This is a genomic window from Pseudomonas sp. FG98, from assembly GCF_057808595.1.
In genome coordinates this window covers 1-44,457 of record NZ_JBMDIJ010000053.1, presented here as the reverse complement: position 1 = coordinate 44,457, position 44,457 = coordinate 1, and the positions used below count along the sequence as shown (strand labels likewise).

Below are 44,457 nucleotides of genomic sequence, written 5' to 3'. Positions count from 1 at the left end.
AACAAATGTGGGAGCTGGCTTGCCAGCGATGCGCCGCGCGGGCGGCGCTCGATCTGGAGGGCGCTGGAAAAACACCGGCATGCGCTTCGCGATGCGCCGCGCGGGCGGCGCTCGATCTTGAGGGCGCCAGAAAAACACCGACATGCACCTCGCGATGCACCGCGATCCATCCCCAACAAGCTTCCCCGACCAACACCCCCATTCCTTTCTAAATATTTCCCTTCCAGTTCGTCCTTGTTGATACGACCAAACCACGGTCACGCCGATCAGCAAGGACCCACTGCATGAATGCCGAACAAGCCCGGACACTCGCCCGCCGTTTCGTCGAGTTGCCAGCCGCGAAGCGCAGCCTGTTCCTGGACGCGCTGCGTCGCGAACAGGTGGACTTCGCCCAGTTTCCGATCCCCTCCTGCGAAGGTGTCGCCGGGCGTGACGGCTTGTCCCATGCCCAGCAGCGCCTTTGGTTCCTTTGGCAGCTCGATCCCGAGGCCGCAGGTTTCAACCTGCCGATTTCCCTGTGCCTGTACGGCTCGCTGGATATCCCGGCGCTGGAGCGCGCGTTCAGCCTGTTGATCGAGCGCCATGAAAGCCTGCGCACCACCTTCTTCCAGGACGAAGACCACGCCGGCCAGCGCGTGGCGCCAGCGCAGCCGCTGACCATCGAGGTCCATGAGGTCGCCGATATGGCCGCGGCCCAGGTGCGGATGACCCACGAGGCCGCGCGGCCATTCGATCTGCAGCAGGGCCCGCTGCTGCGCGTGCAGTTGCTGCGCCTGGGCGCCGAGTCGCACATCCTGCTGCTGACCCTGCACCACATCATCACCGATGGCTGGTCCATGGGCGTGCTGCTGGACGAGTGCCTGGGCTATTACGACAGCCTGGCCCAGGGCCGGACACCCGCCATCGCGCCCTTGCCGGTGCAGTACCGCGATTACGCGCTGTGGCAGCGCGCCTGGCTGGAGGCGGGCGAGGAGGCCCGGCAACTGACCTACTGGCGCGAGCACCTGGGCGATGAACACCCGGTGCTGGCGTTGCCGGCCGATCGTCCCCATCCTCCGCTGCCCAGCCAGAAAGGCCGACACCTGGACATCGCCCTCGACCCGGCACTGCTGAACGGCCTGCAGGCCTTGGCCCAGCGCCAGGGCGTGACCTTGTTCGTGGTCCTGCTGGCGTCGTTCAAGGTGCTGTTGCATCGCTGCAGCGGCCAGACCGATATCCGTGTCGGTGGTCTGATTGCCAACCGTACCCGCAGTGAAACCGAAGGGCTGATCGGCTTCTTCGTCAACACCCAGGTGCTGCGCAGCCAGGTGCGTGGCGACAGCAGTTTCAGCGAACTGCTGCAACAGGTCCGCCAGGCCGCCCTGGGCGCCCAGGCCCATCAGGACCTGCCGTTCGAGGCCCTGGCCGACGGCCTGCAGGTGGCCCGCGGGCAGGACCGCAATCCGCTGTTCCAGGCGATGTACAACCACCGGCCGCAAGTGGCCGAGGTCGGCGCCCGGCAACTGGCTTGCGGGCTGCGGGTGGAAAGCCCGGATGCCGGACAACTGGCCGCCGACGAGCGCGACCAGGCCCTCGCCTGCGACCTGATGCTGGAAACCAGCGGCGAGGGCGAGCAACTCCAGGCCTCCTTCACCTACGCCACCGATCTGTTCGAGCGAGCCACCGTCGAGCGCCTCGCCGGGTACTGGCGCAACCTGCTGCAAGCCGTATGCGCCGACGCCGAAGCGCGGATCGGCGAGCTGCCGCTGCTGGGCGAGGAGGAGCGTCGCTTTGTCAGCGAGGGCTGCAACCAGACCGCTCGCGAGTACCCGCTGGAACGCAGCTATGTGGCGCAGTTCGAAGAGCGGGTGGCAGCACATCCTGAGCGGACCGCCGTCAGCTATCTCGATCAGCAGCAGAGCTACGCAGCGCTCAACGCCGCCGCCAACCGCCTGGGCCATGCCCTGATCGAGGCCGGTGCCGGCTTCGACCAGCCGATCGCCTTGCTCGCCGAACGTGGCCCGGACCTGCTGGGCATGATCATCGGCAGCTTCAAGGCTGGCGCTGGCTACCTGCCGCTGGACCCGGCGCTGCCGAACCAGCGCCTTGCTGGCGTGATCGGCCAGAGCCGTGCGCCAGTGCTGGTGTGCAGCGCTGATTGCGAAGCGCAGGCTCGCGAACTGATCGCCGACAACGCTGGCGTCCAGTTGCTGGTCTGGGAACAGGTCCAGCAAAACGATGCGATCACCAACCCGGGCCGCTACAGCGCGCCGGACAACCTCGCCTACGTGATCTTCACCTCCGGCTCCACCGGCCTGCCGAAAGGCGTGATGGTCGAACAGCGCGGCATGCTCAACAACCAGCTGAGCAAGGTGCCGTATCTGGATCTGAGCGAGAAAGACGTGATCGCCCAGACCGCCTCGCAAAGCTTCGACATTTCTGTCTGGCAGTTCCTCGCCGCACCGCTGTTCGGCGCCCGTGTGGACATCGTGCCGAACGATATCGCCCGCGACCCGCAGGCACTGCTGGCTCACGTTCAGCAGCAGGGCATCAGCGTGCTGGAAAGCGTACCGTCGCTGATCCAGGGCCTGCTCGCCGAAGAGCGCGTGAGCCTCGACGGCCTGCGCTGGATGCTGCCGACCGGCGAAGCCATGCCGCCTGAGCTGGCCCGTCAGTGGCTGCTGCGTTATCCACAGATCGGCCTGGTCAACGCCTATGGCCCGGCCGAATGCTCGGACGACGTGGCTTTCTTCCGCGTCGACCTGGCGGCCACCGAAAGCACCTACCTGCCGATCGGCACGCCGACCGACAACAACCTGATCTACCTGCTGGACGACGCGCTTGAACTGGTGCCGCTGGGCGCCGTGGGCGAGCTGTGCGTCGCCGGTACCGGCGTTGGCCGTGGCTACGTCGGCGATACCCGCCGCAGCGTGCCGGTGTTTGTCCCCAACCCGTTCGGCGCGCCGGGCGAGCGCCTGTACCGCACCGGCGACCTGGCCCGCCGCCGCGCCGATGGCGTGCTGGAGTACGTCGGCCGTGCCGACCACCAGGTGAAGATCCGCGGTTACCGCATCGAGCTGGGCGAGATCGAAACCCGCCTGCTGGAACACCCGGCGATCCGCGAAACCGTGGTCCTCGATATCGACGGTCCACAGGGCAAGCAACTGGCGGCCTACGTGGTCACCCGCAGCGAGCTCGATGTCGACGCGCTCAAGCTCGCCCTCAAGGCCCAACTGCCGGACTACATGGTCCCGACCTTCTTCATCGCCCTCGACGCCATGCCCCTGACGCCCAACGGCAAGCTCGACCGCAAGGCCCTGCCGCAGCCGGACGCCAGCCAGGCGCAGGCGCGCTATGTAGCGCCGGTCACCGATATCGAGCAGCAACTGGCCGCCATCTGGGCCGAGGTGCTGAAGATCGAGCGGGTCGGCCTCAACGACAGCTTCTTCGAGCTGGGCGGGCATTCCCTGCTGGCGGCGCAGATGGTCGCGCGGATCAACAAGCACCTCGGTGTCAGCCTGCCGCTGCGCACCCTGTTCGAACAGCCGCTGCTGAGCCAGCTGGCCGCTGCCGTGGCGGCGTTGAACACCACGACGAGCGACGACGACTGGGACGATATGGACCAGTTCATGGATTCTCTGGAGGAAACCGAAGCATGAGCGGGACCACAACTGCACGTATTGCCAAACGCTTTGTCGGTCTGTCGCTCGATCAGCGCCGTCAGTTCCTCGCCAAGCTGCGCGCGGACGGCAAGGATTTCAGCCTGCTGCCCATCGTCGAGAGCCGCCACGACGTCGAACTGATCCCGCTGTCCTACGCCCAGCAGCGCCTGCTGTTCCTCTGGCAGCTCGACCCGACCAGCGATGCCTACAAGATGAGCACCGCCCTGCGTCTGACTGGACAACTGGACGAGCAGGCCCTGCAACGCGCCTTCGACCACCTGCTGCAACGCCATGAAGTGCTGCGCACGGTGTTCAACACCGAGGGCGAGCAGCCGCGCCAGGTGATCCTGCCGGCGCTGTCCCTCGACCTGCAGCGCGCCGAGCCGGGCAGCGATGCCGAGCTGGCGCGCCAGGCCGGCGAGTTCATCGCCCGGCCGTTCGACCTGCTCAAGGGCCCGCTGCTGCGCGCCTGCCTGCTGCGCGTGAGTGAAGACGAGCAGGTGCTGGTGGTGTGCATGCACCATATCGTTTCCGATGGCTGGTCCATGGAAGTGATGGTCAAGGAGTTCGCCCAGAGCTATCAGGCCTACGTGCAAGGCGGCGAGCCGCAGTTGCCGGCGCTGACCCTGCAATACGCCGATTACGCCATCTGGCAGCGCCAGTGGCTGGAAGCCGGGGAGGGCGAGCGCCAGCTGGATTACTGGCGTCGTCAGTTGGGCGACGAGCAGCCGCTGCTGGAAGCCGCCCAGGATTTCCCCCGTCCGCCGGCGCAGAGCTTCCGTGGCGCCCACCTCAAGTTCGATTTCGGCGCCGCGCGCTCGCAGCGCCTCAACGCCTTCGCCCGCAGCCAGGGCATGAGCCTGTTCATGCTGGTGCTGGCCGGCTTCTCGCTGTTCCTCTCGCGCCAGTCCGGGCAGCGCGATATCCGTATCGGCGTGCCCAATGCCAACCGTGGTCGCAGCGAGACCGAAGGGCTGATCGGCTTCTTCATCAACACCCAGGTGCTGCGTTGCCAACTGGACGAACGCCTGAGCTACCTCGACCTGCTGGCGCAGATCCGCGAGACCTCGTTCGACGCCCAGGCCCACCAGGACGTGCCCTTCGAGCAACTGGTGGACCAGCTGGCGCCGGAGCGCAACCTCGGCCACAACCCGCTGTTCCAGGCCAAGTTCAACCAGAACGTGGTGCTCAAGCAGGAACTGTCGCTGAAGCTGCCGGGGCTGGAGGTCAGCGAATACCCGATGCAGCGCGAGGGCGCGCACTTCGACCTGGCCCTGGACATTACCGATGACGGCCAACTGATCCACGGCGATATCGCCTACGCCAGCGACCTGTACCAGCGCGCCACGGTCGAGGCCTTCATTCCGCAACTGCTGGCGCTGTTCGACGCCGTGCTGGATGCGCCGCAAGCGCCGCTCTACCGCCTGGGCGCACAGGTGCAGGCCGAGGCCGCCGAGGCACTGCCGGCCGCGCCTTCGGTGCTGAGCCAGTGGCAGGCCAATGTCGACCGCCAGCCCGGGACCATCGCCGCCCGCTGCCTGACCGAAAGCCTGACCTGGCGCGAGCTGGATGAAGCATCCAGCCGTCTCGCCCACCACCTGCTGCAACAGGGCATCGCCCAGTGCCAGCCGGTGGCGGTGCTGATGGAGCGCTCGCTGCCCTGGCTGACCGCCTTGCTGGCGATCTTCAAGGCTGGTGCGGTGTATATGCCGCTGGACGTCAAGGCGCCTGCCGAGCGCCTGCAAGGGATGCTGGAGCGCGCCGGGGCCAAGGTCGTGCTGCGCAGCGAAGCTGCCCCGCGTCTCGACGTGGCGCTGGATATCGTTTGGCAGCCGGCGCTCTGGCAGCAACAGCCGGCCACTGCGCCAGCCGTTACCCTGCACGAGCAGTCCCCGGCCTATGTGATCCACACCTCCGGTTCCACCGGCCAGCCCAAGGGCGTGCTGGTCAGCCATGGCGCTCTGGCCAGCTACGTGCGTGGCCTGCTGGAGCGCTTGCAACCGGCCGCCGAGGCGAGCATGGCGCTGGCCTCGACCATCGCCGCCGACCTCGGCCACACCGTGTTGTTCGGCGCCCTGTGCGCCGGCCGTACCCTGCATGTGCTGCCCGAGGCCCTGGGCTTCGACCCGGATGCCTTCGCCGACTATATGGCGACCCATCAGGTCGGCGTGCTGAAGATCGTGCCCGGCCATCTCGCCGCGCTGCTCCAGGCCGCGCGCCCGGCCGACGTGCTGCCGCGCCATCTGCTGATCGTCGGCGGCGAAGCCTGCCCGGCCGGCCTGGTCGAGCGGGTGCGCGAGCTACGTCCGCAGTGCCGCGTGGTCAACCACTATGGCCCGAGCGAAACCACGGTCGGCGTGCTGACCCATGAAGTGGCCGGCGACGTGCCCGCCGTGGTGCCGGTAGGCAAGGCACTGCCGGGGGCCGTGGTGCGGGTGCTGGACGATGTGTTCAACGGCGTCGCCGAGCGTGTGCCCGGCGAGCTGTATATCGGCGGCGACAGCCTGGCCCTGGGCTATCTCGGCCAGCCGGCGCTGACTGCCGAACGCTTCGTGCCGGACCCCCACGGCCCGGCCGGTGCGCGCCTGTACCGCAGCGGCGACCGGGTACGCCGTAACCGCCAGGGCGAGCTGGAATTCATCGGCCGCGCCGACGACCAGGTGAAGATCCGCGGCTACCGCGTCGAGCCGGCGGAAGTCGCCCGGGTCCTGCAAGGCCTGGCCGAAGTACGTCAGGCGGTGGTCCTCGCCGTGCCCCAGGACGACGATGCCAGCCGTCTGCAACTGCTGGCCTGGGTCGTGGCCGAAGGCGTCAGCGCCGAGTCGCTGCGCCAACAGCTTGGACAGTCGTTGCCGGACTACATGGTCCCGGCGCAGATCGTCCTGCTCGAACAACTGCCGCTGACCGCCAACGGTAAGCTGGACAAGCGCGCCCTGCCCAAGCCGGGTGCGGTGCAGCAGCGTTTCGTCGCCCCGCAAGGCGAAATCGAGGAAGCCCTCGCGGCCATCTGGCGCGACGTGCTCAAGCTCGAGCAGGTCGGCAGTACCGACAACTTCTTCGAACTGGGCGGCGACTCGATCCTCAGCCTGCAGATCATTGCCCGGGCCAAGCGCCAGGGGATCAAGCTCAACCCCAAGCAGCTCTTCGAAAAACAGACCATCGGCCAACTGGCCACGGTCGCCAAGCGCATCGAAAAGAAGGCGGCGGCCCCGGTGGTCGAGCAGATCAGCGGCAACCTGCCGCTGCTGCCGATCCAGGCGCGCTTCTTCGAAAGCGATATCCCCGAGCGCCAGCACTGGAACCAGTCGGTGCTGCTCAAGCCAACCCGCACGCTGGACAGCGCCACGCTACAAAAGGCCCTGCACGCCCTGCTGGAGCAACACGACGCCCTGCGCCTGAACTTCGCCCGGCAGTACGCCGGCTGGCAGGCGGTGTTCGCCCCGCTGGACAGTAGCGCGGTGCTGTGGACCCGTGAGCTGGCGCACAGCGACGAGTTGCCGGCCCTGGCCGACGAAGCCCAGCGCAGCCTCGACCTGAAGAGCGGCCCGCTGCTGCGTGCCGTGCTGGTGGACCTGCCCGCCGGCGAACAGCGCCTGCTGCTGGTGATCCATCACCTGGTGGTGGATGGCGTGTCCTGGCGCGTGCTGCTGGAAGACCTGCAACAGGCCCTGGCCGGTGCGGCCCTGCCGGCCAAGACCAGCTCGTACAAGGCCTGGGCGGAAAAACTCCACGCTTATGCCAACAGTCCGGCGCTGGAAGCCGAGCGCAGCTACTGGCAGGGCGTGCTCGACGGGGGTGACAGCGCGCTGCCCCAGGACAACCCACAGGGCAGCCTGCGCATCAGCGATGCGGCCCATGCCGCCTCGACCCTCAACGAAGAACTGACTAGCCAACTGCTCAAGGTCGCCCCGGCGGCCTACCGCACCCAGGTCAACGATCTGTTGCTGACTGCCCTGGCCCAGGTGCTGTGCCAGTGGAGCGGCAAGCCATCGGTGCTGGTGCAACTGGAAGGCCATGGCCGCGAGGACCTGTTCGACGACATCGACCTGAGCCGCACGGTCGGCTGGTTCAGCAGCCTGTTCCCGGTGCGCCTGACCCCGGCCGCCGATGCCGCCGCGTCGATCTGCACGATCAAGGAACAACTGCGCGGCGTGCCGGCCAAGGGCATCGGCTTCGGTGTGCTGCGCTATCTCGGCGACGGCGACTTCGCCCACCAGCTGGCGGCCTTGCCGCAGCCACGGGTGACCTTCAACTACCTGGGCCAGTTCGATGGCAGCTTCGATCAGCAGCAGGGCGCCTTCGCCCTGGCCAGCGAAAGCAGTGGCCAGCCGCTATGCCCGCAGGGCCCGCTGGGCAACTGGCTGAGCGTCAACGGCCAGGTGTTCGACGGCCGCTTGCGCCTCGAATGGGCCTTCAGCCGCGAGATGTTCCGCGTGGAAACCATCGAGGCCCTGGCCCGGGCCTACGAGCAGGCGCTGACGGCGCTGATCGAGCATTGCCAGGCCGGTCATCAGGGCGTGACCCCATCGGACTTCCCGCTGGTCGGGTTGAGCCAGCAGCAGCTCGACCGCTTGCCGGTGGCCGCCGCCAGCATCGAGGACATCTACCCGCTGGCGCCGATGCAGCAGGGCATGCTGTTCCACAGCCTGTACGCCAGGGAAGACGGCAACTACATCAACCAGCTGCGGGTCAGCGTCGAAGGTCTCGACCCGGCGCGCCTGCGCCAGGCCTGGCAGGACCTGCTGGACCAGCATCCGATCCTGCGCAGCGGCTTTGTCAGCGATGCCGACCAGCCGGTGCAGGTGGTGCAGCGTCAGGTCGAACTGCCGTTCGTGGCACTCGATGCCCGCGCGCAGGCCGACCTCGACACCTGGCTCGACGACTGGGCCCGGGGCGAGCGCGACCGGGGCTTCGAACTGGCCCAGGGCCCGTTGCTGCGGGTGGCGCTGATCCGCACCGGCGACAACCGCCATGAACTGATCTACACCAGCCATCACATCCTGATGGACGGCTGGAGCAGCTCGCGCATGCTCGGCGAAGTCCTGCAGCGCTATGCCGGGCAGGCGCCGGCGCGCCTGGGCAGCCAGTACCGCGACTACATCCACTGGCTGCAAGGCCAGGATACCGGCGCCGGCCAGCGCTTCTGGCTGGAGCAACTGGCCGCCTTCGACGAACCGACCCGTCTGGCCCAGGCGCTCAAGGGCGCGGCGGATGGCGAGGGCTATGGCGAATACCTGGAAGACCTGGATAGCGCACTGACCCGTCGGCTCGGCGAGTTCGCCCGCGAGCAGCGGGTGACCCTGAACACCCTGGTCCAGGCTGCCTGGCTGTTGCTGTTGCAACGCTACACCGGGCAGTCCAGCGTGACCTTCGGTGCCACCGTGGCTGGCCGTCCGGCCGAGCTGGCGGGGATCGAGGAGCAGCTCGGGCTGTTCATCAACACCCTGCCGGTGGTCGCCAGCCCGCGTTCCGAGCAGAGCGTGGCGAGCTTCGTGCAGCAGGTGCAGGCGCAGAACATCGCCTTGCGCGAGTTCGAGCACACGCCGTTGTACGAAGTGCAGCGCTGGGCCGGCTGGGCCGGCGAGGCGCTGTTCGACTCGATCCTGGTGTTCGAGAACTACCCGGTGTCCGAGGCGCTGCAACAGGCGGCGCCGCAAGGCCTGGTGTTCGGCGATGTGCGCACCCAGGAGCAGACCCACTACCCGCTGACCCTGGTGGTGAACACCGGGGAGCGCCTGTCGCTGCGCATCAGCCACGACCGCAGCGCCTTTGGCGCGCAGGCGGTCGGGCAACTGGCGGCGCACTTCAAGCAGTTGCTGGCGGCGTTGATCGTCGATCCGGCGCAGGCGCTGGGTGAGCTGGCGCTGTCAGCAGCGGCGAGCCAGGAGGTGGCCGTCTACCCGAGTGAGCAGTGCATTCACCAGCGCATCGAAGCCCAGGCCGCGCGGGTGCCCGATGCAGTGGCGGTGAGCTTCGGCGCTGAGCAACTGACTTATGCACAGCTCAACAGCCGCGCCAACCAGGTGGCGCACAAGCTGCGCGAGCTGGGCGTAGGGCCGGATGTACTGGTCGGCCTGTCGGTCGAGCGCAGCCTGGAAATGCTGGTCGGCGTGCTGGGGATTCTCAAGGCTGGCGGTGCCTATGTGCCCCTGGACCCGGATTATCCACAGGACCGTCTCGACTACATGAAGGCGGACAGCGGCATCAAGCTGGTGCTGACCCAGGCTGATCTGCTCGGCTGCTTCGAGGGCTACAGCATTGAGAACCCGGTCAACCTGACGTCGCCGGACAACCTCGCTTATGTGATCTACACCTCCGGCTCCACCGGCAAGCCGAAGGGTGCTTTGCTGCCGCACCACAACGTCCTGCGCCTGTTCGCGGCGACGGAAGAGTGGTTCGGCTTCGACGACAAGGACGTGTGGACCCTGTTCCACTCCTACGCCTTCGACTTCTCGGTGTGGGAGATCTTCGGCGCGCTGATGTACGGCGGCCGTCTGGTAGTGGTGCCGCGTGAAGTGACCCGCTCGCCGGAAGACTTCAACGCGCTGCTGGTGACCGAGAAAGTCACCGTACTGAACCAGACGCCCTCGGCGTTCAAGCAACTGGCCCGGGTCGCGTCCGACGAACTGTCCCTGCGCTATATGGTATTCGGCGGCGAGGCGCTGGACGTTGGCAGCCTGCAACCCTGGTTCGAGCGTTTCGGCGATCAACAGCCACGCCTGATCAACATGTACGGCATCACCGAAACCACGGTGCACGTGACCTACCGTCCGATCACCAGGGCCGACCTGCAACAGGCCGAAGTCAGCCCGATCGGCGAGGCGATCCCGGACCTGTCGATGCAGGTGCTGGACAGCGATTTCAACCCGGTCGCCACCGGCGTCTGTGGCGAGCTGCATGTCGGCCACGCCGGCCTTGCTCGCGGCTATCACAACCGCGCCGCCCTGACTGCCGAACGCTTCGTGCCCAACCCGTTCGCCACCGACGGCAGCCGCCTGTACCGCACCGGCGACCTGGCGCGCTTCCGTGGGGAGGGCGTGATCGAGTACGCCGGGCGCATCGACCATCAGGTGAAGATCCGCGGCTTCCGTATCGAACTGGGCGAGATCGAGGCGCGGCTGCAGGAACACGACGCCGTGCGCGAAGTGATCGTGCTGGCAGTCGACGGCCCGGCAGGCCAGCAACTGGCGGCCTACCTGGTCGCGGCCAACCCGGACCAGAGCGACCTGCGCGACACCCTGAAAACCCACCTCAAAGCCCATCTGCCGGACTACATGGTCCCGGCGCACCTGGTCGTGCTGGACGCCTTCCCGCTGACCGCCAACGGCAAGCTGGACCGCAAGGCCCTGCCGAAACCCGATGCGGCCAACCTGCAATCGGCCTACGTTGCCCCGGTCAGCGAGCTGGAACAGCAACTCGCGGCGATCTGGGCCGATGTCCTGCAAGTGGAAAAGGTCGGCCTGAGCGACAACTTCTTCGAGCTGGGCGGCCACTCCCTGCTGGCCACTCAGGTGGTCTCCCGGGTGCGCCAGCAACTGGGTCTGGAGCTGACCCTGCGCCAGCTGTTCGAGGCCGCCGACCTGGCTGCCTTCGCCGCCGTGGCAGGGCAGGGCGAGGCCAGTCGTGCCCCGGCCTTCAGCCGCGCCGACCGCAGCCAGCCGCTGGAACTGTCCTATGCCCAGCAGCGCCAGTGGTTCCTCTGGCAACTGGAGCCGGACAGCGCCGCCTACAACATTCCGGTGGCCCTGCGCCTGGATGGCGCGCTGGATATCGAGGCGCTGGAGTCGAGCTTCGCCGCGCTGATCGCCCGTCATGAAACCCTGCGCACCACCTTCCGCCAGGATGGCGAGCGCGGCGTGCAGGTGATCCATGGGGCGACGCCGTTCGTCCTGGCGGTGGAGCAACTGGCTGCCGGCGAAAGCCTGGAAGCCTGCATCGCTGCCGAGGTGCGTCGTCCGTTCGATCTGCAACAGGGGCCGCTGCTGCGGGTCAAGCTGCTGCACCTGGGCGAGAACCAGCATGTGCTGGTGCTGACCCAGCACCACAGCGTGTCCGATGGCTGGTCGATGCCGATCATGGTCGACGAACTGGTGCGCCTCTACGAAGGCTTCAGTCAGGGCCGCGAGACCGCCCTCGAAGCCCTGCCGTTCCAGTACGCCGACTACGCTGCGTGGCAGCGCCAGTGGATGGAAGCCGGCGAGCAGGCCCGCCAGCTGGCCTACTGGACCGAGCAACTGGGCGGTGAACAGCCGGTGCTGGAACTGCCTACCGACCGTCCGCGCCCGGCGATCCAGCAACTGGCCGGCGCCCGTCGCGCCATCGCCCTCGACGCGGCGCTGGTGGACAAGCTCAAGGCCGTGGCGCGGGAGCAGGGCGTGACCCTGTTCATGCTCCTGCTGGCCTCGTTCCAGACCCTGTTGCAGCGCCATAGCGGACAAAACGATATCCGTGTCGGTGTGCCGATCGCCAACCGCACCCGGGCCGAGACCGAGAAGCTGATCGGCTTCTTCGTCAACACCCAGGTGCTCAAGGCCGGGTTCACCGCCGACGCCACCTTCAGCGAGCTGTTGCAGCAGGTCAGGCACACCGCCCTGCAAGCCCAGGCCCATCAGGAGCTGCCGTTCGAGCAACTGGTGGAAGCCCTGCAACCGCAGCGCAGCCTGAGCCACAGTCCGCTGTTCCAGGTGATGTTCAACCACCAGACCGAGGTCAAGGGCTCGGCCCGCCAACTGCCGGGCCTGAGCGTGGAAGTGCTGGGTGCCGACAGCCAGTCGGCGCAGTTCGACCTGACCCTGAACACCGTCGAGCATGGCGCCGGACTGGAGGCGCAGTTCAGCTACGCCACGGCACTGTTCGATGGCGCAACCATCGAACGTCTGGCCGGACACTGGCGCACGTTGCTGCAAGGCATCTGCATCGATGCCGACCAGCGCATCGCCGAGCTGCCGCTGCTGTCTGCCGCCGAGCGCGAGCAGATCCTCGTCGACTGGAACCAGAGCCAGCTCGACTATCCCCGCGAGCAATGCCTGCCGGCGCTGATCGAGGCGCAGGTGCGGGCGACCCCGGATGCCGTTGCCGTGGTCACCGCCGAAACCACCTTGAGCTACGCGCAACTGAACGCTTACGCCAACCAACTGGCGCACAAGCTGCGCGAACTGGGCGTCGGCCCGGATGTTCTGGTGGGCGTGGCCCTGGAGCGCGGGGCGGAGATGGTCGTCAGCCTGCTGGCGATCCTCAAGGCCGGTGGCGCCTATGTGCCGCTGGACCCGGATTTCCCCCGCGACCGCCTGGCCTACATGATGCAGGACAGCGGCCTGGGCCTGCTGCTCAGCCAGTCCTCGCTGCTGGAGCAACTGACCATTCCGACGGGCGTCAACACCCTCTGCGTGGACCAGGAAGGCGACTGGCTGGACGGCTATTCCACCCACGACCTGGCGCCGACCGCCAGCGCGCAGAACCTCGCCTACGCCATCTACACCTCCGGCTCCACCGGGCTGCCGAAGGGCGTGACCATCCACCATCAGGCGCTGGTCAACTTCCTCTTCAGCATGGCCGACAAGCCAGGGCTGAAGGCGGCGGACCGGGTGCTGTCGCTGACCTCGCTGTCCTTCGATATCGCCGGTCTGGAGCTGTACCTGCCGCTGATCCGCGGCGCCTCGGTGGTGCTGCTCAAGCCGCACCAGAACATGGACCCGCAGGCGTTGCTGGAGGTGATTGCCGAGCAGCAGGTCAGCGTGATCCAGGCCACGCCGTCGAGCTGGCGGATGATCCTCGATGCCGCGCCAGCCGGTGCCCTGAACGGCAAGACCGTCCTCTGCGGTGGCGAAGCCCTGAGCGCCGAACTGGCCCAGCGCCTGATCGATCAGGCCGGGCATGTGTGGAACGTCTACGGCCCGACCGAGACCACCATCTGGTCGGCCCGGCACTACCTCACCGCAGCCGACGATGTGTGGCTGGGCAAGCCGCTGGCCAATACCACGCTGCATATCGCCAGCGATGACCTCGACGTGCTGCCGGTCGGCGCCCGGGGCGAGCTGCTGATCGGAGGCGATGGCCTGGCCCGTGGTTATCACCAGCGCCCGGCGCTGACCGCCGAGCGCTTCGTGCCGGATCCGTTCTCCACCACCGGCGGTCGCCTGTACCGCACCGGCGACCTGGCGCGCTATCGCGCCGATGGCGTCGTCGAGTACGTCGGCCGCCTCGATCATCAGGTGAAGATCCGTGGCTTCCGCATCGAACTGGGCGAGATCGAGGCACGCCTGCTGGCCCACGAGGCGGTGCAGCAAGCCGTGGTCATCGATATCGACATGGACGGCTACAAGCAACTGGCCGCCTACCTGATCGGTGACGAGGACAGCAGCGAACTGCGCAGTGCACTCAAGGCCCATCTGCGCGCCGGCCTGCCGGACTACATGGTGCCCAGCCACTTCACCTGGCTCGACCGCATGCCCCAGACCCCCAACGGCAAGCTCGACCGCAAGGCCCTGCCGAAACCGGACGCCAGCCTGGCGCAGCGCGATTACGTCGCCCCGGTCAGCGAGCAGGAGCAGCAGATGGCGGCGATCTGGGCCGAGGTGCTCAAGGTCGAACGCGTGGGGCTGAGCGATGACTTCTTCGAACTGGGCGGGCACTCGCTGCTCGCCGCCCAGCTCGTTTCCCGCATTCATTCCGGCCTCGGTATCGATGTACCGCTGCGCCTTATCTTCGAGAAACCGCAATTGAACGACTTCATCCAGGCGCTCGCCGAAACCGGCCTGTCGCTGACCGAGGACGGCCTGTCCGATATCGAAAAACTGATGAACGAACTGGCAGGAGCCTGAGATGGACAAGACTACCGCAGAGCGCATTGCCAAACGTTTCGTCGGCCTGCCCCTGGAACAACGTCGGCAGATCCTCGACAAGATGCGCGAGACCGGGCAGAGCTTCCGCCTGCTGCCGATTGCCGTGACCCGCACCGACACGCCGCGCATCCCGCTGTCCTACGCCCAGCAGCGCATGCTGTTCCTGTGGCAGATGGAGCCGGACAACAGCGCCTACAACGTGCCCATGGCGGTGCGCCTGAACGGCCCGCTGGACCAGACCGCGCTGGGCCGTGCCCTGGCGCAGCTGGTGCAGCGCCACGAAACCCTGCGTACCCGTTTCGTTTCGGTGGACGGCGAGTTCCACCAGGAGATCCTCGAACAGGTGCCGGTGGCCCTGGAGCTGACCGAAGTCGCCGAGGAAAGCCAACTGGCCGGCTTGGTCGAGGCCGAGTTGCAGGCGCCGTTCGACCTGCTCGGCGAGCAGTTGCTGCGGGTCCGCCTGTTCCGCCTGGGCGAGCACCGGCATGTGCTGACCCTGTGCATGCACCATGTGGTGTCCGATGGCTGGTCCGGGCAATTACTGGTGCGCGAATTCGTCCAGCTCTATCAGGCCCAACTCGCGGGCCAGCCAGCGCCGTTGCCGGCCCTGGCGATCCAGTACGCCGACTATGCAATCTGGCAGCGCGCCTGGCTGGAAGCCGGCGAGGGCGAGCGCCAACTGGCGTACTGGAAGGAGCAACTGGGTGACGAGCAACCGTTGCTGAGCCTGCCGCTGGACCATGAACGTCCGCTGCAACCGAGCTACCGCGGCGCGATCCTGCGCGCCGACCTGCCGACCGGGCTGTCGGCGCAACTCAAGCAGGTGGCGCGCAACAAGGGCGTGACCATTTTCATGCTGACCCTGGCCGCCATGGCCGTGGTGCTGTCGCGCTACAGCGGCCAGGGTGATATCCGCATCGGTGCGCCGAATGCCGGGCGTACCCGCAGCGAGCTGGAAGGGCTGATCGGCTTCTTCATCAACACCCAGGTGCTGCGCGTCCAGGTGGACGAGCGGCAGACCTTCGCCGCTCTGCTGGAACAGGTCAAGCAGGTGGTCAGTGGCGCCCAGTCCCATCAGGAGCTGCCGTTCGAGCACCTGGTGGATGCCCTGGCCCCGGAGCGCAATCTCGGTCACAACCCGCTGTTCCAGTTCAAGATCAACCAGCAGGTGTTCGTCGCTGAAGAGGGCAGTGAGGCCGAGCGCGGTGTCGATGGCCTGAGCGTGGAGAAATATGCCTCCGGCTCCACCGATGCGCGCTTCGACCTGGCCTATGACTTCGTCGACGGCCCGGATGGCCTGCGTGGCTACTTCACCTACGCCACCGACCTGTTCGAAGCGGCGACCATCGAACGTATCGCCGGCTCGCTGCGCAACGTGCTGGAAAACCTCGCCGCTCATGTCGGCGAGGCGGTGCTGGGTTTCCCCGAGCAGGCGCCGCAACTGGCTGCTGTCCAAGCCCCGGCTTTGACCGGCGGTAACTTCATCGCCCTGTGGCAGCAAGGCCTGGCGGCCGGTCGCGGCAAGCTGGCCCTGCGTGCTGGCGAGCAGACCCTCGATTACGAGCAACTGGAGGCGCAGTCCAACCAGCTCGCCCACTACCTGCAAGGGCAGGGCGTGCAGGCCGGGCAGACCGTTGCCCTGTGCCAGGAGCGCGGCATCGAGTGGGTGGTCAGCCTGCTGGCGGTGCTCAAGCTGGGTGCGGTGTACCTGCCGCTGGATACCCGTCAGCCGCAGGAGCGCCTGCGCCAGCTGGTGCGTGACAGCGGCGCGGTGCTGCTGATCCAGAGCGGCGAGCTGGACCTCGGGTGCCCGACCCTGAACTGGAATCCGCAACTGTGGGCCGACCGCGACACCCGTGCGCCTGACGTGCAGATCCATGCCGAACAAGCCGCCTACCTGATCTACACCTCCGGTTCCACCGGCCAGCCCAAGGGCGTGGTGATCAGCCATGGTGCCCTGGCCAACTATGTCCAGGCGGTGCTGGAGCGTCTCGACCTGAGCGCCGACGCCAGCATGGCGATGGTCTCGACCATCGCCGCCGACCTCGGCCACACCATGCTGTTCGGCGCCCTGGCGTCGGGTCGTGCGCTGCACCTGCTGTCCCATGAACACGCCTTCGACCCGGACCGCTTCGCCGCCTATATGGCCGAGCACCGCATCGATGTGCTGAAGATCGTGCCGAGCCATCTGCAAGGCCTGTTGCAGGCGGCGAAGGCGGCGGATGTGCTGCCGCGCGAGCTGCTGGTGCTGGGTGGCGAAGCCAGCAGCTGGAGTCTGCTGGAGCAGATTCGCGGGCTGAAGGACTGCCGCGTGCTCAACCACTACGGCCCGACCGAAACCACCGTCGGCATCCTCACCCACGAAGTCGGCGAGCGCCTGGCCGGTTGCCGCAGCGTGCCGGTCGGCCAGCCGCTGGCCAACGGCACTGCGCAGGTGCTGGACGCCTGGCTCAATCCGGTGGCCGAAGGTGTGGCCGGCGAGCTGTACCTGGGTGGGCAGGGCGTCGCCCAGGGCTATCTGGGCCAGGCGGCACTGACCGCCGAGCGCTTCGTCCCGGCTGAAAATGGCCAGCGCCGTTACCGTGCCGGTGACCGTGCGCGCCTGGTCGGCGGTGTGCTGGAGTACCTGGGCCGTGCCGATGACCAGGTGAAGATCCGTGGCTACCGGGTCGAGCCGGGGGAGGTCGGGCATCTGCTGCAAGGCCTCGATGGCGTGGCCGAGGCCGTAGTCCTCGCCTTGCCCCAGGACAGCGATGAGTCGCGCCTGCAACTGATCGGCTACTGCGTCGCCGCCAGCGGCGTGGCGCTCAATGCCGAAGCCCTGCGCCAGCAGCTTGGACAGTCGTTGCCGGAGTACCTGGTACCGGCGCAGATCCTGTTGCTGGAACGCCTGCCGCTGACCGCCAACGGCAAGCTGGACAAGCGCGCCCTGCCCAAGCCGGGCGCGGTCAAGCAGCGCTACGTGGCACCCTCCGGCGAGATCGAGGAAAAGCTCGCGGCGATCTGGGCCGAGGTGCTCAAGCTGGAGCAGGTCGGCAGCACCGACAACTTCTTCGAGCTGGGCGGCGACTCGATCCTCAGCCTGCAGATCATCGCCCGGGCCAAGCGCCAGGGCATCAAGCTCAGCCCCAAGCAACTGTTCGAGAAGCAGACCATCGGCCAGCTGGCCACGGTCGCCAAGCTGATCGAGAAGAAGGCTGCGGCCGTGGCGCCGGCGCAGATCAGCGGGCGCCTGCCGCTGCTGCCGATCCAGGCGCGCTTCTTCGACACCGATATCCCCGAGCGTCAGCACTGGAACCAGGCGGTGATGCTCAAGCCCGGCGTGCGTCTCGACGCTGCCCAGGTACAGACGGCCCTGGTGGCGCTGGTCGAGCAGCATGACGCCCTGCGCCTGAGTTTCCAGCAACAGGCTGCCGGCTGGCAGGCCAGCTTCGCCCCGGCCAAGGCTGACGGGCTGCTGTGGGTCCGCGAGCTGGCCGACAGCGCCGGCCTGCGCGAACTGGCCAATGAAGCCCAATGCAGCCTCGACCTCAAGGACGGCTCGCTGCTGCGCGCCGTGCTGGTCAACCTGGCCGATGGCGAGCAGCGCCTGCTACTGGTGATCCACCACCTGGTGGTCGATGGCGTGTCCTGGCGTGTGCTGCTGGAAGACCTGCAAAGCGCCTACCGGCAACAGCCGCTGCCAGCCAAGACCAGCTCGCTGAAGGACTGGGCCGGCCAGTTGCACGACTACGCCGTCAGCCCGGCACTGGAGCAGGAGCTGGGCTACTGGCAGGCGCAGTTGCGCGATGTGACCGACGAACTGCCCTGCGACCATCCGCAAGGCAGCCAGGAGCGCCGCCATGCCCTGTCGGTCAGCACCCACCTGGATGCCGAGCTGACCCGCCGCCTGCTGCAGGATGCCCCGGCGGCCTATCGCACGCAGATCAACGACCTGCTGCTGACCGCCCTGGCCCGGGTCATCTGCCGCTGGAGCGGGCAGGCCGATGCGCTGATCCGCCTGGAAGGCCATGGCCGCGAAGACCTGTTCGACGGCATCGACCTGAGCCGCACCGTCGGCTGGTTCAGCAACCTGTTCCCGGTCCGCCTGACCCCGGCCGCGACCCTGGATGCCTCGCTGAAAACCATCAAGGAGCAACTGCGCGCCATCCCCAACAAGGGCATCGGCTACGGCGTGCTGCGCCACCTCGGCAACGATGCCGCACGCGAGGCGCTGGGGGCCCTGGCCCAGGGCAATATCGTGTTCAACTACCTGGGCCAGTTCGACGGCAGCTTCAGCGCCGACGACGCCCTGTTCGCGCCGTCCGGCGAAAGCGCTGGCGACAGCCAGGACCCGGCCGCGCCGCTGGCGGCGCTGATCAGCATTAACGGCCAGGTCTACGGCGGCGAGCTGGACCTGGGCTGGAGCTTCAGCGGCGCGGTGTTCGAGCGTGACACCGTGCAGCGTCTGGCGGACGACTATGCCGCCGAATTGCGCGCGCTGGTCGAGCATTGCACCGCCGCCGACAGCGCCGGCATGACGCCGTCGGACTTCCCCCTGATCGACCTGTCCCAGGCGGAACTGGACGGCCTGGCGCTGCCGGCGGCCAGGGTGCAGGACCTGTATCCGCTGTCGCCGATGCAGCAGGGCATGCTGTTCCACACCCTGTACGAGCAGGAGGCGGGCAACTACATCAACCAGTTGCGCATTGAAGTCAGCGGCCTCGATGTTCCGCGTTTCCGCGCGGCCTGGCAGGGGCTGGTGGACCAGCATGAAGTGCTGCGCAGCGTGTTCCTCAGCGACCTGCGCCAACCGTTGCAGGCGGTGCTGCGCCAGGTCGAGGTGCCGTTCATCGAGCTCGACGTGCGCGACCAGGCCGAACAGGACGCGTGGATCGAGCAGTGGGCGGCGACCGAGCGTGCCCGCGGCTTCGTCCTCGACCAGGGCCCGCTGCTGCGCCTGGCGGTGCTGCGTACGGCCGAGGCCAGCCATCAACTGGTCTACACCTGCCACCACATCCTGATGGACGGCTGGAGCACCTCGCGGATGCTCGGCGAAGTGCTTCAGCGCTACAGCGGCCACAGCGTCGCAGCCCAGGGCGGACGCTATCGCGATTACATCGAATGGCTGCAACGCCAGGACGCGGCGGCCAGCCAGCGCTTCTGGAGCGGTCATCTGCAAGGGCTGGAAGAACCGACCCGCCTGGCCCTGGCATTCAAGGCCGGGGCGGCAGGCGAGGGCCATGGCGAGCGCCTGCACCGCCTGGACGAACAGCAGACCCGCCAGCTGAGCGACTTCGCCCGGGAACAGCGGGTGACCCTCAACACCCTGGTCCAGGCCGCCTGGCTGCTGCTGTTGCAGCGCTACACCGGCCAGGCCAGCGTGGCCTTCGGCGCCACGGTGGCGGGCCGTCCGACCGAACTGCCGGGGATCGAGGAGCAGCTTGGCCTGTTCATCAATACCCTGCCGGTACTCGGCAGCCCGCAGCCGCAGCAGACCGTGGCCGAGTGGCTGGCCCAGGTGCAGGCGCAGAACGTCGCCCTGCGCGAGCATGAGCACACCCCGCTCAACGAGATCCAGCGCTGGGCCGGACGTGGTGGCGAGGCGCTGTTCGACTCGATCCTGGTGTTCGAGAACTATCCGGTGTCCGAGGCATTGCAGCAGACCGCACCCCAGGACCTGGTGTTCGGCAGCCTGATCAACCAGGAGCAGGCGCACTATCCGCTGGCCCTGGTGGTCAATGTCGGCGCCGCATTGTCGATGCGCCTGAGCCATGATCGCCGGCACTTCAGCGACGAGGCGGTGGCGCAACTGGCGCGGCATCTGGACCGCTTGCTGCACGCTCTGACCCGCGATGCCCAGGCGCCGCTGGACCAACTGGTGCTGCTGGACGAGGGCGAGCGCGAGCAACTGCTGCATGGCTGGAACGACACGGCGGTGACCTTCGCCGATGCGCCGATCCATGACCTGATCGAGGCCCAGGTGCAGGCCACGCCGGACGCTGTGGCGCTGGTACTGGGCGAGCGCCAACTGAGCTACGCCGCGCTGGACCGCCAGGCCAACCGCCTGGCCCACAAGCTGCGCGAACTGGGCGTGGGTCCGGATGTGCTGGTGGGGATTTCCCTGGAGCGTTCGCTGGAAATGGTGGTCGGCCTGCTGGCGGTCCTCAAGGCCGGTGGCGCCTATGTGCCGCTGGACCCGGCCTACCCGCAGGAGCGCCTGGACTACATGCTGCGCGACAGCGGCGTCGGCTTGCTGCTGACCCATTCTTCGCTGCGAGTCTGCGAGCAGGTGCAGCGCCTGGAGCTGGATCGCCTGGTCGACTGGCAGGACGAGAGCGAGGTGGCGCCGCCGCAAGTGCAACTGCACGCGGACAACCTGGCCTACGTGATCTACACCTCCGGCTCCACGGGCCGACCCAAGGGTGTGGAGATCCGCCACGGCGCCCTCGCCAACCATATGCTGTGGATGCAGGGCGAGCTGAAGCTGGCCCCTCACGACCGGGTATTGCAGAAGACCGCCTTCAGCTTCGACGCCTCGGTCTGGGAGTTCTGGCTGCCGCTGATCAACGGTGCGCAACTGGTCCTGGCCAGCCCGGCGCTGAGCGACGACCTGTCGCTGCTGTGGGATGAAGTGGCGGTACAGCGGGTCAGCGTGCTGCAACTGGCGCCGTCGGTGCTCCAGGCGCTGCTGCCTGAGGTGCAGGACGGCCAGCTGGATTCGCTGCGCACCCTGGCCTTCGGTGGCGAAGCGCTGAGTGCGGCGCTGCTGGAGCAGTTGCGTGAACTGTGGCAGGGCCAGGTCTACAACCTGTACGGCCCGACCGAAGCGACCATCGACACCAGCAGCCTGCTGATCGAAGGCCCGGTGGAGACGGCGATTGCCGCCATCGGCCGGCCGATCAGCAACGTGCGCACCTATGTGCTCGACGGCAACCTGCAGGTCTGCCCGGTGGGCAGTGCCGGCGAGCTGTATGTCGGCGGTGATTCGCTGTCCCGTGGTTATCACCAGCGTCCGGACCTGACGGCCGAGCGCTTCGTGCCGGATCCGTTCACTCCTGGCGCACGCCTGTACCGCACCGGCGACCTGGTGCGCTACCGCGCCGACGGCGTGATCGACTACCTGGGGCGTATCGACCATCAGGTGAAGATCCGCGGCCTGCGTATCGAACTGGGCGAGATCGAAGCGCAGTTGCTGCGCCATGCCGCCGTGCGCGAAGCGGTGGTGCTGGCCAGCGAAACCGCCACCGGCACGCAACTGGTGGCCTGGATCGTCGGTGGTGAGGGCGACGAACTGGTCGCCGAACTCAAGGCCCTGCTGGCCCGTGACCTGCCGATCTTCATGGTGCCGAGCCAGTGGCTGTTCCTCGACCAGTTGCCGCTGACGCCGAACGGCAAGCTGGACCGCAAGGCCCTGCCGCAGCCGGAGATGGGCCATGCCCATGCCGCCTACGTGGCACCGCAAGGTGAGCTGGAAGAGCAATTGGCTGCAATCTGGGCCGATGTGCTGAAGCTGGAGAAGGTTGGTGTCAGCGACAACTTCTTCGAGCTGGGCGGTGATTCGATCATCTCCATCCAGGTGGTCAGCCGTGCCCGCCAGGCCGGGATCTTCTTTACCCCCAAGGACCTGTTCCAGCGCCAGACCGTGCAGAGCCTGGCCGCCGTGGCACGCCGGGCCGAGGCCACGGTCATCGACCAGGCGGCAGTGGACGGCGCCGCGCCGTTGACGCCGATCCAGCACGCCTTCTTCGACGCCGAGATCCCGCAGCGCCAGCACTGGAACCAGGCGGTGATGCTCAAGCCGTCCCGCGTGTTGCAGGCGGACCTGCTGGAACGCACCCTGCGTGCCTTGCTGGAGCAGCATGACGCGCTGCGCCTGGGCTTCACCCTGGAGCAGGGCAACTGGCATGCGGCCCATGGCCCGCGCCAGGACAGCGCTCTGCTGTGGGTTCGCCAACTGGACCAGCAGGACGCGCTTCAGGCGCTGGCCCAGGAAGCCCAGCGCAGCCTCGACCTGGAGGCCGGTCACCTGCTGCGTGCGGTCCTGGCGCAACTGCCCGATGGCTCGCAACGCCTGCTGCTGGTGATCCATCACCTGGTGGTGGACGGCGTGTCCTGGCGCATCCTCCTGGAAGACCTGCAAAACGCCTATGCCGCCCTCGCTGCCGGGCAACCGCTGACCTTGCCGGCCAAGACCAGCGCGTTCAAGCATTGGGCCGAGCACCTGCGCGAGCATGCCCGCAGCGCGGAACTGGAGCAGGAACTGTGCTACTGGCAGGCGCAACTGGCCGAGGTCAGCGATGAGCTGCCGGACTGCAAGCCGGGCGCCACGGCCACCAGCCGCAGCGTCGCCAGCGTCAGCACGCGCCTGGACCCGGTGCTGACCCGACAACTGCTGCAGGAGGCCCCGGCGGCCTACCGCACGCAGATCAACGACCTGCTGCTGACCGCGCTGGCACGGGTGATCTGTGCCTGGACCCGGCAGCCGTCGGCGCTGATCAAGCTGGAAGGCCATGGTCGCGAGGACCTGTTCGAGGACCTGGATATCACCCGCACCGTCGGTTGGTTCACCACGGTCTATCCGGTGCGGCTCAGCCCGGCTGCCGATCTGGCCGGCTCGATCAAGACCATCAAGGAGCAACTGCGGGCGATCCCCAACAAGGGCATCGGCTACGGCCTGCTGCGTTACCTGGGCAGCAGCGCCGCGCGCCAGACCCTGGAGGGCCTGGCCCAGGGGTCGATCGTGTTCAACTACCTGGGCCAGTTCGACGGCAGCTTCGCTGCGGAGGACGGGTTGTTGCGTCCGTCCGGCGAAAGCAGCGGCGACATGCACAGCCTCGACGCGCCGCTGGACAGCCTGATCAGCGTCAGTGGCCAGGTCTATGGCGGCGAGCTGGAACTGAACTGGCGCTTCAGCACCGAAGTGTTCGACCGTGAACTGTTGCAGGGCCTGGCCGATCAGTACGCCACCGCCCTGCGCCAACTGGTCGAGCACTGCCTGCGCGCCGAACATGCCAGCGCGACGCCTTCGGACTTCCCCCTGGCCCACCTCGACCAGCAGGACATCGACGGCCTGCGCATCGCCCCGGCGGAGATCGCCGATATCTACCCGCTGTCGCCGATGCAGCAGGGCATGCTGTTCCACACCCTGTACGAGCAGGAGGCGGCTAACTACATCAACCAGCTGCGCGTGGATGTGCGCGGCCTCGACGTGGCGCGTTTCAAGGCCGCCTGGCAGGCGGTGATCGACCAGCATGACGTGCTGCGGGCCAGTTTCGTCAGCGATCTGCGCAAGCCGTTGCAGGTGATCCGCAAGCAGGTGGCGGTGGTGCTGACCGAGCAGGACTGGCGCGCCCGCGAGCATGACGCCGCGGCGCTCGCTGCCTGGGCCGATGCCGATCGCCAGCGCGGCTTCGACCTGGAGCAGGAGGCGCTGCTGCGCCTGACCCTGCTGCGTACCGGCGCTGACAGTCATCACCTGATCTACACCAGCCATCACATCCTGATGGACGGCTGGAGCAGTTCGCGCCTGCTGGGCGAGGTGTTGCAGCGTTATCACGGGCAGGTGCCGGCGCAGTCCGCCGCCCGCTACCGGGATTACATCGAATGGCTGCAACACCAGGACGCCGCCGCCAGCGAGGCCTTCTGGAGCGAGCAGCTTGCCGAGCTGGAAGCGCCGACCCGCCTGGCCGAGGTGCTCAAGCCCGAGGTCGCGCTGGACGGTTATGTCGACCTGCATTACGCCCTCGACCCTGCCCGCACCGCGAGCCTCAATGCCTTTGCCCGCGAGCAAAGGGTCACCCTCAACACCCTGGTCCAGGCCGCCTGGCTGCTGCTGTTGCAGCGCTACACCGGACAGGCCAGCGTGACCTTCGGCGCCATCGTGGCCGGACGTCCGGCGGAGTTGCCGGGGATCGAGGAGCAGCTCGGCCTGTTCATCAATACCCTGCCGGTGGTGGGCAGCCCGCGTGCCGAGCAGTCGGTGGCGGAGTGGCTGGGCGAATTGCAGGCGCTCAACCTGGCCCTGCGCGAGCATGAGCACACCCCGCTCTACGATATCCAGCGCTGGGCCGGGCAAGGCGGCGAAGCCTTGTTCGATTCGATCCTGGTGTTCGAGAACTATCCGGTTTCCGAGGTGCTGCAACAGGCCGCCCCGCAAGGGCTGGCGTTCGGCAGCGTGATCAACCAGGAGCAGACCCACTACGGGCTGACCCTGGTGGTCCAGGCCAACGAGACCCTGGCGGTACGGTTCAACTTCGATCGCCAGCGCTTCGGCGAGGAGGGCATGGCGCGGCTGCTGGTGCATTTCGATCGCTTGCTGCTGGCCCTGGCCGATGATGCCCAGGCAGCACTCGGCGAGCTGGCGCTGCTGGACAAGGATGAGCGCGAGCAACTGCTGCATGGCTGGAACGACACGGCGGTGGCCTTCGCCGATGCGCCGGTCCATGACCTGATCGAGGCCCAGGTGCAGGCCACGCCGGATGCTGTGGCGCTGGTGCTCGGCGAGCGCCAACTGAGCTACGCCGCGCTGGACCGCCAGGCCAACCGCCTGGCCCACAAGCTGCGCGAGCTGGGCGTGGGCCCGGATGTGCTGGTGGGGATTTCCCTGGAGCGTTCGCTGGAAATGGTGGTCGGCCTGCTGGCGATCCTCAAGGCCGGTGGCGCCTATGTGCCGCTGGACCCGGCGTACCCCCAGGAGCGCCTGGACTACATGCTGCGCGACAGTGGCGTCGACCTGCTGCTGACCCATTCTTCGCTGCGAGCCTGCGAGCAGGTGCGCAGCCTGGAGCTGGATCGCCTTATCGACTGGCAGGACGAGAGCGAGGTGGCGCCGCCGCAAGTGCAATTGCACGCGGACAACCTGGCCTATGTGATCTACACCTCCGGCTCCACGGGCCGACCCAAGGGTGTGGAGATCCGCCACGGCGCCCTCGCCAACCATATGCTGTGGATGCAGGGCGAGCTGAAGTTGGCCCCTAATGACCGGGTATTGCAGAAGACCGCCTTCAGCTTCGACGCCTCGGTGTGGGAGTTCTGGCTGCCGCTGATCAACGGCGCGCAACTGGTCCTGGCCAGCCCGGCGCTGAGCGACGACCTGTCGCTGCTGTGGGATGAAGTGGCGGTACAGCAGGTCAGCGTGCTGCAACTGGCGCCGTCGGTGCTCCAGGCGCTGCTGCCGGAAGTGCAGGACGGTCAGCTGGATTCGCTGCGCACCCTGGCCTTCGGTGGCGAAGCGCTGAGCGCGGCGCTGCTGGAGCAGTTGCGTGCACTGTGGCAGGGCCAGGTCTACAACCTGTACGGCCCGACCGAAGCGACCATCGACACTAGCAGCCTGCTGATCGAAGGCCCGGTGGAGACGGCAATCGCCGCCATCGGCCGGCCGATCAGCAACGTGCGCACCTACGTGCTCGACGGCAACCTGCAGGTCTGCCCGGTGGGCAGTGCCGGCGAGCTGTATGTCGGCGGGGATTCGCTGGCCCGTGGTTATCACCAGCGTCCGGACCTGACGGCCGAGCGCTTCGTGCCGGATCCGTTCACTCCTGGCGCACGCCTGTACCGCACCGGCGACCTGGTGCGCTACCGCGCCGACGGCGTGATCGACTACCTGGGGCGTATCGACCACCAGGTGAAGATCCGCGGCCTGCGTATCGAACTGGGCGAGATCGAAGCGCAGTTGCTACGCCATGCCGCCGTGCGCGAAGCGGTGGTGCTGGCCAGCGAAACCGCCACCGGCACGCAACTGGTGGCCTGGATCGTCGGTGGTGAGGGCGACGAGCTGGTTGCCGAACTCAAGGCCCTGCTGGCCCGTGACCTGCCGATCTTCATGGTGCCAAGCCAGTGGCTGTTCCTCGACCAGTTGCCGCTGACGCCGAACGGCAAGCTGGACCGCAAGGCCCTGCCGCAACCGGAGATGGGCCATGCCCATGCCGCTTACGTGGCGCCGCAAGGTGAGCTGGAGGAGCAACTGGCGGCGATCTGGGGCGAGGTGCTGCACGTGGACCAGGTCGGCATGCATGACGACTTCTTCGAACTGGGCGGGCATTCGTTGCTGGCGGTGCAGGTACTGGCGCGCATTCGCGATCGCTTGCAGTGCGAAATCGCCCTGCGCGAGCTGTTCGAGAAGAGCACCCTGGCCGATCTGTGCGAGGTGGTTGCGCAGAAACAGGGGCAGGCCGGCAGTGCCCAGGACGAACTGACTAAATCCCTGGAGGCGCTCAAACGTCTTAGTGCAGAAGAAATCGATAACTTGATCGCTTAGCAGGAGACCCAAGGTGCAAGAGCTGCTCGACTCTGTGAAATCGCTGTCTGCCCGGGAACGCAAGGCGTTGGCGGTGCTGCTCAAGCGGCAAGGGGTGAATCTGTACGGGGTCACCCCGATTTTCAAGCGGGAGGTCGAAGCCAGCTCGGCGCTGTCCTACGCCCAGCAGCGCCAGTGGTTTCTCTGGCAACTGGAGCCGCACAGCGCCGCCTACAACATTCCGGTGGCGCTGCGGCTCAGCGGCGCCCTGGATGTGCCGGCGCTGGAGGCGGCATTCGGCGCCTTGATTGCCCGCCATGAAACCCTGCGCACCACCCTGCGCCAGGAAGGCGACAGTGCGGTGCAGATCGTCCACCCGGCGGTGCCTTTCGTGCTGCGGCCGGAGGCGCTGGCGGCGGATGAACTGGAGGCGCGGGTCAGCGACGAACTGCGCCGACCCTTCGACCTTGAGCAAGGGCCGCTGCTGCGGGTGCGCCTGCTGCGCCTGGGCGAGGAAGAACATGTCCTGACCCTGGTGCAGCACCATATCGTTTCCGATGGCTGGTCGATGCCGATCATGGTGGACGAGCTGGTGCGCCTGTACGCCGGCTATCGGAGCGGCGAGGCCGTGCACCTGCCGGGTTTGCCGATCCAGTACGCGGACTACGCGATCTGGCAGCGCAACTGGATGGAAGCCGGCGAGCAGGAGCGCCAACTGGCCTACTGGACCGCGCAACTGGGCGGCGAGCAGCCGGTGCTGGAGTTGCCGACGGACCGGCCGCGACCGCTGGTGCAGAGCCATGCCGGCGCGCGCCTGGATATCGAGCTGGCGCCGCAACTGGCGCAGGGGCTCAAGGAGGTGGCGCGCCAGCACGGCGTGACCCTGTTCATGCTGTTGCTGGCTTCGTTCCAGACCTTGCTGCATCGCTACAGCGGCCAGGCGGATGTGCGCGTCGGCGTGCCCACCGCCAACCGCAACCGCGCCGAGACCGAGGGCCTGATCGGCCTGTTCGTCAACACCCAGGTGCTCAAGGCGCAGTTTGCCCACGACCTGACCTTCGCCCGGTTGCTGCAGCAGGTGAAGGACACCGCGGTGCAGGCCCAGGCCCATCAGGACCTGCCTTTCGAACAACTGGTCCAGGCGCTGCAGCCGGAGCGCGACCTGAGCCGCAGCCCGCTGTTCCAGGTGATGTTCAACCACCAGACCCGGGGCGCCGGACAAGGCCGCGGGCTGCCGGGGCTGAGCGTGGAAAAGCTGGCCTCGTCGGCGCAGACCGCGCAGTTCGACCTGACCCTGGAAACCCTGGAACACGAAGGCGGGATCGGCGCGGCGCTGACCTGGGCGACGGCGCTGTTCGACGCCGCGACCATCGAGCGCCTTGCCGGACACTGGCGCAACCTGCTCCAGGGCATCTGCGCCGATGCCGGTCAGCGGGTGGCGGCCTTGCCGCTGCTCGATGCGCAGGAGCGCCAGCAGATCCTCGTCGACTGGAACCGCAGCGCGGCCGAGTATCCTCGTGAGCGTTGCCTGTCGGAGCTGTTCGAAGCCCAGGTGCGGGCCACCCCGGAGGCGGTCGCGCTGGTGTCCGGCGCGACGTCCCTGAGTTATGCACAGCTCAACCGCCGGGCCAACCGCCTGGCCCACCGCCTGCGCGAACTGGGCGTCGGCCCGGACGTGCTGGTGGGCATGGCGCTGGAGCGTTCGGTGGACATGGTGGTCGGCCTGCTGGCGGTGCTCAAGGCCGGTGGCGCCTATGTGCCGCTGGACCCGGATTTCCCCCGTGACCGCCTGGCCTACATGATCGAGGACAGCGGCCTTGAACTGCTGCTGACCCAGTCCTCGCTGCTGGCGCAACTGCCGATCCCGGAGGGATTGTGCAACCTGTGCCTGGACCGCGATAGCGATTGGCCGGACGGCTACGGCGAGGACAACCTGGCGCCCATCGCCGGCCCGGACAATCTCGCCTATGCCATCTACACCTCCGGCTCCACCGGCCTGCCCAAGGGCGTGACCATCGCCCAGCAGGCGCTGGTCAACTTCCTTTGCAGCATGGCCGACAAGCCGGGCCTGACCAGCACCGACCGGGTCTTGCAACTGACCTCGCTGTCGTTCGATATCGCCGGCCTGGAGTTGTACCTGCCGCTGCTGCGCGGTGCCGCGGTGGTGCTGTTGCAGACCGGGCAGAACAAGGACCCGCAGGCGCTGTTGCAGGTGATCGCCGAGCAGCAGGTCAGCGTGATCCAGGCCACGCCTTCGAGCTGGCGGATGATTCTCGACGCGGCGCCCGCCGGTGCGCTGCATGGCCGGACCCTGCTCTGCGGTGGCGAGGCGCTGAGCGCCGAACTGGCCCAGCGCCTGATCGACCAGGCCGGTCATGTATGGAACGTCTACGGCCCGACCGAGACCACCATCTGGTCGGCGCGGCACTACCTCACCCGCGCCGATGATGTCTGGCTGGGCAAGCCGCTGGCCAACACCAGCCTGCATATCGTCAGCGACGATCTCGAGGTGCTGCCGGTGGGCGCGCGCGGCGAGTTGCTGATCGGCGGCGACGGTCTGGCCCGTGGTTACCACCAGCGGCCGTCGCTGACGGCCCAGCGCTTCGTCCCGGACCCGTTCTCCGGCAATGGCGCGCGTCTGTACCGCACCGGCGATCTGGCGTGCTACCACGCCGACGGTGTGATCGAGTACGCCGGGCGTCTCGATCACCAGGTGAAGATCCGCGGCTTCCGTATCGAACTGGGCGAGATCGAAGCGCGACTGCTCGAACACCCGGCGGTGCACGAGGCGGTGGTGCTGGATATCGATGCCGCCGGTGGCCGGCAACTGGCCGCCTGGCTGGTGGCCAGCGATGGCGTGGACGACGCGGAGGCCCTGCGCAGCGAGCTCAAGGCGCACCTGAAGGCCGGCCTGCCGGACTACATGGTGCCGAGCCATCTGGTGTGGCTGCCGGGCATGCCGCAGACCCCCAACGGCAAGCTCGACCGCAAGGCTTTGCCCGCGCCCGATGCCAGCCTTGAACAGGCGCAATTCGAGGCCACGCGTGGCGAGCGCGAGCAGCGCCTGGCGCGGATCTGGGAGGAGGTGCTGAAGGTCGAGCGGGTTGGCCTGAAGGACAACTTCTTCGCCCTCGGCGGGCATTCGCTGCTGGTGATCAGTGTGGTCGGCAAGATCCGCGAGGCGTTCTCGGTCAGCCTCAGCCTGCATGACTTCCTGCTCCTGGAAACCTTCGAGGAACTGGCCGACTTCATCAGCGCCGGCGAGCGCCGGGTGAGCAAGCCGGTGATCAGCATGAACGGCGCCGACAGCGCCAGTATCCCGCTGTTCTGCTTGCCGCCGGGAGGCGGCGGCACCTATGCCTATTACCCGCTGGCCGGTCACCTGAGCGGCACGCGCAGGGTGCTGGGGGTGGTCAACAAGAGCCATGTGGTGCCGGGCTGGTTCGAGACCTCCTGGGACGGGATGATCGCCTATTACGTCGAGCAGATCCGCAAGGCCCGGCCGAATGGCCCCTACCATCTGCTCGGCTGGTCGCTGGGCGGGGCGCTGGCGATGGACGTGGCCCATGCGCTGGAATCGGCTGGCGAGACGGTGGGCTTCCTCGGCCTGGTCGACAGCTTCCTGCCCGTTGCCGACAGTGGCGCGGAGGTCGTCGAACCAGCGCCTGTCGAAGCCAGGGCCGATGGTCCGTGGGATGGTCTGGTGAAGAGCCTGCTGGCGTTCGTTCCGGGGATTGGCGAGCCGATCGTGCGCGGCCTGATCGCCGAGGCGACGGCACTGCATGGCGACTCGCCGCAGGCCAGCGACTGGGTGATCGAACGGGTCGCGCAACAGAGTGGCACACCTGTCGAGGCGCTGCGTGCGGTGTACCGGGATATCTCGGTGCAGGCCGAGATTGCCGGGGGCTATCGCTTGCTCGGGGTCAATATGGCGCTGGCGGGCGGCTTTGCACTCAAGCCATTGAGGGTGGTGCCGCAGTGCTGGTGGGCGGGGGCAAGTCGCAGCGCCGCGCAGATCGAGGCCGACGAAGTGCTGCTGCGCGAGGCCTGTGCGCTGAACGGCTTGAGTTCGCAAACCCTGGCAGGGCAGAAGCACGATGATGTGATTCTCAGCCCGGCATTGTTGGAGAGCCTGTTGCAGCGGCTGCAAGAGTACGAGTGACGGTGTGAGGATGTGAAAAAGGCCAGTCGGCAAAACCGACTGGCCTTTTTCATGCTTCGTGGCAAGTGCCTGGAGGGCCAATGCCAGTCAGTCAGCCTTGGGGCTGCTTTGCAGCCCTCACAAGTCCCCGTGGGAGCGAGCTTGCTCGCGAAGGGCCGCAAAGCGGCCCTAAAACCATCCACTTCAGTGTGTCAGGCAAGCCACGGATTTAGGTTTTGCGACGGCTTCGCCGCCGTTCGCGAGCAAGCTCGCTCCCACGGGGCTTTGTGGGGCGAGCTCGTCGGAGTGCCGAACTGTCGCGAAGGGCCGCAAAGCGGCCCCGAATGGCTTAGAAGTCCCCGCGCAGGGTCAGCATGTAGCTGCGTGGTGCGCCGAAGATGTTGCCGCGGTCCAGGCCCGGTGCAGCGAGGTAGTAGCGGCGGTCGAAGAGGTTTTCACCGTTGACCGCAACGGTCCAGTGCTCGTCGAGCTTGTAGGCCACGCGGGCGTCCCAGATGGCCCGGCCACCGACGCCGTATTCGGCACCGTTGCTCCGGTTGCTGAAGCCCGATTGCGCGGACACGCCGACACCGGCCGAGACGCGGTTCCATTCGCCAGGCAGGGTGTACATGGTGTTTGCCCGGGCGATGTGCTTCGGCGTATCGGTGGTCAGCGGCGACGCCGAGGAGGAGCTGGTCAGGTTGTAGGTGTAGCCGGCCATGACCTGCAGGCCAGGCAGGACTTCACCGCTGGCTTCGAGGTCGATGCCCTTGCTGCGCTGGGTGGTGATGTTGACGTAGCAGGTGCCGAAGGAGTCGTTGGTGGTGCAACGGCCGCTGTTGGCGACGTCTTCGCCGAGTACATCGTCCTGCTTGATGTAGAACAGCGCCATGCCGACGTTCAGCTGCTTGTCGAACAGTTCGCCCTTGATACCGGTTTCATAGCTGGAGCCGACCGCTGGATCCAGCGGCGAGCCGCCGACGTCGCGGTAGTTGGCCTGGGGCTTGAAGATGTCGGTGTAGCTGGCGTACCAGCTCCAGTTCTCGTTGATGTCGTAGATCAGCCCGGCGAACGGGGTGAACTCGCGGTTTTGCTTGTTCTTGTAGTCGCCGGTGCCGACCTTGTCGTTGTAGTCGTAGTCGAACCAGCTCAGGCGGCCACCCAGTACCAGGCTCAGCGGCTCGCTCAGGTGCAGGCGGGTGTTGGCGTAGATGCCCTTGCGCTCTTCGGTGGATTCGTTGACCTGCGACCAGGCCGGCTTGGCCGGTTTGGCGAAGGCATTGTGATCGACGTCGAACACGTTGACCGGGGTGTTGATGATGCCGGCGGTCACTACGCCGCGCTTGGTCATGACGGTCTGCCGCGACCAGCTGGCACCCATGGTGACTTCGTGGGTCAGGCCGAAGGCATCGAAGTTGCCGACGACGAAGCTGTCCACGCCGTTGCCTTTCATGCTGACGTCGCGGAACTCGACGCCGCGCCAGGTGGTGCCGGTGTTGGTGATCGGGCTGACGCCTGGCGGAACGGTTGCAGTACCGAGGGCCTGTGCATAAGGCACCACCGAGGCGAAGTCGCCTTCGGTGTGGATCAGCGAGGTCTTGCTGGTCCAGCGTTCGTTGAAGCGGTGGCTCAGTTCGGCGAAGACTTCGTCGGTGGTGCTGTCCTTGTAGGCCCAGTTCTGCGACAGGGTGGTGGAACGGGAGATGTCCAGGCCCTTGCCGTTCTTGTAGCGCGGCAGGTCGTAGATGGAGTAGCCGTTCATGTTGCTGGTCTGGCGACGGAAGCTCAGGGCCAGGGTGGTGTCCTCGCTCATGTCGCCTTCGAGGATGCCGTAGAACAGCGGGGTCTGGGTGTTCTGGCCATCGAGGTAGCTGCCGCGGTCCTCGTAGGCGGCGACCACGCGACCGCGCAGGGTGCCTTCATCGTTGAGGCGACCGCTGCCGTCCAGGTCCATGCGGTAGTTGTCCCAGGAACCGGCACGGGTGGTGACCGAGAACTGCGGTTCGTTGGTCGGGCGCTTGCGCACCAGGTTGATCGCACCGCCAGGGCTGCCGGCACCGACCAGCAGGCCGGCGGCACCGCGCAGGACTTCGACGCGGTCGTAGAAGGCCATGTCCAGCGGCATCCAGCCGGTGAGGTTGTAGGACTGGCCGGGAACGCCGTCCATCATGAAGGACTCTTCGCCCAGCACGAAGCCGCGGGACTCGTACTGGTGGGAACCGAAGTTGCGCTGGGTGAACGACAGGCCGGGGGTCTTGGACAGGACCTGGTCCAGGTTGTTGAGGTTTTTGTCGTCCATCAGCTTGCGGGTGATGATCGACACCGACTGCGGGGTTTCCCGCAGGGTGTGCGCGCCACGGCCGATGGTCACCGCGCCGGTGGTGTAGGAGCCGGTGTTCTCGGTGGTAGTGCCGAGGGCGTGGGAGTTGATCGCCGTTGGCGCGAGGTTGATCGCAGCCGACGAATCGTTGGCAACCAGGCTCAGGGTATTGCCCTGCACGCTATAGGACAGGCCTGTGCCGGCAAGGACCTGGCCGGCGGCTTGTTGCGGGGTCAGGCGGCCACGCACGGCAGCGCTGGTCTTGCCGGCCAGGTCCTCGGGGCTGGCCAGCACCTGCAGATTGGCCTGCCGGCCCAACTCACTCAAGGCTCCGGCCAGGGGTTGGGCCGGGATGTTGAATTCCACTTCCTGGGCCTGCACCTGGGCGGCGAGGGGCAGGGTCAGGGCCATGCCGATTGCGGCCAGTGAAGGCTTGGCACGGAAGGCACGGCGCATCAGCAGGGCGGTGCTGAGCGGCGTGAGTCGGGACGGTGTGTGCATGGAGGAGAACTCGTTCTGATAGTTGTGTGTCTGGGGTGGGCGACGGCCATGGGCAGCGGCTCGTTGGCAGGAAGTGCTCTGTGAAATGGCTGGCAGCCGGGCACTTTTCTTGAGGTCGAGCGCGTTTCGTCGTTGAAGAGAACGAGTTGCACCTGCACGGATTTAACGGAATTTTCACTTTCTCGCGGATCGTGAAAACTGCCCGGGAGTTCGGGCATTTTTTCCGGAGAGTCGGTTTGATGGCGTCTTTTTATTGACGCGGATGGAGGGCCTAGAACTCGCCGCGCAGAGTTGCGGTATAGCTGCGAGGGCTGCCGAACATGTTGCCGCGGTCGATGGCATTGGCCGAATAGTAGTACTTGCGATCCAGCAGGTTTTCCCCGCTCACGCCAATGGTCCAGTGCTCATCCAGTTTCCACGAGGCCCGCGCGTCCCAGATCGCCCGCCCTGGCGAACCGTAGCTCTGGCCCTGGCCGTTGTCCCAGTAATAGCCGGACTGGGCGGAGACACCGCCGCCCAGGGTCAGCCGGTGCCAGGCGCCGGGCAGGGTGTAGCTGGTGGTCAGTCGCGCCAGATGCTTGGGAGTTTCGTTGGAGACCGGGCCGCCCGCGCTGCTGCGGGTGGTGTTGAAGGTGTAGCCCGCCAGCACCTGGAGGCCGGGCAGGACCTCGCCGCTGACCTCGAAATCGACCCCACGGCTGCGCTGGGTGGTGCCGTTGACGTAGCAGGTGCCGGTGGGGTCGTTGGTCAGGCACTTGTCGAGGCTGGCCGTGTCGAGGGCAGCAACATCGGACTGGTTGATATAGAACAGCGCCAGCGACAGGTTCACCCGCCGGTCCAGCAGTTCGCCCTTGATCCCGGTTTCGTAGTTGCTGCCCACCGCCGGGTCGAGCGTCGAGCCGCTGGAGGTGCGGTAGATGCTTTGGGGCTGGTAGATGTCGGCATAGCTGGCGTACCACGACCATTGCTCGTCGAGGTCGTAGATCAGGCCGGCGAAGGGCGTCAGCCGGTGTTTCTGGTTAGCGGTGAAGTCGCCGGCGCCCAGCTTGTAGTCGACGTCGTAGTAGTACCAGCTCAGGCGCGTGCCCAGCACCAGGGTCAGGGGCTCGGCCAGGTGCAGGCGGGCATTGGTGTAGAGGCCGGTGCGCTGGTCCACCGACTGGTTGATCGAGCTCCAGGCGGGGCGGGCCGGCTTGGGAAAGGCGCTGTGATCGACATCGAAGATATCCACGGGCACGTTCACGCTTACCGGTGCACGTTTTTCCAGCACGTCCTGGCGCGACCAGTTGGCCCCGAGGGTGATCTGCTGGGGCAGGCCGAACCAGTCGAAGCGGCCTTCGATATGGCTGTCTATCCCGGTGCTGTCGATCTCGGTATGGCGGAACTCCACGCCCCTGAATGCGGTTCCGCTTTGGGTGACCGGGTCCACGGCACCACGGGCATAGGCCACCGCCAGGTCGAACTCGCTGCGGGAGTGGATCAGCGAGGTCTTTGCGCTCCAGTCGTCGTTGAAGGTGTGGGCCAGTTCGGTGAAGGCCTCGGTGACCTCCGCGTCATGCTGGTTCCAGTCCTGGACCAGCGCAGTGGAGCGGGAAATGTCCAGGGAGCTGCCATTGGTGTAGCGCGGCAGTCCATAGATCGAGTAGCCCTTGAACCGTCCCGACTGGTAGCGAAGGCTGCCGGTGAGCACGGTGTTCTCGTTCAGGTCGGCGTCGACGATGCCGTACAGCAGCGGCGTGGTGGATTTTTTCTCGTCGATGTAGGAGGCCTTGTCCTCGTAGGCGGTGATGAAGCGTCCGCGCAGGGTGCCTTCGTCATTGAGCTTGCCGCTGCCGTCCAGGTCCAGGCGGTAGGTATCCCAGGAGCCGGCGCGGGCGGTGACCGTGAAGCGCGGCTCGGCGGTGGGGCGCTTGCGTACCAGGTTCACCGCGCCCCCCGGGTTGCCGGGGCCGGTCAGCAGGCCGGCGGCGCCACGCAGCACTTCGACCCGGTCGAAGATGGCCATGTCCACGGGCAGCCAGGCGGTGATGTTGTAGGCCTGGCCGGAAATGCCGTCCATCAGGTAGCTCTCGTCACCCAGCACGAATCCGCGGGATTGGTAGAGGTGCGAGCCGAAGTTGCGCTGGCCGAAGCTCATGCCCGGGGTCTGCGCCAGCACCTGGTCGAGGCTGGTGAGGTGCAGGTCATCCATCACCCGGCGGGTCATGACGGTCACCGACTGGGGCGTTTCGCGCAGGGTCTGCGTCGATTTGCCGATGGTGATCGCCGAGGCGGCGTAGGCGTTGCTGAACTCGCTGGTCGCATCCAGGGGTTCGGCGCTGATCGCGGTGGGTTCCATGTCCAGGGTGGTGGACGAGTCGGCCATGCCCAGGGTCAGGGTGTCGCCCTGCAGCAGGTAGTCGATGCCGCTGTTTTTCAGCAGCAGCCGGGCGGCCTGTTCGGGGGTGTAGCGGCCGTGCACGGCGGGGCTGGGCAGGCCCTGGATCTGCTCGGGATTGACCAGCACCTGCAGATCGCTTTGCCTGCCCCACGCTTGCAGGGCGCTCCATAAGGGTTGCGCAGGAATGTCGAAGTCGACTTCGGCGGCCTGGGCCAGGCAGTGCTGGGGCAGGGTGAAGAGCGCGACGGCGGCTGTCAGGGCGGGTTTCCTTACCCGCAGAACCAGCTTCAGCACTAACGCAAGAGGGGATGAAGAGGGCCGGGATGCCAAAGTAAATGATATCCATTTGTGTGGAGTATCACATTCTGGCATGTGATGGCACTTACCTACCACCACCCGCCCTGGCAGCCGGTCCGAAAGGCGCCGCTGCGGATCGGACCGCAGCGGCGGGAGGTTCAGGCGGTAACGGCGCTGTCCTCGACCTGTTCGACGGTGATGCACCCGCCATGCATGCGCACCAGTTGGTCGGCGACCGGGAAGTAACGATCGTCGTGGGAGATCACGATGATGGTCTTGCCCTGCTGTTTCAGCTCCGGCAGCAGCTCGGTGTAGAACACCCGGCGGAAGGCTGGATCCTGGTCGGCGGCCCATTCGTCGAACACCAGCAACTGGCGTTCGTCGAGCCAGGCGCTGATCAGCGCCAGGCGCTTGCGCTGGCCGGTGGACAGGTCGGTGGTGGTGAAGGCGCCATCACGGATGCCGACCTTGTGCGCGATGTCCAGGCGTTCCAGGTATTTCGTCGCGTCGGCGGTGACCGGCGCGTCGCCCGGCAGCGGCTCGTCGAACAGGTAGTAGTCGGCAAAGATGGTGGTGAACAACTGGCGGTAGTCGTCCAGTTGCTCGGCAGCCAGGGGCTGGCCGTTGAACAGGATCTCGCCCTGCTGCGGCGGATACAGGCCCAGCAGCAGCTTGATCAGGGTGGTCTTGCCGCCGCCGTTCTCGCCGACGACGAAAACGATGTCGCCCTGCTTGATGCTCAGGTTGACCGGGCCGAGATGGAAGGACTCGACGCCGTCCACCGGCGGGTAGTCGTAGCGTACCTGGCGCAGTTCCAGGCTGTGCATGCTGCCCAGGCTCGACGGCCGGTCCTTGACCAGCAGGTGCGGCTCCGGCGAGGAGAACTTCCACGACAGTTCGGCGATGCGGCGCAGTGCGATCTTGGCCCGGGAGATGATCGGCAGGGCAGTGATCAGGCGCTCCAGCGGGCCTTTCATGTACAGCATCACCAGCACGAAGCCGCCCAGCACGCTCTTGTCGGTGGCCGGCCACAGGGCCTGGAAAGCGATGGCGATGCCGATCACCGCGAAGAACAGCATCGAGCCGAAGGTTTCGGCGCTGACGAAGATGTTCGCCGCGCGGATGTTCGAGGTGCAGATGCGCTCGGTGGTGCCGTGGATCTGCTCGTCCAGCAGGTGCTGGCGGCGGCGGCGCTGGATGCGCAGTTCCTTGGCTCCGGCGGACATCGCCTGGTAGTGCTTCTGCAGTTCGTCCTCGCCGTCGCGGGCGCGCAGGATGCTGCGCATGCCGGCCTGGTGCGCCAGGTACTGGGCGCCGCTGCCGATGATCACGGTGAGCAGGGTCAGGGCGAGGATCTGCCAGGACAGCAGGGCCAGGTAGCTGAGGCAGCCGAGGGTGACGGTGAAGGCGATGACCATCGGCGCCACCGACAGGGCGAAGTTGCTCAGGGTGGTGACGTCGGTCATCAGCACCGGGATCAGCCGGTGCGCGCGGTAGCGCTCGAGTTGTTCGATGGGCGCGACGAGGATCTTCGCCGCCAGATCGCGGCGCAGGTTGGCCACCACGCGCTGGCCGACCCGGTTGCTCAGCAGGCTGGACCCGGTGGAGCAGGCCAGGGTCAGCAGGCACAGGCCGGCGAACAGCAGCGCGGTGTCGGTGCCGGGGCCGCCGTCCTGGGTCATGGCGCGGTTGATGGTGGCGAGCAGGCCGGTCACGCTCAGACCGCTGACGATCCCCAGTACCGTGGACAGAAGCACCAGCCACCAGTAGGGCTTGAGGATTCTCAGGGTTTCCCGGGCCAGGCTTTCAGTCTTGAGGGTCATGCGGTTCTCTCGGATTGCGGGCAAACGGGCTCTGCGCCGTCAGGGAGTGGACGAGCTTGCGCGGCGGAAATTTAACGCCGGCCAGGCTCGCTGCCGCAGGTCGGGGAAATGAATTCTGTCGTCGAATCGGGGGCTGGCGGTTTCAGTGATCGGCGAGGTGTTGCACAATAGGCGCCTTTCCGTTTCTCCCCCTCAGGATCTGCAATGTCTAAGTCAACCGTCTGCGGTGCGCTCGGGCTGGCCCTTGTGCTGGCGGGTGTCGCCGGTTGTTCCTCGAAAAAGGCCGCTATCTACGAGCACGAGAACTTCGACGATTCCGGTACCTTCTCCCGCAGCTTCCCGGTCAGCGAGGCCAGCTCCTGCGAAGCGGCGCGCCGTGCGCTGTTGAGCCAGGGCTACATCATCACCTCGGCCGACCAGGGCCAGGTCAACGGCAACAAGAGTTTCCAGCAGACCGGCGACAGCCACCTGCAGATCAGCTTCAACGTGACCTGCGCCAACGATATCGGCGGCGATGGGCGCTCGACCATGTTCGCCAACGCCCTGCAGGACCGTTATGCGCTGAAAAAGTCCAATACCTCGGCCAGCCTGGGCGTGGGCGTGCTGGGTTCGGTATCGATGCCGATCGGCTCCACTGACGATTCGATGGTCAAGGTGGCCAGCGAGACGGTGACCGCGGCGCAGTTCTACGACCGTTACTTCGCCCTGGTGGAAAGCTTCCTGCCGAAGGAAAGCCCGAAGAAGGCAGTGGCCCCGGAAGCGGCCGCGCCTGCGAAACCGGCTCCCGCGCTGGGTGTGCCGGAGAGTGCGGTGGCGGCTCCGGTTGCGCCGCAGGCGGAAAGCCTGGTCGCGGCGCCGGTCGCCCCGGCTGCTGCTCCTGCCCCGGCCCAGGTTGTGGAAGCCCAGCCGGCGCCGGTGGTGGACGACAGCCAGGGCTCGCAGCCAATCGCGCCGCCTGCCGAAGCTGCACCGATCACCGCCGAGCAGGCTGCGCCGGTGGCGGCGGAACCGACCACCCCGGTGGTCAACGAACCGACCCCGGAAACCCCGCAGGCCCCGACCAGCGGCGAGACGCCCGCGGCGCTCTAGCCCGCGGGATAAATCCTGTTACACCTGCTACGTTTATTTTCGTACACGCTGTTGTCATTTTTCCTTCACCGGTGCACTTTAGGGTGAATCACGACACAGAAACGATCAGACGAAGAAACGGAGCAGACTATGGACGACTATCAGGAAGAACTTCTCGAATTCCACGCCTCGGAGCTGGACTCCCCGGAGCCGGCGGACGATGCCACAGAGCTGTAAAGGGATGTCTGCACCGTGAAGGGCCGGTTTTCTAACCGGCCCTTTTTTATTGTTACGGCGTTAAGTCTGTGAGGGGCTAGGTGACCGACAGCGGATTTTTGCTGTTGCTGAAGACCTCATCGCCGGCAACGCCGGCTCCCACAGGGTTCTGGGCCAGGCCATAGTTCTGTGCTCGGCGCGGTCTCTGTGGGAGCTGGCGTTGCCAGCGATGAGGCCCGCGGGGTCTGCGCTGTCCTTGAGTTATTCCCCACGCCGCTGACTGCGCCGAAACTCCCCCGGCGTCACCCCGCTCCAGCGCTTGAACGCGCGCTGGAACGCCTCGGCCGAGGCAAACCCGAGCAAATAGGCAATCTCGCCAAACGCCAGCTCGGTATCGCGGATATAGCTCATCGCCAGGTCCCGTCGGGTGTCATTGAGGATGGCGCGAAACTGCGTGCCTTCCTCGGCCAGCTTGCGTCGCAGGGTCCAGGTCGGCAGTTGCAGGCGCCGCGCGACTTCTTCCAGGTCCGGCTCGCGCCCGCCATTGAGCAGCGGGCCGAGCAGGTGGGCGATACGCTCGCCAAGGCTGCGGATGCGCGTGCGTTCCTGCAATTCCTGCTCGCAGAGTTGCAACAGGTGCTGCCAGGTACTGGGGCAGTGGGCCGGGTTGCGCAGGTCGAGGGTGGCGCGGCCGAGGCGCAGTTGATTGTTCTGCGCGCCGAACTGCACCGGGTGCAGGCTCAGGGCCTGGTAGCCCTCGGCATAGGCGGGGCTGTCGAATTCGATTTCCAGGCGCTCGGCCTGCACGGGCTGGCCGATCAGGTCCGACAGTTGCGCCAGCCAGCCGGACAGCACCGAGTCGACCACGAAGCGGTTGTAGGCGTTGTACGGGCTGATCGAGTAGAAGCGCAGCCAGGCGCCCTGGCTGTCTTCCTCGAAGCTGGACTGGCCGCGGTAGTTGGCGGCGTACAGGGGCTCGAAGCGCAGCAGGGTGCGTGCCGCTTCACCGAGGGTCGGTGCCTGGGCCGCGCTGATGCCGGCGAGTCCGGCCTGGCCGAGGCGGCTGAAACGGCCCATGTGCAGGCCCAGGGCCGGTTCGCGGGCCTGTTCGATCGCGGCATGGCCGAGGTGCATATAGCGGGGGATCGACAGGCGCGCACCGGCTTCGCCCAGGCGCGCCGGGGTCAGGCCGTAGCGTTCGAGCAGCGGGGCAGGGTCCTGGCCGAGTTCGCCAAGGGCCCGTTCCAGGCTCTGGATAAAGCCGACCGAGAGATCGCCAAGCCGTACCCGTGGTCGGTTCATCGGTTTACAGCCACAGGTTGAGCAGGCGCGCGCCCTGGCTGGCGCTGGCGTGGTAGAGGGCGTTGAGGTTGGCGAAGCCGAGGCCCTCGGCACGCACTTCCCAGAACTGTCCGCGGAGGAACACGCTCATGCTGGCGATTCCGGCCGGCACCGCGGTTTCGCTGAGGTGGTACCAGGCCTGCTCTTCGCTGGTTTCTCCGGGTTGCAGGTCGAGCTCCGCCGAGCGTGGCTGATGACGGTTGCCGCGCCATGGTCCTTTCCAGTCGCCGACGAAGGCCGGGTTGGCGATGACCTGCACATTCTGCGCGGCCAGCTGTTGATAACTCGAGGGGTACCAGGCATCGCTGCCCAGCAGCACGCCGAGGCGTCCGGCCGGGGTGTCGACCACCTGTGGCGGGTAACCCGTGCCGGGTTCGATGAAGCGGCGCACATTGCTGTCCGGGTATTGCTGGCGATGCACCTGGCCGAGTACCGCGCCAGTACCGGAAAACACCAGGCTGCTGTTGTACAGGGCACCGGACCCGGCGCGCAGCACGCCATGGTCGAGGTAAGGCTCGGGCAGCACGATGGAGCCGGCCACCAGGGTCACGCCGAACTCCCGGGCCAGGTCGCCGAACAGCTTCTGGTAGTCCGCCGCCATTTGTCCGGCCTTCATGCGCAGGTGGGCGTCGGCGCGCCAGTCGTCGCCGGTGGCGCTGTAGCTGGCCAGGCCGTAGCGCAGCGGGTTGCTCAATTCCAGCCACTGGTAGGCCTCGCGCAGGCGGGTGACCTGGTACATCTCGCGCTTTTCGCCCCGGGCCCACAGCCAGGTGCCGATATGTTCCGGAAGGATGACCACGGTGCGCTCGTTCACCAGCCCCTTGACCCGTGCCTGTTCCAGGTAGGCGGCGAGCTTGCGGTGCAGGCGGGTGAGGTTTTGATAGTCGCCGGGGTAGAGCTGCGGCTCGATGCCGAGCAGGTTGCCCTGGCCGCTGGGCACGCCCTGGTCGAGTGCCAGTTCGACGCGCAGATCGGACAGGTAATGACCCTCGGGGCGCTGTTCGGCCCAGAGCATGTAGCCGCCGAGGGCGGCGAGGAGGACCAGCGCCAGGGCGCCGGAAAGCAGTTTGCGCATGAAGCGGACAACGCCGGGAAGGAATTCGCCCCTAGGGTAGTCGCCCCGGTGCGTTTGGATCAATAACTTGTCACTTTCGATCATTGAGCGACACGGGGTCGGCCTTTAATGTCGGCTCCAGACAAATCGACGGGGCCCGCCGCCTGGCCGGACGAGGTACCCGCATTCCGTGATTGAACCGCCGTGGAGATCATCATGACCGCCGCCCAATACCCGCACCTGCTTGCCCCCTTGGACCTTGGCTTCACCACCCTGCGCAATCGCACCCTGATGGGCTCGATGCACACCGGCCTGGAAGAACGGCCCGACGGCTTCGAGCGCATGGCTGCCTATTTCGCCGAGCGCGCTCGCGGTGGCGTCGGCCTGATGGTGACCGGTGGCATCGGCCCGAACGTGGAGGGCGGCGTGTACTCCGGCGCGGCCAAGCTGACCACCGTCGAAGAGGCGGAAAAGCACAGGATCGTCACCCAGGCGGTGCATGAAGCCGGTGGCAAGATCTGCCTGCAGATCCTCCACGCCGGGCGCTACGCCTACAGCCCCAAGCAAGTGGCACCGAGCGCCATCCAGGCGCCGATCAACCCGTTCAAGCCCAAGGAACTGGACGAGGAGGGCATCGAGAAGCAGATCGCCGACTTCGTCACCTGCTCGCAACTGGCCCAGAGCGCCGGCTACGACGGCGTCGAGATCATGGGTTCGGAAGGCTACTTCATCAACCAGTTCCTCGCCGCCCACACCAACCAGCGCACCGACCGCTGGGGTGGCAGCTACGAGAACCGCATGCGCCTGGCGGTGGAGATCGTCCGCCGCGTGCGCGAGGCGGTGGGGCCGAACTTCATCATCATCTTCCGCCTGTCGATGCTCGACCTGGTGGAAGGCGGCAGCAACTGGGACGAGATCGTGCAACTGGCCCAGGCCATCGAAGGCGCCGGGGCGACCATCATCAATACCGGTATCGGCTGGCACGAAGCGCGCATCCCGACCATCGCCACCAAGGTGCCGCGGGCGGCGTTCAGCAAGGTCACCGCCAAGCTGCGTGGCGCGGTAAAGATCCCGCTGATCACCACCAACCGCATCAACACCCCGGAGGTCGCCGAGCAGGTGCTGGCCGAGGGCGATGCCGACATGGTCTCCATGGCCCGGCCGTTCCTCGCCGACCCGGACTTCGTCAACAAGGCCGCCGCAGGCCGCGCCGACGAGATCAACACCTGCATCGGCTGCAACCAGGCCTGCCTCGACCACACCTTCGGCGGCAAGCTGACCACCTGCTTGGTCAACCCGCGTGCCTGCCATGAGACCGAGCTCAACTACATCCCGGTGACCAAGGTGAAACGCATCGCCGTGGTCGGTGCCGGCCCGGCTGGCCTGGCGGCGGCTACCGTCGCGGCCGAGCGTGGTCATCAGGTGGTGCTGTTCGATGCTGCCGAGCAGATCGGCGGCCAGTTCAATGTGGCCAAGCGCGTGCCGGGCAAGGAAGAGTTCTACGAGACCCTGCGCTACTTCGGACGCAAGTTGCAGACCACCGGCGTCGAACTGTGCCTCAACACCCGGGTCGATGCCGCGCAACTGGCGGCGGGCGGCTATGACGAAATCATCCTCGCCACCGGCATTGTTCCGCGCCTGCCGGCGATTCCGGGGATCGACCACGCCAAGGTGCTGACCTACCTGGACGTGCTGCTGCAACGCAAGCCGGTCGGCCAGCGGGTGGCGGTGGTCGGGGCCGGCGGTATCGGCTTCGACGTCTCCGAATTCCTCGTGCATGAAGGTGTCGCCACCAGCCAGGACCGCGCGGCGTTCTGGAAGGAATGGGGCATCGATGGCGCCCTCGAAGCCCGCGGTGGTGTCGCCGGGATCAAGGCCGAACCGCATGCCCCGGCGCGTCAGGTGTACCTGCTGCAGCGCAAGAAAACCAAAGTCGGCGACGGCCTCGGCAAGACCACCGGCTGGATCCACCGTACCGGGTTGAAGAACAAGCAGGTGCAGATGCTCAACAGCGTCGACTACCTCGGCATCGACGATGCCGGCCTGCATATCCGCATCGGCGAAGGCGAACCGCAGGTACTGGCGGTGGACAACGTGGTCATCTGCGCCGGCCAGGACCCGCTGCGCGAACTGCATGATGGGCTGGTGGCGGCGGGGCAGTCGGTACACTTGATCGGTGGTGCCGATGTCGCGGCGGAGCTGGATGCCAAGCGGGCGATCAACCAGGGCTCGCGGTTGGCGGCGGAGCTTTGATCGCTGGGGCCGCTTTGCGGCCCTTTCGCCGGCAACGCCGGCTCCCACGGATTCGGCGGTGTACGCGATCCTTGTGGGAGATTCTATGGTGGCAGGCAATCGGATCGCCGCCCGGCCGAATCCCCCAAGGTTCTGGGTCGGCCACGGTATCTGTGCTCGACGCGGTCCCTGTGGGAGCTGGCATTGCCAGCGATGAGGCCATCAGCATCAACTCTCAAATCTGTAGAGTCGGCGGCATGCTCAACCTTCCTCAAGGTCCTTGCCGGTAGAACAGTAGGTCGCGAGTTTGGGGCTGCTCATAAGCCCCCCACTCATGGCGCAGTCCTCGATTCCAGATCCATATCCGCAGGCCATTTCACCTTGG

The 44,457-nt window shown here is 66.8% G+C and carries 11 protein-coding genes and 1 pseudogene; 7 read left to right on the top strand and 5 right to left on the bottom strand.

Annotated features, from left to right (window positions below; genetic code table 11):
- The 5 genes and pseudogenes from ACODSK_RS23625 to ACODSK_RS23605 all read left to right on the top strand — a co-directional run.
- A partial coding sequence (locus tag ACODSK_RS23625) for a hypothetical protein (protein WP_489019508.1) occupies nt 1-212 on the top strand: 212 nt, incomplete at its 5' end.
- 72 nt (nt 213-284) lie between these two features.
- Nucleotides 285-3,638: an amino acid adenylation domain-containing protein gene (locus ACODSK_RS23620; RefSeq protein WP_489019507.1), complete on the top strand. Its 3,354-nt coding sequence runs from the start codon at nt 285-287 to the stop codon at nt 3,636-3,638.
- Nucleotides 3,635-14,461 (top strand): amino acid adenylation domain-containing protein, encoded by a 10,827-nt coding sequence (locus ACODSK_RS23615; RefSeq protein ID WP_489019506.1) that lies wholly within the window; start codon nt 3,635-3,637, stop codon nt 14,459-14,461. The genes ACODSK_RS23620 and ACODSK_RS23615 overlap by 4 nt, the downstream gene beginning before the upstream one ends.
- 1 nt (nt 14,462) lies before the next feature.
- Nucleotides 14,463-26,720, top strand: a complete 12,258-nt coding sequence (locus ACODSK_RS23610) for a non-ribosomal peptide synthetase (protein WP_489019505.1) — start codon at nt 14,463-14,465, stop codon at nt 26,718-26,720.
- A 151-nt stretch (nt 26,721-26,871) separates the two neighbouring features.
- Nucleotides 26,872-30,861: pseudogene (locus ACODSK_RS23605) on the top strand (amino acid adenylation domain-containing protein); the annotation flags it as partial.
- A gap of 328 nt (nt 30,862-31,189) precedes the next feature.
- Here ACODSK_RS23605 and ACODSK_RS23600 read toward each other — a convergent pair.
- The 3 genes from ACODSK_RS23600 to ACODSK_RS23590 all read right to left on the bottom strand — a co-directional run bounded on the left by ACODSK_RS23600 (nt 31,190) and on the right by ACODSK_RS23590 (nt 38,161).
- Entirely contained in the window at nt 31,190-33,661 is a 2,472-nt protein-coding gene (locus ACODSK_RS23600) for a TonB-dependent siderophore receptor (protein ID WP_489019504.1), read from the bottom strand.
- A 271-nt stretch (nt 33,662-33,932) separates the two neighbouring features.
- Nucleotides 33,933-36,335: a TonB-dependent siderophore receptor gene (locus ACODSK_RS23595; protein ID WP_489019503.1), complete on the bottom strand. Its 2,403-nt coding sequence runs from the start codon at nt 36,333-36,335 to the stop codon at nt 33,933-33,935.
- A 161-nt stretch (nt 36,336-36,496) separates the two neighbouring features.
- Entirely contained in the window at nt 36,497-38,161 is a 1,665-nt protein-coding gene (locus ACODSK_RS23590) for a cyclic peptide export ABC transporter (RefSeq protein ID WP_489019502.1), read from the bottom strand.
- 204 nt (nt 38,162-38,365) lie between these two features.
- Here ACODSK_RS23590 and ACODSK_RS23585 point away from each other — a divergent pair, with 204 nt between their 5' ends.
- Nucleotides 38,366-39,250 carry a DUF2242 domain-containing protein gene (locus ACODSK_RS23585; protein ID WP_489019501.1) on the top strand — a complete coding sequence of 295 codons (885 nt, stop codon included), beginning with the start codon at nt 38,366-38,368 and terminating at the stop codon, nt 39,248-39,250.
- A gap of 456 nt (nt 39,251-39,706) precedes the next feature.
- Here the strand turns inward: ACODSK_RS23585 and ACODSK_RS23580 are convergent, their stop codons facing one another.
- On the bottom strand, nt 39,707-40,747 hold the full coding sequence (locus tag ACODSK_RS23580; RefSeq protein ID WP_489019500.1) for an AraC family transcriptional regulator: 1,041 nt from the start codon (nt 40,745-40,747) through the stop codon (nt 39,707-39,709).
- A 4-nt stretch (nt 40,748-40,751) separates the two neighbouring features.
- Complete coding sequence (locus tag ACODSK_RS23575) at nt 40,752-41,861, bottom strand: carbon-nitrogen hydrolase family protein (RefSeq protein ID WP_489019499.1); 1,110 nt, start codon at nt 41,859-41,861, stop codon at nt 40,752-40,754.
- A gap of 195 nt (nt 41,862-42,056) precedes the next feature.
- On the opposite strand from ACODSK_RS23575, the gene ACODSK_RS23570 reads away from it, so the two are divergent.
- Complete coding sequence (locus tag ACODSK_RS23570) at nt 42,057-44,093, top strand: oxidoreductase (RefSeq protein WP_489019498.1); 2,037 nt, start codon at nt 42,057-42,059, stop codon at nt 44,091-44,093.
- Nucleotides 44,094-44,457 lie beyond the last annotated feature (364 nt).

Coding starts and splice junctions, on each gene's coding strand:
- ACODSK_RS23615 (WP_489019506.1), top strand. CDS start 3,635: ATGAGCGGGACCACAACTGCACGTATTGCCAAACGCTTTGTCGGTCTG.
- ACODSK_RS23610 (WP_489019505.1), top strand. CDS start 14,463: ATGGACAAGACTACCGCAGAGCGCATTGCCAAACGTTTCGTCGGCCTG.
- ACODSK_RS23585 (WP_489019501.1), top strand. CDS start 38,366: ATGTCTAAGTCAACCGTCTGCGGTGCGCTCGGGCTGGCCCTTGTGCTG.
- ACODSK_RS23570 (WP_489019498.1), top strand. CDS start 42,057: ATGACCGCCGCCCAATACCCGCACCTGCTTGCCCCCTTGGACCTTGGC.
- ACODSK_RS23590 (WP_489019502.1), bottom strand. CDS start 38,161: ATGACCCTCAAGACTGAAAGCCTGGCCCGGGAAACCCTGAGAATCCTC.
- ACODSK_RS23600 (WP_489019504.1), bottom strand. CDS start 33,661: ATGCACACACCGTCCCGACTCACGCCGCTCAGCACCGCCCTGCTGATG.
- ACODSK_RS23575 (WP_489019499.1), bottom strand. CDS start 41,861: ATGCGCAAACTGCTTTCCGGCGCCCTGGCGCTGGTCCTCCTCGCCGCC.
- ACODSK_RS23580 (WP_489019500.1), bottom strand. CDS start 40,747: ATGAACCGACCACGGGTACGGCTTGGCGATCTCTCGGTCGGCTTTATC.
- ACODSK_RS23620 (WP_489019507.1), top strand. CDS start 285: ATGAATGCCGAACAAGCCCGGACACTCGCCCGCCGTTTCGTCGAGTTG.